41 protein-coding genes (1 of these 41 running past the window's edge) are annotated in these 57671 nt (G+C 48.3%); 22 read left to right on the top strand and 19 right to left on the bottom strand.

Annotated features, from left to right (window positions below):
• The 6 genes from QGP82_RS09750 to QGP82_RS09725 form a co-directional block, all read left to right on the top strand.
• Nucleotides 1–1548: the 3' portion of a BCCT family transporter gene (locus tag QGP82_RS09750; RefSeq protein ID WP_499058688.1), read on the top strand. The gene continues 126 nt to the left of window position 1, outside the view; the window shows 1548 of its 1674 coding nt (coding positions 127–1674); its start codon lies beyond the left edge, outside the window; it ends in the stop codon at nt 1546–1548.
• 241 nt (nt 1549–1789) lie between these two features.
• Complete coding sequence (locus QGP82_RS09745) at nt 1790–2557, top strand: GntR family transcriptional regulator (RefSeq protein WP_250564959.1); 768 nt, start codon at nt 1790–1792, stop codon at nt 2555–2557.
• Between the two features lie 46 nt (nt 2558–2603).
• Entirely contained in the window at nt 2604–4631 is a 2028-nt protein-coding gene (locus tag QGP82_RS09740; RefSeq protein WP_163664946.1) for a dynamin family protein, read from the top strand.
• A 542-nt stretch (nt 4632–5173) separates the two neighbouring features.
• On the top strand, nt 5174–5788 hold the full coding sequence (locus tag QGP82_RS09735; RefSeq protein WP_490794585.1) for a helix-turn-helix transcriptional regulator: 615 nt from the start codon (nt 5174–5176) through the stop codon (nt 5786–5788).
• Between the two features lie 167 nt (nt 5789–5955).
• Complete coding sequence (locus tag QGP82_RS09730; RefSeq protein WP_163664942.1) at nt 5956–6804, top strand: HAD family hydrolase; 849 nt, start codon at nt 5956–5958, stop codon at nt 6802–6804.
• The gene (locus QGP82_RS09725; RefSeq protein ID WP_499058684.1) at nt 6797–8101 is read left to right on the top strand and encodes a glycoside hydrolase family 10-like protein; all 1305 of its coding nucleotides are present in this window, start codon (nt 6797–6799) and stop codon (nt 8099–8101) included. The genes QGP82_RS09730 and QGP82_RS09725 overlap by 8 nt, the downstream gene beginning before the upstream one ends.
• 131 nt (nt 8102–8232) lie before the next feature.
• Here QGP82_RS09725 and QGP82_RS09720 read toward each other — a convergent pair whose 3' ends face one another.
• The gene (locus QGP82_RS09720) at nt 8233–9204 is read right to left on the bottom strand and encodes a phycobilisome rod-core linker polypeptide (RefSeq protein ID WP_499058682.1); all 972 of its coding nucleotides are present in this window, start codon (nt 9202–9204) and stop codon (nt 8233–8235) included.
• A gap of 704 nt (nt 9205–9908) precedes the next feature.
• On the opposite strand from QGP82_RS09720, the gene QGP82_RS09715 reads away from it, so the two are divergent.
• Nucleotides 9909–10586, top strand: coding sequence for a YHS domain-containing (seleno)protein (locus tag QGP82_RS09715; RefSeq protein WP_499058680.1), 678 nt, complete (start codon nt 9909–9911; stop codon nt 10584–10586).
• 80 nt (nt 10587–10666) lie between these two features.
• On the opposite strand, the gene ltaE is transcribed toward QGP82_RS09715, so the two are convergent.
• The 3 genes from ltaE to QGP82_RS09700 all read right to left on the bottom strand — a co-directional run bounded on the left by ltaE (nt 10667) and on the right by QGP82_RS09700 (nt 13622).
• Nucleotides 10667–11695, bottom strand: a complete 1029-nt coding sequence (gene ltaE / locus QGP82_RS09710; RefSeq protein ID WP_163664933.1) for a low-specificity L-threonine aldolase — start codon at nt 11693–11695, stop codon at nt 10667–10669.
• A gap of 22 nt (nt 11696–11717) precedes the next feature.
• On the bottom strand, nt 11718–12143 hold the full coding sequence (locus QGP82_RS09705) for a thiol-disulfide oxidoreductase DCC family protein (protein WP_163664932.1): 426 nt from the start codon (nt 12141–12143) through the stop codon (nt 11718–11720).
• Nucleotides 12144–12254: 111 nt separating this feature from the next.
• On the bottom strand, nt 12255–13622 hold the full coding sequence (locus tag QGP82_RS09700; RefSeq protein ID WP_499058676.1) for a (Fe-S)-binding protein: 1368 nt from the start codon (nt 13620–13622) through the stop codon (nt 12255–12257).
• 234 nt (nt 13623–13856) lie between these two features.
• Between QGP82_RS09700 and QGP82_RS09695 the strand changes: the two genes are divergently transcribed.
• From QGP82_RS09695 to QGP82_RS09680, 4 genes are all read left to right on the top strand, one after another.
• Complete coding sequence (locus QGP82_RS09695; protein ID WP_499058674.1) at nt 13857–14669, top strand: acyl-CoA desaturase; 813 nt, start codon at nt 13857–13859, stop codon at nt 14667–14669.
• A gap of 110 nt (nt 14670–14779) precedes the next feature.
• On the top strand, nt 14780–14959 hold the full coding sequence (locus QGP82_RS09690) for a hypothetical protein (RefSeq protein ID WP_499058672.1): 180 nt from the start codon (nt 14780–14782) through the stop codon (nt 14957–14959).
• A 125-nt stretch (nt 14960–15084) separates the two neighbouring features.
• On the top strand, nt 15085–16023 hold the full coding sequence (locus QGP82_RS09685) for a CHAD domain-containing protein (protein ID WP_499058670.1): 939 nt from the start codon (nt 15085–15087) through the stop codon (nt 16021–16023).
• A 77-nt stretch (nt 16024–16100) separates the two neighbouring features.
• Nucleotides 16101–16298, top strand: a complete 198-nt coding sequence (locus QGP82_RS09680; protein WP_163702664.1) for a hypothetical protein — start codon at nt 16101–16103, stop codon at nt 16296–16298.
• Between the two features lie 263 nt (nt 16299–16561).
• Here the strand turns inward: QGP82_RS09680 and QGP82_RS09675 are convergent, their stop codons facing one another.
• Nucleotides 16562–17095, bottom strand: a complete 534-nt coding sequence (locus QGP82_RS09675) for a pentapeptide repeat-containing protein (RefSeq protein ID WP_490795383.1) — start codon at nt 17093–17095, stop codon at nt 16562–16564.
• 560 nt (nt 17096–17655) lie between these two features.
• Between QGP82_RS09675 and QGP82_RS09670 the strand changes: the two genes are divergently transcribed.
• The gene (locus QGP82_RS09670) at nt 17656–18252 is read left to right on the top strand and encodes a LabA-like NYN domain-containing protein (protein WP_499058666.1); all 597 of its coding nucleotides are present in this window, start codon (nt 17656–17658) and stop codon (nt 18250–18252) included.
• Between the two features lie 308 nt (nt 18253–18560).
• Here the strand turns inward: QGP82_RS09670 and QGP82_RS09665 are convergent, their stop codons facing one another.
• Nucleotides 18561–18815, bottom strand: coding sequence for a hypothetical protein (locus tag QGP82_RS09665; protein WP_499058664.1), 255 nt, complete (start codon nt 18813–18815; stop codon nt 18561–18563).
• A gap of 100 nt (nt 18816–18915) precedes the next feature.
• On the opposite strand from QGP82_RS09665, the gene QGP82_RS09660 reads away from it, so the two are divergent.
• Both QGP82_RS09660 and QGP82_RS09655 read left to right on the top strand, forming a co-directional pair.
• Nucleotides 18916–20001, top strand: coding sequence for a DJ-1/PfpI family protein (locus QGP82_RS09660; protein ID WP_499058663.1), 1086 nt, complete (start codon nt 18916–18918; stop codon nt 19999–20001).
• 169 nt (nt 20002–20170) lie between these two features.
• On the top strand, nt 20171–20641 hold the full coding sequence (locus tag QGP82_RS09655) for a hypothetical protein (protein WP_499058660.1): 471 nt from the start codon (nt 20171–20173) through the stop codon (nt 20639–20641).
• A gap of 43 nt (nt 20642–20684) precedes the next feature.
• Here QGP82_RS09655 and QGP82_RS09650 read toward each other — a convergent pair whose 3' ends face one another.
• A complete protein-coding gene (locus QGP82_RS09650) occupies nt 20685–26429 on the bottom strand; it encodes an AAA family ATPase (RefSeq protein ID WP_499058658.1) in 5745 nt (1914 codons plus the stop codon).
• A gap of 463 nt (nt 26430–26892) precedes the next feature.
• On the opposite strand from QGP82_RS09650, the gene QGP82_RS09645 reads away from it, so the two are divergent.
• Nucleotides 26893–28383, top strand: a complete 1491-nt coding sequence (locus tag QGP82_RS09645) for an ammonium transporter (protein ID WP_499058656.1) — start codon at nt 26893–26895, stop codon at nt 28381–28383.
• A gap of 13 nt (nt 28384–28396) precedes the next feature.
• Nucleotides 28397–28921 (top strand): hypothetical protein, encoded by a 525-nt coding sequence (locus QGP82_RS09640; protein WP_499058654.1) that lies wholly within the window; start codon nt 28397–28399, stop codon nt 28919–28921.
• 44 nt (nt 28922–28965) lie between these two features.
• Here QGP82_RS09640 and QGP82_RS09635 read toward each other — a convergent pair whose 3' ends face one another.
• Nucleotides 28966–30129 carry a TIGR03364 family FAD-dependent oxidoreductase gene (locus QGP82_RS09635; RefSeq protein WP_499058652.1) on the bottom strand — a complete coding sequence of 388 codons (1164 nt, stop codon included), beginning with the start codon at nt 30127–30129 and terminating at the stop codon, nt 28966–28968.
• A 60-nt stretch (nt 30130–30189) separates the two neighbouring features.
• The gene (locus QGP82_RS09630; protein ID WP_163700922.1) at nt 30190–31014 is read right to left on the bottom strand and encodes an HAD family hydrolase; all 825 of its coding nucleotides are present in this window, start codon (nt 31012–31014) and stop codon (nt 30190–30192) included.
• A gap of 282 nt (nt 31015–31296) precedes the next feature.
• Here QGP82_RS09630 and phnF point away from each other — a divergent pair, with 282 nt between their 5' ends.
• The 4 genes from phnF to QGP82_RS09610 all read left to right on the top strand — a co-directional run bounded on the left by phnF (nt 31297) and on the right by QGP82_RS09610 (nt 36616).
• Nucleotides 31297–32010, top strand: a complete 714-nt coding sequence (gene phnF / locus QGP82_RS09625; protein ID WP_499058649.1) for a phosphonate metabolism transcriptional regulator PhnF — start codon at nt 31297–31299, stop codon at nt 32008–32010.
• A gap of 445 nt (nt 32011–32455) precedes the next feature.
• Complete coding sequence (locus tag QGP82_RS09620) at nt 32456–33565, top strand: putative 2-aminoethylphosphonate ABC transporter substrate-binding protein (RefSeq protein ID WP_250565881.1); 1110 nt, start codon at nt 32456–32458, stop codon at nt 33563–33565.
• Nucleotides 33566–33597: 32 nt separating this feature from the next.
• Nucleotides 33598–34803 carry a putative 2-aminoethylphosphonate ABC transporter ATP-binding protein gene (locus tag QGP82_RS09615; protein ID WP_163664907.1) on the top strand — a complete coding sequence of 402 codons (1206 nt, stop codon included), beginning with the start codon at nt 33598–33600 and terminating at the stop codon, nt 34801–34803.
• A gap of 55 nt (nt 34804–34858) precedes the next feature.
• Entirely contained in the window at nt 34859–36616 is a 1758-nt protein-coding gene (locus QGP82_RS09610; protein ID WP_499058646.1) for a putative 2-aminoethylphosphonate ABC transporter permease subunit, read from the top strand.
• 55 nt (nt 36617–36671) lie between these two features.
• Here the strand turns inward: QGP82_RS09610 and QGP82_RS09605 are convergent, their stop codons facing one another.
• The 3 genes from QGP82_RS09605 to QGP82_RS09595 form a co-directional block, all read right to left on the bottom strand.
• Nucleotides 36672–42455 (bottom strand): alpha-2-macroglobulin family protein, encoded by a 5784-nt coding sequence (locus QGP82_RS09605; protein ID WP_499058643.1) that lies wholly within the window; start codon nt 42453–42455, stop codon nt 36672–36674.
• Nucleotides 42456–42560: 105 nt separating this feature from the next.
• Nucleotides 42561–44972: a penicillin-binding protein 1C gene (pbpC, locus tag QGP82_RS09600; RefSeq protein ID WP_499058641.1), complete on the bottom strand. Its 2412-nt coding sequence runs from the start codon at nt 44970–44972 to the stop codon at nt 42561–42563.
• Nucleotides 44973–45106: 134 nt separating this feature from the next.
• The gene (locus QGP82_RS09595; RefSeq protein ID WP_499058638.1) at nt 45107–45361 is read right to left on the bottom strand and encodes a hypothetical protein; all 255 of its coding nucleotides are present in this window, start codon (nt 45359–45361) and stop codon (nt 45107–45109) included.
• Nucleotides 45362–45940: 579 nt separating this feature from the next.
• Here QGP82_RS09595 and QGP82_RS09590 point away from each other — a divergent pair.
• A complete protein-coding gene (locus tag QGP82_RS09590) occupies nt 45941–46549 on the top strand; it encodes a class I SAM-dependent methyltransferase (RefSeq protein WP_499058637.1) in 609 nt (202 codons plus the stop codon).
• Between the two features lie 587 nt (nt 46550–47136).
• Here the strand turns inward: QGP82_RS09590 and QGP82_RS09585 are convergent.
• Nucleotides 47137–50883, bottom strand: coding sequence for a hydantoinase B/oxoprolinase family protein (locus QGP82_RS09585; protein WP_499058635.1), 3747 nt, complete (start codon nt 50881–50883; stop codon nt 47137–47139).
• 61 nt (nt 50884–50944) lie between these two features.
• The gene (locus QGP82_RS09580; RefSeq protein ID WP_499058633.1) at nt 50945–51106 is read right to left on the bottom strand and encodes a ubiquitin family protein; all 162 of its coding nucleotides are present in this window, start codon (nt 51104–51106) and stop codon (nt 50945–50947) included.
• Between the two features lie 163 nt (nt 51107–51269).
• Here QGP82_RS09580 and QGP82_RS09575 point away from each other — a divergent pair, with 163 nt between their 5' ends.
• Nucleotides 51270–51869 carry a TetR/AcrR family transcriptional regulator gene (locus tag QGP82_RS09575; protein ID WP_499058631.1) on the top strand — a complete coding sequence of 200 codons (600 nt, stop codon included), beginning with the start codon at nt 51270–51272 and terminating at the stop codon, nt 51867–51869.
• A 17-nt stretch (nt 51870–51886) separates the two neighbouring features.
• Here QGP82_RS09575 and QGP82_RS09570 read toward each other — a convergent pair whose 3' ends face one another.
• The 5 genes from QGP82_RS09570 to QGP82_RS09550 all read right to left on the bottom strand — a co-directional run bounded on the left by QGP82_RS09570 (nt 51887) and on the right by QGP82_RS09550 (nt 57137).
• A complete protein-coding gene (locus tag QGP82_RS09570) occupies nt 51887–53026 on the bottom strand; it encodes an NAD(P)/FAD-dependent oxidoreductase (RefSeq protein WP_499058629.1) in 1140 nt (379 codons plus the stop codon).
• Complete coding sequence (locus QGP82_RS09565) at nt 53023–54426, bottom strand: FAD-dependent oxidoreductase (protein ID WP_499058628.1); 1404 nt, start codon at nt 54424–54426, stop codon at nt 53023–53025. Before QGP82_RS09565 ends, QGP82_RS09570 begins: the two co-directional genes overlap by 4 nt.
• A complete protein-coding gene (locus QGP82_RS09560; protein ID WP_163659589.1) occupies nt 54419–54715 on the bottom strand; it encodes a (2Fe-2S)-binding protein in 297 nt (98 codons plus the stop codon). Before QGP82_RS09560 ends, QGP82_RS09565 begins: the two co-directional genes overlap by 8 nt.
• Nucleotides 54716–54738: 23 nt before the next feature.
• Complete coding sequence (locus QGP82_RS09555) at nt 54739–55800, bottom strand: ornithine cyclodeaminase family protein (protein ID WP_499058625.1); 1062 nt, start codon at nt 55798–55800, stop codon at nt 54739–54741.
• Nucleotides 55801–56231: 431 nt separating this feature from the next.
• Nucleotides 56232–57137, bottom strand: a complete 906-nt coding sequence (locus QGP82_RS09550; protein WP_163659591.1) for a glycosyltransferase family 2 protein — start codon at nt 57135–57137, stop codon at nt 56232–56234.
• Nucleotides 57138–57671 lie beyond the last annotated feature (534 nt).

The following is a 57671-nucleotide window of genomic DNA, read 5'->3' as shown; positions in this document are numbered from 1 at the left end:
TTTCTAGTTTCCGCTGGTCTCATTGTGTTGTTTGTGCTGGTGACCCTACTCTTTCGCGAGCCTGCCGAGACTGTTTTTGGAGACATTCAAACCTTTATTGCGGAGGCGATGGGCTGGTTTTTAATCTTGTCCGTCAGCATTTATCTAGGGGTGGCTATTCTTCTCGCCTTTAGTAAATTTGGCAGAATTCGTTTGGGCGGCCAAAACGCTAAACCTGAGTTTCCCACCTTTGCCTGGATTGCCATGTTAATCAGTGCGGGTATGGGAATTGGCCTGATGTTTTGGAGCGTGGCCGAGCCCATCTACCACTTCCAGGATCCGCCCGCGCTCATTGGTGCCATTGAACCCTTGTCTCAAGATGCGGCCCAACAGGCCCTGGGGATTACCTTTTTTCACTGGGGTCTGCATGCCTGGGGTATCTATGCCATTGTGGGGTTGTCCTTGGGCTTTTTTGCTTATAACTGGGGGCTACCTTTAACCATTCGTTCCGTGTTTTATCCCATTTTGGGTGATCGTATTTACGGATGGGGTGGCAACGTCATTGATATTCTGGCCGTCGCTTCTACTCTTTTTGGATTAGCGACCTCCCTAGGCTTTGGTGTCCAACAGGTTAATGCAGGCTTTAACTTCCTGGTGGGTCTACCCATCAACACGCCCATCCAGATTGGTTTAATTGCCATTATTACGGGGTTTGCCACAGCGTCAGTTGTTTCTGGTTTAGACTCCGGTGTGCGCCGCTTGAGTGAACTCAATATGATTTTGGCGGCCATCTTTATGGCCTTTGTGTTGTTGGTGGGTCCCACCTTGTTTATTTTTGGTTCCTTTGTTCAGGTTGTTGGCTACTATGCGGCCTCCTTGCCCACCCTCAGCTTTTGGACGGAAACCTTTGAGGGAACAGCCTGGCAGAATAGTTGGACCGTATTCTACTGGGGATGGTGGATTTCCTGGTCTCCTTTTGTGGGTATTTTTATCGCCCGTGTTTCTAAAGGACGTACGGTGCGTGAATTTATCTTAGGTGTGTTGCTGCTGCCGACAACACTGACATTTCTGTGGATGTCGGTATTTGGTGGAACAGCCGTGTCAATGGAGTTGGGTGAACTATCGGGTACCATCAGCAATGCAGTTAATGAAAATGTGGCCACTGCTTTATTTGTCATGTTGCAACAGCTGCCCCTAACGGCAATCACGTCCTTTGTGGGGATTTTGTTGGTGGTGGTTTTCTTTGTGACCTCGTCGGATTCTGGTTCTTTAGTCGTGGATAGTTTGACGTCTGGTGGAAAGTTAGATTCCCCTGTACCGCAACGGGTGTTTTGGGCGGTAATAGAAGGTGTTGTTGCTGCGGTGCTGTTGTTAGGAGGTGGTCTACAGGCGTTGCAAACGGCATCCATTGCCACGGGTTTACCATTTGCGATTGTGTTGTTGGTGATGTGTTTCAGCTTGTATAGGGGGCTAAGTCAGGAGTTGGCGATGATTGAGGGAAAAGAGTTGCAGATGGCTAAAGAAAAAGAGTTGCAGATGGCTGAAGGAGTTGTTGAGGAAGCGGTTTAGGAGGTGTTGGTTTGAAGTGAGGGGCTCAGGGCTTTCCTCCCTTTCGGAGGAAAGCCCTGAGCTATCCCATAGCCCCAGCGAAGTAGATTGCCCCCCCAGCCAACAATGAACCGAACATATCTGCGACTGGACCAGTGAATTATATTCCCAATAAAGTTAATTGATTTCAATCCATTAAAAACTAGGGTCTTTTTTTCCGGTAGGATGTCTGGAGTAACCCCTGGAAATGACTTTACACTCTATGGTTCCAAGTGAGCCAGGTGCAGCCAAACAACCACTGCACATGGTTATTTCAGAGCAGTTAAAAGAAAAAATTGAAGCGGGTCAATATGAGCCGGGGCAACGGTTGCCCAGTGAATTTGATCTTGGAGAACTCTTTGGCGTTAGCCGTACTACGATCCGCAAAGCCATCTTAAACCTGATTCAGCAAGGTCTGGTTAGAAGTCAGCGGGGTAAAGGTAGTTTTGTCAGCGGTCATCACAAGATCAACATTTCTATCTCTAACCCCATGACCCATTTCGATATTGCTTTTCGGGAACAGGGTTATGAGGGACGAATCCAATCGTTAAAATTTCAGCTAACCCAGGCATCTGCTGAACTAGCACACACCCTCGCCGTTGCTCAAGGAACCCATGTGTATGAGCAAGAGAAAATCATTTACGCTGACGATAGTCCCATTGCTCTAGAAATTGACTATTTCCTTGAGACAATTGGTGCATCCCTGGCAGACCAGTTGCAGCAAGGGTTTACGTACAGCACATTAAAGGCTAACGGCGTTAATCTCAGTACTGGTAAAGTGACGTTGGGGACTGTACCTGCCACCTATGAGTTGACCAAGCACTTAAATATCCCGTTAGGCATGCCGTTGCTAGTTCTTGATTTTGTTGTTTTTTCAGATAACCTGCAGCCGGTTGTGTGTGGCAAGGTGCTGTCGCATTCTAACTGGCTTTGTTACACATCTGAGATCACAGATCTCAATTTTGGGGATTTGAGGCACACTGGGTTGTAGGTATAGTCGGATAATCCTTCGCTTTTAGTAGTTCTAGCGTGCTTTTATGGTCACACCCCAGGCAGCAAACGGTTCCAATGCTCACCCGCAAATGGCAGGCAGCCTTGATGCACTTATCCATAGTCGCAAGCAGGCAGCCCAGGTTTTAAGTCAAATTGCGATCGCAATGGACCGGGCTGAAACTACGGAGCGGTCTGGCCAACTGGGGTTAACCCGCCACATTCGTACCCTAAAAAGTACGGCGGAGCAGCTACAGCAGGGCAAGTATCGCATCGTGGTATTGGGTGAAATGAAGCGGGGTAAGAGCACCCTGATCAATGCTCTGGTGGGAGAGGCGCTGCTGCCAAGTGATGTCAATCCCTGCACGGCATTATTGAGCCTGCTACGCCACGGCCCAGAGCAACGGGTGATGGTGCACTATACCGATGGCAAATCCCCTAAAGCCATTGATTTTGATACCTTCCGTGCTGACTACACGATTCCTGCCGATGAAGCCCGGCATCTGGAAACCAATGCGTTTCCTGACATTAGCCATGTGGTGATTGAATGCCCGGCTCCGCTGCTGGCATCGGGACTAGAAATCGTTGATACCCCAGGCCTCAATGATACTGAAGCCCGTAACCAACAGGTGCTGAGCTATTTAAACGAAGCCCAGGCCGTTGTGTTTGTGCTGGATGCGTTGCAGCCGATGACATTGGACGAGCGGCGCTACTTGCAAAACTATATTCAAGGCCGCGATCTGGATTGCTTTTATGTGGTCAATGGCTGGGACCGGATTAAAGTCGGCCTGGTTAATCCGGAGGATGCAGCCGCGTTGACTGACGCGGAACAGCGTCAGCGTCAGGTATTTGCCCAGAGCCTGCCCGAAGATGCCAGCTGGTTTGAGGTATCAGCCCTAACGGCCCTGCGTCAGCGGCGTCAGGGAAAATCCCTGGCCGGTAGCGGTGTGGATAAGTTTTTAACTGAGCTGGAGTCCTTTTTGACCCAAAGCCGTGGTCAGGCAGAGATTCGGCGGGCGGCCAAGCTCGCCCATCGGGCCTACAGCGCCGTGCAAGAATCGGTGGCCCGGCGGATTCCTTTACTAGATGAAGATCTAAGTGAACTACAGCAACGGGTCGCTTCAGTTGAAGAGGAATTTGGCAAGCTGGAGAAGATTCGGGATAATTACCGACAGCTGATTCGGGGAAGATGCGATCGCACAGCTAAAGCCATTGCTGATTCCTTCAAAACCTATATCCTCAATTTAGAAGAAACCTTCGAGACCGATTTTGTTGCTTCCCAGCCCGATCTGGATTTTCTTGATTTTCTAGATGAAGATGCACGGGATGACTTTTACAAAGAATTCAAGCGTGCCTTTGAGCGTTATATTAACGATCGTCTAGCTGCCTGGGAGTTTACCGCCAAGCAAAAGATTGGTCAGTCCTTTGACGAGCTCAATGAGAGCGCTGCGGATTATCAGGTAGCCTATGCCGAAGTGGTCGAAGTAATCCACGAGAAAATGATGGGGCGTAAATTCTATGCCCCCAGCACAGACACTGCGGATGAAGCGCGTCCTTGGATTGATAATATTCGCGATCTCTTTGATGAGATTCCCGACACGTTGAACGATGCGATCCAGCCCTTTAATCATTTTTGGCAATCAGTGTTGCAGATGGCGGTGAGCTATGTGTGTATTGTGATTGCGCTACAGATTTTAGGGTTATTGTTTAGCAGTTTGTTCTTAAATATTATTGGTGTGATTGCTGCTGCGGGTGGGGTTTTAGCAGTGCAAGCAGAGTTTGTGCGTCAAGAATTTATCAAGGCAACGCGCAAAGAGTTTGTGAAGCACTTGCCCCAGATTGCAGCGGACCAGTGGCAGTCAATTTACAAGGCGGTAACAGATTGTTTTGGTACCTATGAAGAACGGGCCATTGAGCGGATTAGCAGTGATATTGCAGCGCGACGTTTGGAGTTAAGCAGCCTGGTGGAGAAAAAGCAACAAAATGAGATCAATCGCGAGCAAACGGTAGAGCGATTGAAATCATTGGAAGACAGTATTCAGCAAGAATTAGAAGTATTACAGGGGATGGTGTAACGGTAGGGTGGCAGTTCCCTACGGATATCCCTTGCCTATACTCTGACCCTACATCTGCCCACCATAACCTATGGTAGCTACTCCAGACGAGTTAGCCACATCAGGGTTCTCTTTACCCATGCGTTACGAGGTAAAAAACTCAGCTAGGTAATCTCTCTCAATCTCGTCGTAAGCACCGTGAAAGTGATGATTGGCAACGATGTTGCTTTTGATGGTTGGGAGAGATGGGCAGCCCCTTTGCAGTTTTCTGCAATATTATTCATCGAAAAATGGCAATAAAGTGCAGTCTCAATTGTCCAGAAACAGCAATGATATTCAGGGGCTAATTCCTCATAATTCTCATAAAGACAAGTTGGTATCGAAGATTATTCTTACTCTGTTTGAGAATCTGCTGCTGGGACTCAACTAGCTACTCAGCCCGGTTGAGCCTGTTTTGCTGACGCTGTAAGACATTTATTCAAAGCCAAATTTTTGAGCAACCGTTTGAACAGGCTTCAAACACCTGATTGTTGTACCTCACTGTTGAACCTGTGCGTAGCCCCATGACTTCTCAAAACCCTAACCAGCTATCTCAACCATCGCCCTTAGGTGTCCATGGCCCTAACCGTGAACTGATGGATGCTATTATCACCAGCTGGATTGATGGCATTCTGATTTTGACGAAAACGGGTGAGTTAGTGCGCAGTAACTCCATTGCAAAACAGATTTGCGATCGCATCACCCAAACCGATTCTGGCCAGATCCCCAAAGAAATCTGGCGCACCTGTCGGGTACTGATTCAAGGCTGTAACGAGTATACCGAGGGTCCAGTGGTTGCCGAATCAGAACTCAGTGTGAAACCCCACGAACATTTTCGCATTCGTGCCCGATGGTTTGATTTTGGTGACCATGGCAACAATGCTTACATTTTGGTGATCTTAGAAGATCAAAACTATTCCAAACGGAATTTGGCCATTACTGAAGTGGATCGCTATGGTCTCAGTCCCCGTGAGGCAGAAGTATGGTTGCTACACCGCACGGGCTACACCTATCGAGAAATTGCTGCCGAGCTATACATTGCCGTGAATACGGTGAAGAGACACATCAAGAAGATCTATGTCAAACGACATATGGCCTTGGTGAAAGAAGAGACTTACACCGATAACCTGGCCAGTTAACCATGTCAGCTAACAACGTCAAGCAATTCTTTAGCATGGTGGACAAATGTAATCTTTAGGAGCCCACCGCTAGACAATGGCACCCATAGCTGCCATAACTAGGTGGGACAAAGCCTCGCTTGTATGATTTTCCTCAACTCTGAGGAGTATTGGACTCAAGATTGCCCATGCCCACACTGTATGTTTCAGATCTCGATGGCACGTTACTAACACCAACGGCCACTTTGTCCACTTACACCCGAGCCACTCTCAAGCGCCTACTAGAATCCGGTTTACCATTTACCGTCGCCACGTCCCGCAGTGTCAGTTCGGTTGGCCCCATTTTTCAGGGCGTATCACTGCCATTACCGGTTATTGAGCTAAATGGTGCCTATATTACTGACTTGACCACCGGGCAGCATCTGATTGTGAATGACATTGCCACGGAGCTGGCCATAAAAATTCTAAAGTTAGTGCAAGATTATGACGTTAAACCGCTGATTTCTAGTTATAACGGTCAAGATGACCATGTCTATTTCACCCATGATGTGAATCCAGGCATCCAATGGTACATCGATGATGCTGAGCGTAATGAAGATGGCCGTTGGCACTGTCGGACTGACTTAACGGAAATCTTTGACGAACAGGTGATGCGGTTTACACTGATTGATACGAAAGCGCGTTTAACCCATCTGGAACAAGCGTTGAATCAGCACTTTCCTGGCTGTCTTGATATGCATCTGTTCGAAAATCCCTATCAGCCTGATTGGTACTGGCTGACTCTACAGGATCGATCGGCAACTAAAGCAAGGGGTATTCGTGAATTGCAAGCATTTCACAAGCTGCATGATCACGATCTGACCGTGTTTGGAGACCACAACAACGATATTTCCATGTTTCAACTGGCCGATGTGGCAGTGGCAACGGCGAATGCGACGCTGGAACTACAGCAACATGCAACCGAAATCATTGGTCACCACAGTGAAGATAGCGTAGTGAAATACTTAGAATCCCGTTGGTCAATGGTGAATGTCTGAAGCTAAGTCCCCTGGTAAATCATCCAGGACCTCCCCTGCTAAATCATCGAAGCAGTCACGCTTGTTACTACGGGCTAAATTAGCCAGACGTAGGCGACGGCGCTATTGGGCTTTGGGCATTGCGGCGGTGTGGCTCGTGTTGGCCTGTTGGCAGGCTCCAGCGGTCAAGTTGACCACCAGCAACCAGATTCGCGGTGTGTGGATGACCAATGTGGCGGCGGCTATGAACTACTTCAGCTTTCGCCTGGATGATGCGGTGGCTAACTTGGCGGAGCATCGGATCAATACACTCTATCCCAGCGTTTGGAACCAGGGGTATACGCTGTATCCCAATGAGGTGACTAAAAAAGCGGGCGGGCGATGTTGCGATCGCATCGCCAATGTCCCCCTCTATCCCTTTGATGATATTCTCCATAGCCTTACCCGTCAGGCCCACCGCCACAACATGCGCCTGATCCCTTGGTTTGAGTATGGCCTCATGGTGCCAGCAACATCGCCCATTGCCAGGGCTCATCCCGAGTGGTTAACCACTAACCGAGCAGGAGCTAATATTCCGGCACCGCTATCGGCCCATCCATTGCTGCCGCAGCCCCTAAAAAACGTCCAAATGGAGATTACCGGTGGCAATATTGCCTGGCTTAACCCCATGCACCCAGAGGTACGCCAGTTCATGATCGACTTGATTGTCGATGTGGTCAAGCGCTATCCAGTGGACGGTATCCAGTTGGACGATCACTTTAGTTTGCCAATGTCCATGGGCTACGACCCTTATTCAGTGCAGCTCTATAAAGACACCCATGGCGGTGCGCCACCCCCCGATGATCCCAGTGCTCCGGGTTGGGTTGCCTGGCGGGCCCACGCCATTACTACGCTACTAACCAACATTACCCAAGCGGTCAAAGAGGTACGCCCAGAAGCGATTATTTCAGTTTCTCCCAATCCACCTGGGTTTGCCTATCGCAAGTACCTTCAAGACTGGGTCCAGTGGGTCAATTTAGGCATCGTCGATGAGGTGGTCGTGCAGCTTTACCGTGACGACCTCAGCATCTTTGAAAAAGACTTGTATAGCAGCGGGTTTCATAACCTGCGTAACCAGGTTCCCATTGCCATTGGTCTCTACACAGGGCCACTGGCAGCAGCAAAAGATTTCAATCGTACAGTAGATGAAATTTCAGCTGTACAGCAGGCAGGTTACCGTGGTGTTGCCTTTTTCTCATGGGAAACAACATTCTGGGTCCTGAGAAAAGCGACTGACCTAGAAGTGAGACAAACCCTAGAGCGCTTGTTTCAGTCTTGACAGTGAGATGATGCCTTGGGCACACCCTGGAATATCAGGTGATATCAAAACTTCCTAAAATACACTTGTGCTTCTCCCTAGATGTTAGGGAGAAGCACAAGGAAGGGACAAGCTTAACCAAGCTATGACACTTAGTAATTAAGAGGTGCAAGACCTTTTCTAGCGCGCATTTCTCCTAGCAGTTCCCGAGCAATGCTATATAGCTCCTTAGGTACGCGGGGTATGGACGTTTTAACCAACTCCGCTGAATAGGAATCAGGAATCGCCCTGATGTCAGGAATCTCACCAGGCCCCTCAGACAGTAGATTGGGCTTCAATCCAGGGTTATCGCCACCAAACCTAGACTTATCGCTCCCACAAGCAGCACCAAATAGGGAAAATGAGCGAGTGTAGCCTAATCCGTTGACACCAGTCTGAGTGTTATAGCCCCTGGGATAGGGCACATACATATCTCCAAACGTTTGGAAATACTCATCGCTATCTAAATAAGCATCAATTTCAGCGTCGAAACCACCCTCTGCAATGATTTGAATATGCTCGGAAATTTCCGCATAGTTCTTAGGGGCACGGCCCAGCAGATGCTTGAAATTCAATTCAATGGCAGTCACATTGGGATGCTTTTCCCAGAACAATGATCTGTAGTGATCAGACTTAGCCAGAGCCCGAATAAACTCAAGCACGCTAATTTCGCCGCTGCGCACTTTTGATTCGGCAATGGTGCAACGCTCAGACTCCATCAGATGGGCATTACCAAAAACCTGTTTGTAAGCTGCAGCAATCACCAAATCGGCATTCCCTTGGGATAGGGCATCGCCAGTGTATTCAGCGACAACACTGCCAGCAATGGCGTCGCGATATTTCGTCGGTAAAGTTTTAGCCTTATCTTCTGGGGCTGTCCAAATTTGAATCCGACCGTCTACCTCCTTACTGGCTACAGGTTTCGGAGCAGCGACGGCCTTAGGCGTAGGTGATGTGACAGGGGCTGGTGCGGCTACAGCTTTAGGCTCACTCGCCTGCTTGGCTTCAGTTGGTTTTTTTCCATTCAGTACTGGCAGCTTGAGGTTCTTAGATTGTTCTAAGACGCCAGATAACCCTTTAAGCATTTCCTAAGCCCTTTAGAAAAAACAAATTTGACAACCTCACACACTTAACGGACTCTGTTTAGTCTCATTAAGGACGTAAATTAAAATTTTTATTCTCCCACAAAGTAAGGAGCTAAAAACTCGCTGAAAACCTACAGGGGACGTAGATTACAGGGCCAATCCTATCAGCGTGACTGGTGCCTCGTCAATGAACGTTGAATGCAGCAAATGCTGACTGCCAGGGTGGATATGGCTTACTTTTCTATCCTTCAAAATCATTGAAGAGTAAGGGCTTGGTTGAATTAGTCCCAAGTTGTATCAGCTGAGATACTCTCTGATTTGATCCTTTGGATGGGCATTCAAATAGCTGGTTCGCTACTTTAGAAAATTAAAAAACGTAACAAAACGTAAAATCACATGGGGATTGCCCAGGTTTGAGGGGAGCCTGTGGTAGTGACTGATCTGCTGCACAGGCTAACAGGTGAGCAGTTTGGATACGATGTGACGGCATGGCAACAGTGATGGGCCAATCAGCATGAGGGCTCATTATATGAGAAGGGCTCATTATATGAGAAGGGCTCATTATATGAGAAGGGCTCATTGAATAACGGACTAAAGCTCATGGTTAGTTCAGCGCAATCTCAGGTTCAAGCATGGAGTTGATGCCAATATATCCCTGGTGCTGCCAACGTAATACCCTCTAGCCTTTAGGAAGTATCAGGTCCATGAAAATCAAGTATTTTTCTACTCTGATTGCCGCTTCGATTGTTAGTTTTACAGCTGTCGTGGCTCCAACTCAGTTCATCCCTGCCCAGGCCAATCCTTGCGCTGCTGGCGTTGTTAATCCTTGTGCGGCGACCCCTTGCGCGGCGAATCCTTGCGCGGCGGCGACCCCTTGCGCGGCGGCCCCTTGCGCTGGCGCTGCAAATCCTTGTGCGGCTGATCCTTGTGCAGCCTCTGTAGCTGCTGCTATCCCAACCGTTTTCTCCGATCCTCAGGCAGAGGATAATCTTGCTATTCGAGGGTATGACCCAGTGGCTTATTTTACGGTTGGTGCGCCGGTTGAAGGCAGCGGCGACTATGCGTATGAGTGGAACGGTGCTACCTGGCGTTTCTCTAGTGCGGCTAATAAAGAACTGTTTGCTAGCAACCCCGAAGCCTATGCCCCCCAGTATGGTGGTTACTGTGCAAAGGCTTTGAGTGAAGGGAATCTGGCTTCAACAGTACCTGAGGCTTGGGATATTGTTGAGGGTAAACTCTATCTCAACTACAGTCTGGATGTTCAAACGCAGTGGAAGGGAGATATTCCTGGCAACATTTCTAAAGCAGATTCTAAGTGGCCCAGCATTTTAGAGACTTCCAATGTTGTTTACTATGACACTGTTGGAGCTGTCTATTTCTAGGTTTGGATTCTTTTTGTCCTTGACACCCCTAAAGCAGTTGTTCTATCAGGATACCCTTTCCCGATAGAGAGAGTTTTCTTTTAACTTTCATTGAGGGAAAGGTCCACCAGATCTGGAACCTGTAGAATCTGCTCCTCTGTCACCATTAAATTAGTCACCGCTCGAATAGACTTTGGCCCCACCGGTAAAACATAAACGCCTTTTAGCTTAAGACGATCTACCAGCACCTGAGCGCGTAACATTTTTGTGTGAAAAACAACAATGTTGGTTTCCACGGCTGTAGGGTCAATGATAATTTCTGGAATTTCTGCCAGACCTTTGGCTAAGGTTTGGGCGTTAAGATGATCTTCTTTTAGATGGGCGCGATGGTGCTTAAGGGCATAGATGGCCCCTGCCGCCATCATGCCTGCCTGTCGCATACCACCGCCAAACATTTTGCGGAAGCGTCGGGCTCGCTTAATAAAGTCATGGGACCCAGCCAGGGCAGAGCCGATGGGCGCACCGAGACCTTTGGAAAAACATACGCTGACGGAATCAAAGGCTTTAACGTATTGCTCCTCAGGGGTGTTGGTGGCAATGCAGGCATTCCACAGCCGGGCACCATCAAGGTGAAGCTTGAGACCGTGCTGTTTGCAGACCTGCGCGATCGCATCTATCTCGGACAGGGGATAAATCTTGCCCCCACCTCGGTTATGGGTATTCTCTAGACAGACTAATTTAGTCTTTGGAAAATGAACATCGGCGGGACGCAAAACCGTTTCCACATCTGCCGCCGTGAAAACGCCACGATCTCCGTTGATCAGGCGACACATCACACCGGATAGGGCAGCGGGACCCCCACCTTCGTAATAGTAAATGTGCGCCTGGGATTCTAAGATCACCTCATCGCCCGGTTCCGTATGGGTGCGCAGCGCAATCTGGTTGGTCATGGTGCCAGAGGGCATAAAGACCGCCGCTTCCTTGCCCAAAAGACCCGCCACAAATCGCTCTAGCTGCCGAACAGTGGGATCATCTCCCAGGACATCGTCCCCAACTTCAGCGGTGGCAATGGCTTCCCGCATACCACGGGTCGGTTGTGTAATGGTGTCGCTTCTCAGATCAATGGGCATGGGCTTGGTTGCTTCTGACCGATTACAACCGACAGGTTTCCTCAGGCTGGCACCGCTGGTTGCGTTGGGCAATTATAGTGGCTAAATCTGGGCGACCTGTGAGTTTTAAACGCCAGTCCGCCCAAATGTCGTAAATTTTGTCTATTAAAGGCCCCAGCACAGGCCACTGGGTAGGGGCATACATCCAGCCGATACCCAGTGTGGTATAGACTCGACGAAACACCTCAACATTTTGAATCACACTGCCATCGGGTAGGACCGCATGAATGCGAGCCATCGCTATTTCAAAGGAAACACCCCCGTTTGCAGCAGGATCATAATCGTCCGCAGCAATATCTGTAAAGACTACTAGGCCACGACCATTGTCCTTTTTTCGGAGAAAATTTACTTCGCGCAGACACAAAGGACAGTCACCGTCATAGAGCAGCTTAATTTTCCAGTCGGCCATGGGTGCAGATGCGTTTGTTTCCTTTGGTAGTCTAAAGGGATTTTCCGATTATTGCTGGTGGCTGGGTGATGGGATATCCTCACCCTCCAGCATCGCGATCGCACGTACGCTTCAATCTAGTTTTTCGCCACTAATGGCCTTATCCAGTAATTCAATTGGGTGCATCAGCGGCAGCGTTTTTCCCTGGAGCTCAAGATGCTTTTGAATCTGAAGGGCACAGCCTGGATTCGACGAAGCGATCAGGGCCGCTCCTGTATTCATCAAATTAGTCACCTTCATCTGGCCCAATTCATTGGCAACTTCCGGCTGCAGCATGTTGTAAACACCAGCGCTACCGCAGCAAAGTTCTGCATCAATGGGGTCAGCAACACTGACGTTAGGAATTTGTTTCAGCAACTGGCGGGGTGGCTGGGTGATGCCCTGGCCATGGCGTAAATGACAGGCATCTTGATAGACCAGCTTGAGGGGGGTATCCGTCACGGCAGAGAGTTTGGCGGTTAACCCTACCTCGGCAAGAAACTCCTGGATATCGCGAACATTGTCGCTAAAAGCGACCGCTTTGTCGCAATAGTCGGGGTCGTCTTTAAGAATATGACCGTAGTCTTTTAAGGTGTGACCACAGCCAGCGGCATTGATAATGACGTAGTCTACGGCGGTGTCGGCGAAGCTGTCGATCATCTGACGGGCAAGGGCCTGGGCCTGGTCAGTTTCTCCCTGGTGAGCGGGCAGAGCGGAGCAGCAGCCCTGGCTTCTGGGAATCACCACTTCACAGCCGTTAGCGCTCAGTACGCGGGCCGTTGCCTCATTGACGTCAGAGAAAAAGACGCGTTGAACACAGCCCAGCACCATGCCAACTCGGTAGCGTTTTTTGCCTTGGGCAGGTACGGTTTCTGGCAGATTGTCTTGGAAGCACTTGGGAGTGACCGCAGGCAAGTTTGATTCCATCGCCGCCAGCTGCGGTGAAAAACGCTCTAATAGGCCGGTGCTGCGGATGACTTTCGATACCCCTAGCCATTGATATAGGGCAAGGGGGCCCAACAGCAGACGAATGCGGTCGGGGTAGGGAAATAGGGAGAAAATTAACTGTCGGATCAGGTTGATGGGGAGAGGGCGCTGATGATTACGATTGACTTGCGATCGCACCGAGTCAATCAACCGGTCATATTGCACTCCAGACGGACAGGAAGTTGTACAGGCTAAACACCCCAAACAAGAATCAAAATGACTGGCCGATGCCGCAGACAGAGGGGCCTCTCCCTTGTTGATGGCATCCATCAAATAAATGCGACCCCGAGGCGAATCAGTCTCTTTACCAATAACCCGATAGCTAGGGCATGTCGTCAGGCAAAATCCACAGTGGACACAGGCATCAATTAAAGATTGGTCAGGGGGCTCATGGGCATCAAACCCAACCGTGTTAGAGTCCAGGTCCGTATTAAGCTTAAGAGAGGCCGCCGTAGATGGTTCCGAAGTCTGCATTCAAAGGAGCAAAAGGCAATACTCTAACTAGCTTATCGTTTTCGTTATGATGTCATGGCCCTAAAACACCTTTTGTCGATTGAATAAGCTAATGGAGCAAATAAATATACTCCACACGAGTGGTCTGTACCTAAGGTGGTAATGGCCTGGAAATGAAGCGATACAAGACGAATATGTTAGTCTGCCATAGGGGAAGAACCCCTCAATCAGTCTTACTTATTTAGGTAATAATCCTTGGTTACTACAGCAGCTCTACCCACCCCACGGTTACGCTGGACGGTGGTTGTTTCAACGGTCATTCTTCACTTACTCGCTCTCCTGGCGCTGCTGCCAAGCAATTTTAGTTGGCGAGCCATTGGCATCGCTATTTTTTTACATGCATTGACTCAAGGTCTCGGCATTTCCCTCGGCTTTCACCGAATGGCTAGCCATCGCAGTTTGCGAGTACCTCTGTGGTTAGAACACCTGTTCATTTTGCTGGGTACCCTCGCCTTTCAGGGGGGCGTATATGGCTGGGTGGGGTATCATCGACTGCATCACAAGCACACTGATCAAGCACTCGATCCCCACAGTGCTAGTAAGGGATTTTGGTGGAGCCATATCAACTGGCTAATGCATACGGTGCCTACCCAATCCTTGCTACCTCGCATGACTCAAGATATCCGTGACGATAAATTCTATCAGTTTTGCCATAACCACTACATCACACTACAGGTGGCTCTGGGACTGCTGCTATATCTAATGGGTGGCATGCCATTTCTTGTCTGGGGCATATTTGTCAGACTGCTCGTTAGCTTCCATGGCACTTGCTTTGTGAACAGCGCCTGTCATAAGTTTGGCTACCGTTCCACTGACACCGATGACATGTCTACCAACTGTTGGTGGGTGGCCATACTCACCTATGGGGAAGGCTGGCACAACAATCATCACGCCTGTCAGTCTTCTGCTTGTTTTCAGAAAAGCTGGTGGGAAATTGATCCCGTATGGCAAATAATCCGATTGCTGCAGGCGGTTGGTCTGGCTCAAAAGGTGAAAACAGCCAATTAATGGAATTTCTGTAGGGGCTTACTTTTGATATATCACAGGGGCAATCTGGGAGACCATAATGCCCGTTAAGGGACCGTTAAGCTCCTCCGGCTAGTATGACTAGCTGAGGGTTGCCCACTGCCCCCTTCCTTACTACGGATCAGTATCTGAGTGTGCCGGGGCAGGCAGTGCTGACGACCGATGGAGTGGGTCTAAAAGTAAACCTGACAGCGGTGTATGAAATTAGCGACCCAGCGATGGCCATTAATTTGAGCTATCGGCTGGGGCTCAAGATAATTCTGAAAATATAGCTAGAGAGCCTGCTTGATCGGTTGTTACCTATTCCTAATCAGGTGGAGAAATTCTAAGGAAAAACCACAGACTAAAGGCGATACGATAGGCTGAAATTGGCTCTATGAAATCAGGGGCGCATCGCATGAAACCCCAACTTGTGTCAGCTATTGCCCAGCTACCGGTAAAAGAAAAACCCGAATGTGTTGGTGACTATGCCCACCAGGCCATCAAAAAATATGTTGATCATATTCTCCAGCACGAAAAGGGTGTGCTGGCCCATCATCGCGATCCTGAATTTGTGCATCAAATGCGTGTAGGCTTGCGTCGTCTGCGGACGGTGCGAGCAGCCTTTGACTTTGCCTTGGTTTTACCCGATGCAGTTAGTGATCGTGCCCTGAAGCAACTGGGCAAAGCTTTGGGGCGCATGCGAGACCTGGATATATTGCAAGGTTGGCTTAAAAAGTACAGTAGCCAGACTAAGTTGAAAAAATCGGAAATAAAAGTGCTACGCACCTTAAACCGAACGCTGAAAAAGCAACGTAAGCAATGTCGAGTTCAAACTGACAAGCTACTGCGGAGTAAGGCCTATAAACAACTGTTCAAGGTCATCAAAAAATGGCTGAAACAGCCGCAATATCAGTCCGTATCGAGATTGCCTTTGACAGTCGCTTTGCCAGACGTTCAGTTGCCGATGATCTGTCAGCTATTGTTGCATCCTGGCTGGTTAGTGGTGGATGCAACTGACACAACTAAGCTTGAACAGGTCCATGATCTGCGCAAACACATTAAAGGTGTGCGTTATCAGATGGCATTATTTAGAGAGTTTTATGGCGAAGACTATAGAGCCCAGGTAAACACCTTCAGACAGATGCAGGATGTGCTGGGTGAATTGCAAGATGAATTAGTTGTGCAATCATTTTTGGTGACCATGCTCGGTTCTAAGTGGGCGAAAAAATTGCCTAGCTTACATCGGTGTTTTCAGAAGCAACATCATCAGCTATGGCAGCAGTGGTTAGAACTACGGCAGCCTTATGTGTCTGCAACCCAGCGTGATGCTTTACATCAGCTGTTCTTGGTGTAGCCAGATTTTACCCGCCCTCATAAAATCTTCAACTTTGTAGCCTATTAATGTAACAGCACTACAGGTTGGAGGTGACTATGAGTTACTGTATTTGTTGCAATAGTTCGCTGTTACGACATATTCGTCATGGTGAGGTGTATTTGTATTGTCCTGACTGCCGTCAGGAAATGCCGGAGGCGGATAGCTGTGGTGCCGATGAAGTGCATGCTGTGTTGAGTAATATGTTGTTTAGGCCACTAGTCGTATCGGATGCTGAGGTTGTGGGGGCACACTGATGTGCGCCCGAGGTAAAATAGTGGTAACTGCCTGAAATTTTCTTGTTGATATTGGCTATATCTTCAAAGAGAACAGCTATCTCTTTTTGATTGGGTAAGAGATTTGCATAAGAAAACGAATATCTCTGGAGGGACGTATTTCTTTGCGTTCTTTTTTTGTGGCCATTCTCAGGAGACCCAGGAAACAGGTAATTGATTATTGGTAAACAGCCTAAAAGGGCGCACAGCAGCGCGCCCCTACGGAGAAACACTTAGACTATTTTTTAATGTGCGCCCCAGGTAACCCAGCGATGAGCTGTGGTGTCTGCGCCATTCATTACAGGGGTTCTGAGATGGCAAAGGTTAGCACCGTCATGATCTACTTCCTCTAAGCCAGTTTCGTCTAAGCAGGCAGCGGTTAAGTTGGCATTACAGAAGTTAGCGCCACTGACAATGGCGGCGGTAAGATTAGCACCTCTCAAATCGGCTCCTTCTAAGTTGGCCATTCTGAGGTCGGCCTGGCTCAGGTCGGCTCCGACAAGACTCGTGCCTGACAGATCGGCCCCGATAAAGTTAGCGCCCATGAGCTTGCTACCGCTGAGGTCGGCCTTAGTGACATCGGCATCGGTGAGGTTGGCGCTGTTGAGGTCACTGCGGCTAAGGTCTGCATTGCTAAGGTCTGCGCCGCTGAGATCGCATTGGCTAAAGTCTACGCCGCTGAAGTGCGCTTGGCTGAGGTTGGCATTATGCAGGCTAACGCCGGAGAAATCGCGGTAGCCTTGGTTATATTCGTGGCGGAGTTGTTGAATATTAATCATGGTGTGTCTCCTATAGGGGGTTGTCCAAGGTAAAGAGGTGGGGCTCTCTAACTGACATGAAACAGTTTGGCGCTATTGGCGGAATACCTACGACAGAGAATTGATACGATCTATGGTTTGTTGTGATGGATCGTCACACAAATGTGCGATTAATGTGCGATTAATGATTCGCCGTTCGTCAACACTGTTCCTAACGGTATCCCTATCTTGGCGTACTTTATAAAAAGCGACACAGGTTGTTAATGGATTGCAATGCCCCACACTGATCTATGGGCAAGCAATACCTGTGGCATTTCAGAACTTTTTCATTTTTAGAAATTAGTGTGTGAAGTATAGCCATCTGTGTGATGCATCAGGTTGCTTATCCGTCAGCACTATAAAAAGAAAGCTTATGAAATATAACGAGAATGGTAACCCGTTCCCAACAACTGTTTACATCACACTTGAACATAGCGGCAACATTGAATTCAAGCCCATGGAGCCATAGGCAGATCGCACCTTCAAAGCTTGACGATCTGTGCTTATTCCCACCCCTCTGTAGAATTTAGTAGGTCCTAATTATGACGATTCATCAAAACAGTTTATCTAGCCTGCTGCCCCATCAGGATCGTGGTCGCACTGCCATCTTTATTGATGGCTCGCACCTGTTTTATGCGGCCTTACAGCTAGATATTGAGCTGGACTACACCCAATTGTTAGCAACGCTAACTTTGGATTCAAAACTCCTAAGGGCCTTTTTCTACACAGGTGTGGATAGCAATAACGAAAAACAACAGGGCTTTTTGCTATGGATGCGGCGTAATGGTTATCGAGTCGTTACCAAAGAGTTAGTGCCAATGCCTGATGGCTCTAAGAAAATCAATTTAGAGGTGGAAATGGTGGTTGATATGTTCACCCTGGCTCCTTACTATGACACCGCTGTTTTGGTCAGCGGTAACGGCCACTTGGCTTATGCCGTTGATGCTGTTAGTAGACAAGGGGTACGGGTCGAGGTAGTTGGTCTTAAATCTATGATGAGTGATTATTTGATCAATGTCGCCGATGCTTATCTAGATCTCTCCACCATAAAAACTGACATTCAAAAAGCTGTTCACAAAAGAATTACTAAGGCTAACGAAGATCACTATATCTATCGACCCCTGACAGCTAGAGTATAATGAATTTGCCTGTGCAGGGGTGCTCAGATACCTTAAGACTATAGTGATTGCTGATTTAGAGGATGAACCAGTCTAGCGTCATTGCTATGTAACGGCCCCTCATCGCCAACCCCCTTCTAAAGATCAGCAATGCCAGAAATTTACATTCAGCCACCCTTGATTTAGCCTTAATCAGCCATATGGGTGGCTGGACTATAGATGATATTTTGGCTATTAGACGCTTGCGCTTAACTAATCACCCCGTTCCCCCATCACCCATCCACCCATCTACAGCCCCAACCTGAGTCTTTATGTTTGGGCAGTCCCCTTTAGACGCATTCGCCAAAATGCTTTTGGATGGTTTTCACCGCTCTATCTAACTCATACAGAGCCGTCTCCATAATTATCACGCGACCATCGGGTAGATCTAACCGCATGCTGATGCTTGTTCGTCCCGAGGTCATGCCCTTTGACATCGCCACAATTTCAACTGGAGCTGCCTCATTACCGAAATAAATCACCTCTTTCTCCAATAGATCATCCCAATGTTCTTCAGGTTCTAGAATTGTGTGAAATGTGAGCATTAGGATTTTCTCCCTTCATAATTTCCTCAGGCTCTTACCCTAGCGTTAAGTATGGCTTTCTTTATCTGTAAGGAAGCACCCCATTACGGAAGCCAAAACCATGACACCTAAAAATGAAGCTGCTGGGAAGAAAGTTGCTATTCTGATTGAAAATCAATTTGAGGATCTGGAGTTTCAAGTTCCTTATACCGCCTTGCAAAAGGCAGGGGCAACGGTAACGGTGCTCGGGGCACGTATGAATGATGAATATCAAAGTTATCGAGGCACCGTATCGATTAAACCGGATGCCACAGCGACGGAGGTTGTTGCTGAAGACTTTGACGCTTTTGTTATCCCTGGTGGCAGTATTCGCACTAATCCCAACGTTGTTCGACTAGTGACAAATGCAAATCTTCAAGGTAAATGGATCGCAGCCATTGGCTATGGTCCCCAAGTTTTAATTGAAGCGGATCTTCTCAAAAATAAGAGCGCGACTGGCTGCCGCGCTATTCGTAAGGATATTGAAAATGCAGGCGCAACCTACTTAGACGCCCCGGCTGCTGTGGATGAGCATCTGCTAACTGCACGTCGTCCTGGCGATCTACCCATCTTTACCACTACATTATTGGGAGAGCTGGGACTCGCCATAGAAGATACCTACTTGCCCGATACAGGGAAACATGGTCATGAATGGTGGGAGCTGGGTCAGGATTGGGGTGGTTCTACCAGACGCGAGCTGACTCAGGCTCTTAACACCGTTATTATTGGAGAGAGATATACATTAGAAGCCTTTAAGCAGTATAGCTATCGGGCAAGAGACAAAGACTTACGTCTGTTGTTTAAAGACATTAGTGAATTAAAACAGCGCCATGTGAACCAGCTGGAAAAGCGATTAAAAGGCACATTCCATGGAGAGGTCACTTGGCAAGCTTTAGGTAGTGAAGCCTATGCTGTCCTGCAGGCCTGGTTACAATCCAGCGATGAGCTTTCCCTAATGCGTCGAGCCCTCGGAGATTTGCAAACGGGCGTGATCGATCTCTATCGTCTTTGCAATCGGCTCACTGATCCGCTGACGGTTGATCTATTGAATACTGTTGAACAGGATCTGGCACATTCTGAACAGAAGCTAGCGATGTTCTATCGTACCCATGCTGGCACTCGCGTAGAGCCACCGATTCCAACGACAGTAGCGGCTATTGCCCGATAGTTGCTACTGCATTAATTTAACCCCGTACGACACGCTGCCCACGCTGCCCTCCACGGGTTCAAGCATTTAATTCTGAGACACTTGTGAAGACATCACTTGTTTGCCTCACAGGTTCCTCATGCTTTTTCCCTAAAGTAGCGATGTAGGCTAATTTAGGGGGTTAGAGGTAATGCAAAGCTCCACCGATCAAAATCTAAACAGTTACAACAATGAAGAAAAGTCTTTTCATCGACTAACGACGCTATGGCTAAGTGTAAAGGCCGGATTAATCTACTTTGTGACTGTTTTTGGAATAGGTTTTCTGTTGGGGTTCATTCGAGTGGTATGGATAGAGCCTCAATTTGGGGTCAGACTGGCTGAACTGTTGGAAATGCCTCTGATGTTAATGGCCGTTGTTGTAGCTGCCTACTGGGTTGTGAAGCAACTAGCGGTGCCGCCGGTGCTATGGTCCAGGCTCAGCATGGGCTTAGTGGCACTGGCTTGTTTGCTGGGTGCAGAATGGGGCCTGGTTCTGGGGCTACGGGGACTTTCCATGGGTGAGTATATTGCTACTCGTGACCCCATAGCTGGTACGGTTTACTACATCATGCTTTGCTTGTTTGCGGTGATGCCCTGGCTGATTGTTCGGAAAGAACAATAGTCTTAGTGTCTGTCGATACTAAAAATCGATTTACCTATCTTTCCTACTGAGTTTCACGAAATTCCTCAGGAGTTGTGCCAGTTGCTGTGTGAAAAGCTCGAGTGAAGGAACTCGGATTATCGTATCCAATCAAGGTAGCAATATGCTTGCAGGTTAGATCAGACTGACGTAGATAATGTTTGGCAAGGGCCATCCGTATTTGGGATACGATGGTCTTAAAGTTTGTTCCTTCATCTTGTAAACGCCGCCGTAGAGTACGCGGACTAACTTCTAATTTCTTAGCGACGCTCACTGCTGAGCATTGCCCCATGGGCAATAGTTCAACCAAGGTTGCTTTGACCTGCTCTAAGAAAGAATTAGAGTACTCTGGTGTGCCTAAAGGTTCGGTTAATTGCGCCTGGGCAAACTTCCACATTTTGGTTTTGGTCAGGGCAGCCGTTCGGTGATTGATTGAGATGGGAGTATTTTGAGTGGCAGGTTGTATAGGGACATCGCTTTCTAGCAGTACCCCATCCCAGATAGTTGCTCCTTGTCTGTTAGATTCAGGACGAGCAGCTAGTCTTATCCATTTGACTTCCCCTGAGGGTAAAACAAAGCGCCCCATCCATAATAGGGGAGTTAATGTCTCAGCAGATTGGTTAATGGCTGCTTTGACTCCGGCAATATCATCGTCGTGAATCATGCCCAGTAGGCAATTTGCATTGGTCATGATGGCAGTGGCTGACAGCTGGCATAGCTCATAGCAGGTGATGCTGATATAGAGAAAACTGAGAACACCATCTGTTTCTTGACATAACTGGAAGACCACACCGGGCATTTGAGTAGAGAGAGTTTGGTAATGGTGCTCCATAGCTTGACGTGCAATCTCGTTTTGTTTGCGCGTTTGAATATCAATCCAGATACCAACCATGCCAGTTATTTGACCTTTTGTATCACGGATTGGATTTTTGATGACTTCGTACCAACGGGGAGGACTATTAATCAATATAATCTCGATTTCAGTCACTTTTGGTTGACCAGTCACGGTCACTTCTAGGGCATCCGCTTGGAACTTTTCTGTTAGTGATTTTGGCAGCCAATCGGTGTAATGTTGGCCGACCATACCTGGTAAAGTACCTTGACCAAAGGTTTGGACAAAGGCTGGATTAGCCGCTAAAATATGGCCGCTGAGATCCTGAAGCCATGCCATATGGGGAATATTGGCCAAGAGTGTGGTGAAATACGTCTGCTCGGTTCGTAACGTTTGGGTAACTTGACGGAGATGCGTGTTTTCAAAGGCAATGGCAGATTGGGCACATAAAAACGACAGAATAAGCTGATCTCGTTTGGTGAAAATATTGGCAACATGGCGATGTTCAAGATAAAGGACGCCAAGAACCGTTTCACCTTTCAGGATAGGAGCACAAAAAGCACTCTGAGGTCGATGGTCAAGTAGATAGTGATCGACGACGGCCAGAGGACTTTGGCTGTCTATAGCCACCACAGTTTTAGTATTTTTAGTCCAATGGATTAGATGGTTAGGATACTCCATGGGAGTTATTAAGGCCGTAGAAGATTGTTCAGCACTATCTGTTCTGTTGTGAGGGATATGGCTGCCTTGAACAATCCATTGCTCATGGGTGTTGAAGTAGGCAATCATGCAGGTTTGAGCACCTGAGCTAACTAAGGCAATTTGGATCAGTTGTCGAATCAGTTCATTGATGTCGGTATGCTGAGCCAGAGCCTGGGCTGATTGCATAATTGGAATAAAGTCCGCAGAGTTGAGTTCCCAATCACCGGATGATTGATCAGTACCCTTGGTCGAGTTGTTGTGTGTGGCAGGGGAAACGATAGAAACAATCTCCGTTGAATGGTTTTGAAGAATTGGTCCCAATAACTTGGGGTAGCGCTGCTCTAACTTATCTGTTTTGGCCGTAGCTCCCCAGCGTCTGTAGCAGGTATAGGCTTCTTGTATATAGCCTACTGCAACTTTTTCTTTACCCCAATCAATATAAAATTTTGCCGCTAGTTCGTTAGCTAATGCCTCTTCCTGAAGGTATTTGTTCTTTTTCGCGTTGCCAATGGCACGATCATATTGCTCCATTGCTACTAATAATTGGCGATCATGCTTTGCTAGCTCTGCTTCTATCAGATCGCACTTATGTTGATAATTTTCGGGGGCATGGATGGCCCAGCGTTTTAATTTTTCAAGGCACTCACTAATATTCTGACGTTCAGACTGTTGTTTAGAAGATTCAAGGTTTTCCAAACGAGCAATCCGTGCTAGTGAAGAATAAAACATTTCGACTGGAATAAAAAATGTTCCAGCCACCCCACCACTGTGGTCTCGTGCCCGCTGTCCATTTTCAACAGCCTGGTCAAAGTCTTCAAACAGATAACTTAAAAAGCTTTTAACAAAATAAGCAACGAATACTGTAGTTAATTGTTTTTGCTCAATTAGTATGGGAAGACGTTGCTCCTCATTATAAGTGGGGCCATCTAATGTGGTCGTGGTTTCACTGTTCCCCAATAAATTAAGGATTCCCTGGAGCCAGGGTGCTAAGTAGTCAATATGAAAGTTTTGCTTGAGCTTATGAATAATCGAGATTTTTTGCTCAACCTCATCGCGTACCTGTGTCAGAGGTGCGCCAGTTAAAAACAGGTACTGACCATATTCAGCAGCACCATAACTGGCAAACTCTAAATCTCCTGTTTCCAACCCCCGCTGTAATCCTTTAAGGTGGACAGGAAGAGATTTCTCAATATGTTCCTTCCAAAGAATCACACAGCTGGCATATAAAACTAATACTTTAGACTCTAATTCACGGGCATCAAAGTGATTGAGTAAATCAACGGATAATCGGCCAAATTCATAGCCTTCGCTAATATTGCCTAGGGTTTCACATAGCAGAGTGCCATACCAGACATAGCCAAAGGCAGAAGCCGCACAGTTTCCATGTTGTAGGGACAGATCCACCATAGTAAAGGTGATTCTCTTAAAATCATCAGGGCTGACGGCCCACGCAGGTGTAATGATGTGGGCCATAATAGTCATGGCAGACAATTTGTATGGATCGTTCATGGCTGGGACATCAATCAGCCCTGCAACATTAGCAACAGAATCAGGCTTATGGTGACGAAGAGGGATATTTAAAAGCTTGAGAACATCCAGACCGATCTCTAATGCCCGATGTTGATCTCCATAGCCAATCCACACTCGAATTTTTATTTCATAGACTTTGATGCGATCAAGCAAATTTTGTGTTTTAAGAAGAATTTCGTCAGCAAGGGGTTCTACCACATCAAAGTTGGTATTCAAGTACTCTAACTCTAATGCCTCAATAAAAGTCTCCAAAGTAGCTTGATAGTCATGTTGCCAACTATCTGGAGCACACAGTTGGCGGGCAATGGTCAAATAGCCAAGGGCAGCACTATAGGCTGTGGATGCTTTAGCTTTACGGCCTGCCTGTAAGTTTAGCTGAGCCAACTGTTTGCGGTCTGCTTGCGTGGTCAAAAGATCACGACCCATATTAAGCTGGCCAACGATCGTAAAAATGGTCTCCTCTTGATCACTGGGAGACATTTTCTTTAAAAGTAGCTGTCCAATCTTAAGATGAATTGCTTGTTTATCAGTTTGCGGAATCAGAGCATAGGCGGCTTGTTGAACCCGATCGTGTAGAAAGTGGTAGTCAACTGTAATATCTTTAAGGCTGGCAACACCTCTATCAGCTCTTTGGAAAAACTTATAGATTTCAGTTTCTGGGATGATCAGCCCTGCTCGTAAACTCTTCCATAAATTTGCCGCCACCTCCCCCTGACGGATCTCGCAAATAATAGCCAATGTTTCAAGATCAAAGCGATTGCCAATACAAGCTGCCAACTTTAAAGTTTCCTGGGTTGCAGCGGGTAATTTCTGCAGACGCTTCACCATAAAGTCCACCACATCATCGGCTAACTCAACCTGTTGCATGTGTGTCAGGTTATATTGCCAGCTACCCGTTGCTGCATCAAACTGTATGCAGCCTTCCTCATAGAGACCTTGCAAAAATTGAAGGGTAAAAAATGGATTCCCCTGGGTAATGGGATAGAGCCTTTGTGATAACTGAGTTACGGTGTTTGCAGGACACCGTAACGTATCTGCAACTAAGTGGGTAACATCTTTGGCTGTTAAGGGTGCCAGTGTTAATGTCCTGAGGCTGGCCTGTTGCTTTTGAAGTTGTTCCAGTGTCAACATTAGAGGGTGTTCTGGAAACACCTCATTATCTCGGTAGGCACCCAAAATCAATAAACAATCTGCGTCTGACTGAGTGAGCAATAGCTCCAGTAGCCTTAAAGAGGCTGAGTCCACCCACTGTAAATCATCTAGAAAAATGACTAGAGGATGATCTTGGGTGGTAAAGATACCAACAAATTTGCTGAAGAGTAAATTAAAGCGGTTTTGAGCCGCGCTGCCAGACAGTTGAGGAACCCTGGATTGGGGGCCAATAATATACTCTAACTCAGGGATGACGTCGATTAAAACCTGCCCATTTTCTCCAACGATTTCCAGGATTTTTGTTTTCCATGCAGCCAGAGCCGTATCTGATTCTCCCAATAACTGGCCCATTAAGTTGCGAAAGGCTTGGACAAAGGCGGAGAATGGCAGACTATGGTTAAATTGGTCGAATTTGCCTTGGATAAAATAGCCTCTCTGGCGAGTAATGGGTTTATGGATTTCACTAATAACGGCTGTTTTACCAATGCCAGAAAAACCAGCGACTAATATTAGTTCAACACTCCCCGCTGTGATTCGGTCAAATGCATCTAGCAGTTTTTTTGCCTCTGTGTCGCGTCCATAGAGATGCTGGGGCGGTAAGATGCGATCGCACCTATCTCGTTGTCCCAGCTCAAAGTCAGTAATCGTGCCGGTCTCTTGCCACTGACATAGACACTGCTCCAAGTCATACTTCAACCCCAGGCCACTCTGATAACGATCCTCTGCATTTTTGGCCATTAACTTGAGCACAATGTCAGAGACAACCGTCGGTATCCTTTGAATATCAATGGGTTGACCGGATTCAACACCCAGAATCTCAACCGGTGGAGTAGGTGGCTGAGCCAAATGACAATAAATCAACCCTAAGGAGTCAGAGGCCCAAAAAGGTTGCTTCCCTGTTAGCAACTGATACAGCGTCACCCCCAAACTATAGAAATCCACACGATAATCAATCCCACGATTCATGCGCCCCGTTTGCTCTGGAGCCATGTAGGCCAATGTCCCTTCTAAGTGCTTGGGGGCACACAGCTCTTGAACTTCCTTGGGCAGCAACGATGCCAATCCAAAGTCAATGAGTTGAATCTGTAAGGTATCTGGATGAATCAGAATATTAGCCGGTTTAATATCCTTGTGAATAATGCGCTTTTCTCCCAAATAATGGAGCACCTCGGCCATCTGAATGCCAATAGTTAACACCTCAGCCAAGGGCAAGCCAGCTTGAACATTATTCTCTAGATAATCTTTAAGAGAACAGCGATCGTCAGCAGGCATAACCAAAGCTAGGCCATTTTGATAGGGCAGCAAGGCTTCGATCTGATGAATTCCTGGATGTTGCAGCTGCTGAGTGACTAAGTATTGATTACGAAACCGGACAAGTTCTTTAAGGTTAGGCTCCGAATTATGAAATAACTTTAGGATGACTATTTGCTGATCAGCCTGACGTATGGCCCGATAGATCAGAGTTCGTTTGCTACTGTAGAGGTTTTCAATAATTTCGTAGCCAGGTATCCGAATAGAGGTGTCTACGATCGTTTGATGTAGCTTACGAGTCATCTAATAAACATTAACGTTGAATGCACTTATATGTTTGCCTAACGTTTGTATCGTTTCAGGGCAATTTTCGAAATCATTCGTAGCTGGCCACAAGCTAAAAAGCATCCTTTGACCAATTGCCCTTCAATCAGAGCTTCCAGGCTAGTGACGAATAATACTCTGACCAAGTTCCTGCTCAAAACACGGATTGAACTTGGCCAATTTTGCATAGATAATGGCCTCTTCTGTCAATGACATATTAGATATCAACTGGATACTCTGATACTTAATGTCTAGATGTATAGAATTTCTCGATGGGGATAAATGCATCTTGGTCATGAAAGCGATTGTGGGTGCAATCTTCAAGGTATAAATAGACCCCCTAACAAGCGATCACATCGAAATAGATATCAAAATTGCCCAGCTTAAATTTATACCTTTCATTTATGCAGAAGGTTAATTGAAATTCTTGTTCTCTAGAAATATGAATCTTTTAGTGAGTCGATTATCAAAACACTGGTTGTTCACTGGTTTATTAACAGTTACGTTCTTACTAGTTATATCGACTCAATCATTTGCCCAAGAATCTACTAGTCAAATCCCAACGAACATAGAGCTTTTCTCTGCGGTCAACACTGCTTGGATGGTGATTGCAGCGTTACTCGTCTTCTTCATGAATGCTGGGTTTGCCATGCTTGAAGCAGGAATTTGTCGAACTGAAAACTCGACTAATGTTCTAGCTAAGAATTTAATCGTATTTTGTGTGGCAGCAAGTGCATTTTTCCTGTTTGGCTTTCGCTTTATGTTTGGCGATAGTGAAAATTCTCTCTTTGGACAAGTTGGTTTTTTTGTGGATTTCATCTTTCCATCCAAGGAAAATTTAAATCCTTTTCCACAAGGTTTTGAATATGTCAGAAGCTTTTGGGAAAACAGGTCGTTTGCAGCAATTTTCTTTTTCCAATTATCTTTTGCTGGCACTGTAGCAACGATTGTGTCTGGGGCTGTTGCAGAAAGAATTAAATTTTGGGGCTTTATCCTCTTTAGTTTTATTCTTGTTGGTTTTATTTATCCGCTAGTGGGTTACTGGGTATGGGGAGAAAGTGGTTGGATCGCAAATGTGCTTAACTTCCATGATTTCGCTGGTGCAACCGTAATTCATGCAGTTGGAGGAACAGCTGCATTAGTCGGTGCTTGGGTCTTAGGGCCAAGGGATGGACGGTTTGGATATGATGCAGAGCAAGAAACCTTCCTTTTTGAGAGAGATACTGAAAAATTTGAGCCCTGCAATACAGGGTTTACTACGTTAGGGTGTTTAATTTTGTGGCTTGGTTGGTTTGGCTTTAATGGTGGTTCAACACGCTTTTTAGACTATGTTCCCCATGTCATTACCACAACGATGTTTTCTGCCACTGCTGGAGGTTTAGCCATTCTATTTTATAGTCCTCTGGTAACGGGCTATAAAGTAAAACTCTCATCTATTATAAATGGCTTGCTAGGAGGATTAGTCAGTATTACAGCTTCGTCTGCTTATGTAGATGTTTTAGGCGCATGCATCATTGGAGCCGTCGGCGGTATCCTGGTGCTGATTGGTGAGGGCTTACTTGAAAAAAAACTGTTACGCATTGATGATCCAGTCAGTGCTGTGCCTGTTCATCTCTTCTGTGGTATCTGGGGGACGATAGCGGTGGGGATTTTTGCACAAAGTTTCTCCCGTGAGTTTAGTAGTGTTTATCCTGTTACTCAGCAATTTCTTTACCAAGCTTTGGGGTGTAGCTGTGTAGTGGTCGTTACTTTCCTATTGAGTTTAATAGCCTGGGTGCTGATAGGGTTATCTCTTTACGCGTTAAATTTAAATGAAAGCGGCTACATTCAAAATACTAGTAATAATGTGGGTATTTTCACAGCGGCTAGAAGAGGATTAAGGGTAACGCTGGAAGATGAAAAAGCGGGAAGTGATGCCACCATAATTATGTGAGTAGACCTTAATCATGCGTAAACAAGATATAAAAAGGGATGCTTCTGGCTCCTCAATGACGTGGTCAACAGCCGCTTTCATGATATCGGCACTTGGTGTTGTTGCCTATTTTATGTTTAAAACTTCGTCTCAACCTATCATAAGCGAGTTGCCTGTAATTACAGAAAATTATTGTCAAGATGATTTTGAGAGCAATGAGATAATTGTGGAAGAATTGTTAAGACTTAAGACGCAGATCGAGGAGAAATGGACTAACTTTTGTCAGAATAAATTGGATGGTGCCCTTTATGACACGGCGATTATTAAAGCAACAGAGGGTAAATTTAGCACCTCCTTTATTCGACTCTGTAAAATTCCAGAAGGAAGTGGATCAGAGTATTTTAAAGAGGCTCAATTTCTATTTAGTCTCTGGGAACAAAATCGTAACACGTCCGGTAAACCCCAAGAAATTAGGCCTTTACTAGAAAGCTTTTTTCAAAATCAGCAAGATCCTCGCAAAAACTGTCCTGCTGCTAGAGAAGTACTTGAAAAATTGTAGTCTCATCGTGGACTAATGATGACTTGCCGCGACGTAGTCATGCTTTATGCCGCTGCAACCACGGCTTCTCCTGATATCGCCGCGACTACTTCTTCTGCTAATCCAAAAGAGAGGGTCATGCCTGCCCCACTCAAAGCATTAATAATTGTAACTCCAGTTTCTGGACAGAGAACTAATTCTGTTTTGCCCGGTAATTTAGCATAAACGCCATGCCAGGTTGCAGCCATATCTAGCGAGGGAGCTTGGAAAAAACTTTTTAGATAGTCCAGAATATATTGGTTCAAGTGAGCCCGATTAAAAGGATCTGGGTTATCGCCATACTCATGGGAATCGCCAATAACCAACTCTCCCAATGCATTTTGTGAAACCATGACATGAATGCCCCACTGAGGAAAATAAGGGGTTTCTTGCTCAATGCGAGCTTTTAATGCAGCCAAAGAGGGGCAGTTGGCAAAAGCAGCATAATGGGTCAGTGTTAACCCACCACACAAGGGTACGCCGATACTAAAGCCATCTGGCTGAGGGGTAGTACGCATCATTTGGAGCTTGACTTTCGTAATGGAGCTATCACGATAAAGTTCAGGATAAAGGGTTTCAAAATCAGCTCCACTACATACAAAGATTTGTTCAGCCTGCCAACGCTTGCCATCTGCCAATAAATATGGAGATGCAATGTCAGTGACAACAGTACCAAAGTGAAACTCTACGCCATAGGTACGGGATAAGTAATTAGGTAATTTACGAATCGCTTCTCGAGGATCAACGATTACTTCAGTGTCACTCCAAAGGGCACCTAGTAATCCCTCTGTTCTAACTGCACGGCTTTTCTGATTAACTGCATCAGCAGCTAAGAGGGCAACAGTATTGGTATATTGTTGTCGCTCAGCGATAAATTCTTCTAATACCGCCAGTTCATCGGGGCGATACGCCAGGTGTAAAGACCCACAGGGATTGGCATGAAACCCAGCTGCTGCTGATAGCTCTAGCCAAATTTTGCGCGATCGCAACGCCCGATCCAGCAACGTCCCACCAGGCTGACCAATCGGCCATACCATCCCAAAGTTGCGGATAGAAGCACCAACACACTGAAGGTTTCGCTCAAAAACAACAACACGTTTACCTTGTTTCGCAGCAGCCAACCCATGGGCAAGCCCAACAATCCCAGCGCCTACAATGGCTACATCAACCCTGCGTTCTACGTTTGCCATAGTTGTTATACTCCCTGTTCGTGAGATGGATTTTATTTCTAGAAACGTCAGATAATGCAGCTAGACCTTCGCAATTTTGTCTTGCGATTGCTGATTTAGGGGATGCACCGGTCTAGAGCGATTGCTATTGGACGGTGTCTCACAATTAAAGCCATCCCGAGGATCAGCAATGCCTTTGTCCTTTAATGCTGATAGCGAATCCAAAAGACCGTGATTTGGATATAGCTCTAACTGTTCACGGCTATGGGTGCCATTAGTGACACCTAACGACCAACGACAGTGGGCATTGATACCGGCCTCTAGATCTGATGGCGTATCACCAACGACAACGACCGCCTGAGGATCCTTAATACCCAACAAATACATAGCTTTTTGAATCATGTAGGGAGCTGGTCTACCCTCATTGCCATAAATTTCCGATGGGGTTACGGATACCTGTATAACACTATCCGTAGTCCCTACGTAGTTTTTATCAAGACCACGATCCCAGCCCAAACGCTCCAGAATAATATCTGTCACCTGGCGATAGAAACCTGTATTTAGCGCCACTTGGATATCTTGAGACTTCAGCCAATCAAAGACATCCAAACATCCTGCCGTTGGTAAGACTGGCTGAGTCCTGTAATGGTTTTCAAGTATGTGCTTAAACGCTTGATATGAGGTTTCTACCCGATGTAAATAATGGGGATGATCCCCCCCAATTTGTTGTTGCCAGAGAGTCTCAAACACTAACCGTTTGGACCAGCCCATCATGGCCGTGATTTTTTTAGGATCTGCCTTCAACCCTGTTGCATCAGCTGCCTCAAAAAAACAACGCTGCACCTCGTTATGATCCTGAACGGTAGTACCAGCCATATCAAATACAACTAACTGGATTCTAGACATCCTTGACACCCCCTAATGTAAAGATCACTCAAAAAACAACACATCTAGCTGTCTAGACATCTAGATTTTACTCCATATGGGAAAATTGACAATAATGGTTGCTAACTATATTTTGGTGCACATAGTTTATGACATCAGTTATGGCTGAAATCTCTATTTAGCAGCAGTTATGTGCTCAGTAAATGGCTGAATGCATTCAGTCGTTTACTATAAATTTCAGTATTTAGCTTGCTATACTGTTACGATTGAGCGAATAAGCACTTTGGCCACTGTGTGTTGACAATGTTTCAATCAGCGCTGCCCCGCTATGTGCAAATTGCCAACGATTTACGCCACGATATTCAGCAAGGTGTGTATCAAACTGGTGATAGGTTGCCGAGTCAACAGCAGTTAGGCATTCGCTTTGGAGTCAATCGACATACTGTGCGTCAGGCTGTCGACCTACTAAAAGAGGAAGGATTGCTCCGGGTAGATAAAGGTCTGGGGGTCTTTGTTGCAGACGCGCCCATTAACTATCCCATTGGTAAGCGTGTTCGTTATAACAACTCACTCCAGGCCCAGGGCCGTTCGTCTCGACAAAAAGTACTTCAGCTCACTGAAACCGTGGCGACCGGCAAGGTAGCTGAATATTTAGCCCTTGACCTGGGAGATGTTGTCGTTCAATACGAAACGACGGGGTGGGCAGATGACAAACCGCTAAATGTGTCAACGAGTTATTTTGCGATCTCATCCTGTCCTAATATTGCCGAGAAATTGTCTGAGTTCGCATCAATTTCCAAGCTTATGCATGACGTTTATGGATTTGACCACATTCGTCGTCGCACGTTTATCTCGTCTCGTCCGGTCAAGCCTCAAGATGCCAAACTCCTAAAAATTGCCAAAAATCAGTCGATTCTGCTGGTACAGTCCATTAACGAAAACCAGTACGGCACAGCCATTGAGTACACAATCACACGATTCCGGGCCGATAGTATCGAGCTGGTGATTGATTCTTGAATACTCCAGGCCGATAGTGCCGAGTTACTGAGTGATGCCTGAGTACTCCGGGCCAATAAGTATAAAGTTGCTGATTGATTCCTGAAGACCTCTTTTGCCCCTGGTTGAGCAAGGCTAACTAACAATCAATGTCAAAAAGGTATCGAACCCAATTTTTGGGAAGCTTAACCCTGCCTTAACGATTTATCAAAGTAAGCTCAATATCATTCAACTTGTCTAGACAACTAGCCACCCATGGATATCTGGTCCATAACGTCTAGTCAATCGTCATACTGCTACGGTTCAGCTCGAGTTCTCCATCCCGTTATACATGCTGTATTTCCCTGTTTAATCGCACTCTGGGTCTGTTGAACTCGCATCGTTTGTTAATTCAGCTCAGCAAGTATTTTCTCTTCCCGTCTGCTCGGCGTTCTATCTTTTAGTTCCCCAAATAGGAATGTCACTTATGCTTTCAAGAAAACGGTTTCTAAGTCTTTGTTCCACGTCCCTAGCCAGTTTAATGGTCGCCATTGCGGTCAGCGGATGTGTTGTCAAAGAGGATACAAACACTAGCGGTGCCAATACATCGGGTGCGGCAGCCGTTGATACCGCCAGTGCAACAGCAGGTTCGATTACTGTTTACACTGCCATCGAAGATGACCAGATTGAAGGCTACCTAGCTGGGTTTAAGTCTGCCTATCCGGATATCGACGTCAACATTGTGCGTGATTCGACAGGAATTGTTACGGCTAAACTCTTGGCGGAACAAGATAATCCTCAAGCTGATGTTGTCTGGGGATTAGCCGCGTCCAGCCTGGTACTGGCTGATCAAAAAGGACTGTTAGAACCCTATGCCCCGGCAGGGTTGGAAAAAGTTGAGGCGCGATTTCGGGATCCTCAAAATCCTCCCCGCTGGATTGGCATTGATGCCTGGATTTCTGCATTTTGTGTGAATACCGTAGAAGTAGAGGCTAAGGGATTGCCCATACCCGAGTCCTGGGAAGATTTAACCGATCCAGTGTACAAAGGTCATCTGGTAATGCCAAATCCAGCATCGTCGGGGACAGGCTTTTTGTCGGTGTCTTCGTTGCTTCAGCTCAAGGGTGAAGAGGGTGGCTGGCAGTATCTGGATGGGTTGCATGACAATATTGCTCAGTACACTCACTCAGGTTCCAAGCCCTGCAAACTAGCAGGGGCAGGTGAATATCCCATTGGTATTTCCTTTGGCTATCGGGCGGTTAAGCAAAAGAATGATGGAGAACCCATCGAACCCGTCTTTCCACAAGAAGGGTCTGGCTGGGAAATGGAAGCCAATGCTCTGATTAAGAAAGACAACATTAAGCCTGCGGCTAAAACCTTTTTAGATTGGGCCATTACCCCTGAAATTTCTGAGAAGTATGCGAAAAGCTATGCAATCACGGCGGTGAAAACAGATGTTCCGGTACCCGCTGGTTTCCCTGCCGATCCCATTGCTCAACTGGCCGAAAATGACTTTAATTGGGCGGCTGAGAATCGCGATCGCATCCTAGAAGAATGGACCAATCGCTACGACGGCAAGTCTGAGCCTAAAGAATAAATCCATCCCCCAGCTAGCTAGGAATTACGACAATGCATTCTCCTAATGAGCCTAAGGTTTCGTCCCAATCCATCCCTTCGGTTGACTCTGACCCGTTAGTTCAACGGCACGGTACCGTTGTCACAACAGAAAGGCAGGCCGAGCCCTATTTGCGTATCGAAAACGCCTATAAACAGTTTGGTTCCTTTGTTGCCCTCAAAGCCATTTACCTAGACGTTTATCCAGGTGAACTAGTCTGTCTCCTGGGACCTAGTGGTTGTGGTAAATCCACACTGCTGCGTATTATTTCTGGCCTTGATCCCCAAACCAGTGGACGCGTTATCCAAAATGGGAAAGATGTTTCAGCACTCCCTCCTTATCAACGAGACTTTGGAATCGTATTTCAATCCTATGCCCTATTTCCTAACCTGACCGCAGCCCAAAATATTGCCTACGGTTTAGAAAACGCAGGTCACCCAAAAGAACAAGTTACAGCCCGAGTTACAGAGCTTTTAGACAAAGTAGGTTTAGGCCAAATTGGTCATAAATATCCAGCTCAAATGTCCGGTGGACAACAACAGCGGGTGGCCTTAGCACGGGCCTTAGCACTCTCCCCTGGATTATTGCTGCTGGATGAACCCCTTTCTGCCTTGGATGCTAAAGTGCGTGTGAAACTGCGTAGCGAAATTGCCCGTATACAAAGGGAGTTGAATATCACCACAGTGATGGTGACCCATGACCAACAAGAAGCCATGGCCATGGCCGACCGTGTGGTGGTAATGAACAACGGTTACCTGGCCCAGGTGGGAACTGCTTACGAGATTTACCAACAACCCAATTCTCCGTTCGTAGCTGACTTTATTGGTACGATGAACTTTCTTCCAGGACAGGTCATCTCCACTGATCAAGTTCAATGTGGAGAGTTATATTTGCAGACCCCCAGAAATGATGTACCGACCAATCAAGCAGTCACCCTGGCAATTCGTCCTGAAGATGTTCAAGTCTTGGGAAAGCATGCTCCAGTAGGTCTTGCAAACGTTCTTTCAACCGTAGTTACAGGTCTAGAATTTTTAGGGTCTAGCTATCAACTATCCCTGATGCCAATAGATGTGGTGACTCAGTCCGGCACAGAGGCAGCCTCACCAATGCTGGTGGAAATCACCACTACAGAGGCTCTGAGATTTGACTTGGGCCTGCAATCTCAGCTGGTGATTCAATTCCCCCCAGAATCTATTCGTGTATTTGCAGCAGAAAACTAATCGATTCAGAAAGTAACACTTTTACGACAACAAGACAGTAAAGGTTTTTGAAATCATGACTGTTTCTCCATCCTTACCGCCACCAGCTGCCTCGACCGCTGGTAATAAGCCCATTAAACAAGTGATTACCCGAGAAGACTGGATCATGCGGGGCGCACTGATCTTGGCTGTTATTTGGCTCACTGTGGGTGTGATCTTACCTTTGTTCCCTATGGTGTTGCGGAGTTTACAAGACACCGATGGTGCCTGGGTGGGCTTTGATAATTATCTAAAATACCTGACAACGCCTTCTCTGCTGGCCTCTTTTGGTAACAGTTTATATGTGGCATTTCTGACCACCCTGGTTTCCGTTAGCCTGGCCTTTGTATATGCCTATGCCCTGACCCGTACCGCCATGCCTGGTAAAGGTGTCTTTCGACTATTGAGTCTGTTACCCCTTTACATTCCCCCTCTAGCCCATGCGATTGGCCTGATTTACCTATTTGGAAATCAGGGATTAGTCACTCAAGTAGGTTGGGACATTAATTTGTATGGCCCCACAGGTATTATGATGGGGGAATTTTTCTACTGTTTTCCTCAGGCAGTGGTGATCTTGACCACGGCTCTCAGTCTGACAGATGCTCGTCTGTATGAAGCAGCTCAAGCTCTGCGCACATCTCCTATTCGTACCTTTTTTACGGTTACCTTGCCAGGGGTTAAATTTGGCTTAATTAGCTCCATTTTTGTCTGTTTTATTCTTGCCTTTACGGATTTCGGAGTGCCTAAGGTTGTTGGTGGGGATTTTAATGTTCTGGCCACCGATATTTATAAGCAGGTGATTGGCCAACAAAACTTCTCCATGGGTGCCACCATCAGTGTGTTCCTGCTGGTGCCTGCCGTGCTGGCCTTTGTGCTTGACCGCATGATTCAGCGTCGGCAAACAGCGTTAGTTAGCGCTAAAGCCGTTCCATTACAGCCCAAACCACAGCCAGTTTTGGACTGGATGATGTTTGCCTGCTGTACCCTGATTGCCTCAGCGGCCATCATTGTGTTTGGCACCATTATCTTTGCTTCCCTGGTTAAAGTATGGCCCTATGACTTTAGTCTAAGTTTGCGAAACTATGACTTTAGTCGTGTCGGTGGCGGTGGCTATAGAGCTTATTGGAACAGTATTCGGATGTCGTTTTACACAGCAGTCTTGGGAACTGCTTTGGTGTTTACCATTGCCTACTTAGTTGAAAAAGGTAGGGGCATGAAATGGCTACGGAATGTAACTTACTTTCTCTCGACAATACCCTTAGCATTACCAGGACTCGTTTTGGGTCTGGCCTATGTGTTCTTCTTTAACCAGCGCACCATCAGTATTCCCTTTACTGGCTATGCCCTGCTAAATCCACTCAATGGACTATACAGCACCATGGGAATTTTAGTCCTGTGTACGATTATCCACTTTTCGACAGTTTGTTTCTTGACTGCCAGCACAGCTCTAAAACAACTTGATCCAGAATTTGAGGCAGTATCGGCCTCTCTGTCAGTCCCGTTTTATAAAACCTTCTGGCGGGTAACGGTCCCCATGTGTTTACCGGCGATTCTGGAAATTGGGATCTATTATTTCATCAATGCCATGGTGACGGTATCGGCGGTGATCTTTCTCTATCCACCCAAACTACCATTAGCATCTGTGGCCATTGTCAATATGGATGATGCGGGAGATGTGTCTGCGGCGGCAGCGATGTCAGTGTTAATTGTGTTGACAAGCTTAGGGGTTAAGGGAATTTATTGGTTGCTAACGAGAGGGTTACAACAACGAACCCAGGCATGGCTTAAGAAATAAGCCTATAAACCTTGTTCATAGGAGAAAACTTTAGTTTTCAACATTCCAGGATCATCTATTCTCTTGCTGACTGTAGCTCTAAGGTGGTGGTGGCAGCCCGACCAAATTCTTCGGGGGCATATTCCAGCTGTACCTCTGAGCCAGGCCAGAGGAAAGTGCCGGGTGTGACTGAACGGACAAGATAATGCAGGGTGTAGACACCTGTGTCGAGGTAGTCAGCATAGGCAAGGATGCGATCGCGACCCAACTGCTGATAACCAATCTGCCAACTATCCTGCTGCGGCTGGAAATAGGCCGTACTCGTCTGGAATGACGTGTCAATGGGCTCCAGACCCGCAGGCAGCGGATCGGTAATCACCACATGGTTCACCGGATGGTCGGTAATAATTTCCAGGCCCACATCAAACACCTGGCCTACGTCTAATGAGAGATTCTCTTTTACCCGACTCAGACCCATTTGATAGAGCATCTCTGATTCGTTTGCTGGACGCACTGTGCGGGTGACACGCAAGCCTTGTAAACGACCGGGAGCATTACCTTTTAGCCGATAGCGATAGGCACTCAAGTAGTGTAGTTCTCCGTCACCAGCTTTGTTAAGGACTAAATCTGACGTACCCTTGGGCAATTCTGCCATGGGAATAGAGATATCTAAACTCGGCTGCTGATAGCCTTGGAACTGTTGTTGAGCCAATTGCTTACTGGCCAACTGGATCGTTGCCTCAAAATTAGGCGGCTCAGGCAAGCGTCGAGCATAGGTCACTAGCGCACCGAGGGCTTGAGCATTGTTGTAAGGGAATCCCCAGCTGCCTTCCCGCCGCAGGGCTAGTAGGCCTTCTACCAGTCGTCCCAACAGTTCAGGACTGCCCTCTCTTGCTACAAACAGATTTAAGATTTCAGCCTGGGCCCTCACAGGGGAGTGGCACCAACCCCACCCATCGGGCAGGTTCACCGTAGCACTGCGGGCTGTTTCGTAAACCGATTCCTGAACCTGATTGGCCAGGGTATCAGCTGCCGTTTGCCAATTGTCCAACTGAGACAGATAACGCGCTAGCTTAATTTGGCCAACCCAGTCAAACTCGTCGCGATTGTCGTATAGGTATGACAAAAAGTCTTGTCGCACATCGCCTAGATCCGACAATGCTAACAGCACTTCTAAACGCACCTGGCTCTTGCATTGGGGCGATGAACACCAGTCCACCTGCCCTGGATTTTTTAGCAGCTCAGATAGATACTTCTGGAGCTGGCTCATCAAGGCTCCATCCACCGAGAATCCAGCGGCTTTGGCCTGGGCCAAGGATCTAGCGGCATAGGGTGTGACAAAGGGGTCAGACTGTTCACCGCCTGGCCAGCTGGAAAAGCCACCGTCGGGACGCTGTAATATCTTTATGCGCTGCAGTGCCTGATTGGCTTTTGCTTGTGGATCAAATCCATCCAGCACCTGACCATATTGCTGGCTGAGAATTTGTAAATTAGCCGCAATACTCAGCTGACTGGCTGCCGTGGAAAGATTCGGTAACGACTCTACCCACTCCATCTGTTGCACCGGTGCTTTGATATCCGTTAGCAGGGTGCTAGAGAGAGAGACATCTAAGCCACCCACATCTGACACCACATCTTTGTCCACATTCACGGGAATGGTGACCGGGTCCGTAGTCGATCCTGCATCTACCACCTGTTCATTAATCGTCAACGGCTTGACAGTTAACGGCAGTTGGAAGCCGTCGGCCTCATCGCCTAGCTGGGTCTGAAATTGTATCTGCGCTTCTCCCGCTGTGGTTACTTCTATAGGGAAGCGATAGGCCTGGGTGCCTTTTTTACCACGTTCTTCAAGGCTTGTCGTTGACTCTTCATCAGCAAAGCTCAGGCCGTCAGCCGCATCTCCCTGGATTTTTAACTGACCCCGCTGGTCTGTGGTATTAGTCACCGACAAGCCAGCCATTATGCGATCGCCAGGCCGAGCAAACTGGGGCAAAATTGGCGCAGTGATTAAGGGCTGAGTGGCGACAAACGTGGCATCGCCATTGCCAAAATGCAGGTTACCATCGGTGGCCACCACCATCACTCGCCAGGTGGTGAGATTGTCGGGTAGGGTAAAGCTCACCTCCGCCTGGCCCTGGTCATCTGTGAGCACCGAGCCGTTATAGTAGGCCAGGGCCTGAAAGTCTTTGCGAATGCGGGTACTCTCACCGCCTGCCGAGAATCCGCCGCCATAGCCCCAGCCTTTTTCTAGGGGAGAACTCAGCGGTCGTAACACCACATCCGAACGGTTATCCGCAAAGCGGGTGGAAATGGACTGTTCGGCATACACCGTCTCCACTAAATCCGGTGGACGATGGCCACTAAGCTGGAGGACGGCTTCATCCACTACCATCACTGTAAACTGACCTGACACAGGCTGCTCTTGATCATCCTTAAGGGTGAGATTGAGTGTTTGCTCGGCAGCCGGACGAATCTCGGATTCAGTGGGTGTCACTTCTGGCTTTAGATAACGAGACGCCAGATCTACTTGAAATGGGGCAAAGCCAATGCTGGTTAGATTCTCCAGATTATTAACTTCGACAGTTTCCAACCGCTCTCCCTGGCGCACGAGAACGACTTCCACGGCTGCATTAGGCAACATGTCTGGGGTAACGGTGAATTGCACCTGGGGTGCGCCACCGCTAACGGAAACCACTTCTTCATAGAGGGTGTTTTGGCGGACTACGGCAAAATACAGTTCGCCTGCGTCATAGGGCGATTGGATCATCGCCGTGGCTGTTTCTCCAGGGACGTAGCTGTCTTTGTCCAGCTGCACCTCTAGCCGATTATTGTTATAGCGGCTGCCCCAGTAAACAGGGTTAGCACCAGACACCCAAATCCGGGTATCCGTAGCAGAGCGCTCATCACCCAACGTGGCCTGAATGCGGTAAGGTCCTGCTTCTTGAGCTGTCAGCTGCACTGTTTTAGTCGTGTTACCAGAACGAACCGTTACCTCATCTACTAGCTCATATTCCACCTGATAGTTGGGGTTAACACTGCCCTCAATCACCTCAGTGACGCTGCTATAATTCATCCGCTCTAGCGCCAACTGTACCGACTGACCAGACTGAGCTTGCCCCGCAGCATCGGTAACAATCACCTCCACATCGAAGGGCTCTCCAGCATCGGCTACAAAATCACTCTGCAAACCGATCAACCGTTCCTCTGGCAGCACCGTCACCTCTTTTGTATCAGCAACTGAAAGATTGGAAACATCCACCACCTCAGCATCTAAGCGATAGGTCATGGGGTAGGGCAGATCGTCAGTAATCTCTACGGAAAGCTGACTTTGCCCCTGGTCATCCAGGGTTTCGCTAGTCTCTAATACATCGCTGGAAACAATGGGGCGTTCCTCTGGCCAGTACCACCGACGACCAAAGGAGAAGTCGTCCCAACCCTCTGGAATAAACGTCGTTGGCTGACGAGTGACATAGTAATTGATCTCACGTCCCTGTACCGGTGCTCCAAATAGATAGCTGCTTTCTACACTGGTTGAAAGACTATCGCCTGCCGCTGCTGTTGCTTGATCAAGGCCCATGGCAACCTTAAAGTTAGGCGGCTTAAATTCGGCTACCCGTAAGTTCCCCAGCAGTTCTACGCCATTGTCAGCAGCGGCCAAAACGGAGTAGTAGCCCAAAGGCTGATCGGCACTGATATCCCATTTCACAGAAAAGGTGCCAAAGTCATTGGTTGTTTGGGTGCCCAGGTCAATTCTCTCACCCTCAGGCCCTTGTAGGGTGATGGTATAAGGTCTGTTTTTGTCTTGACGCAGGCTGCCCTTCTGTAGATAGTAGGCATTGCCAGTCAGCCAAGCGGTTTCTCCGGGCTGATAAAGAAAACGGTCAGAAAAGACGTTTCCACGGGAAATGGGCTGACTCCCTTCCCAACCTGCATAAATACCGTAACGAGAACTGCCGGTATAGGGTGTGGTGCGGGCAAATGCCCAGTCATTATCTTCACGGGCAATCACGAGGAGTTCTGGCGGGTCATCAAACGTCTCAGCTCCATTCATACAGGATTTGAGAGCTTGGGCATTTAATTTCAGGGTGCCGGTGTTGTCAGTGTTACCTGTGGCACAGGGCTGGGGTGTCCCTACTGGAGGATTGCCTTCGTAGGTGTAGGCGCGATAGATCGAGATGGGGGCCTGCTGGACAACTGAGCCATCTGCTAAATGGTGTACCCGCACCTGGCCTGAGTCTGGGAACCACTGGGCAAAGACACCCAGGTTGGTGAGCTGTACCAGTCCGTAATAGTTGGGTTCATGCCAGCGTTGAGTGCCGTTGCGATTATAGGTGCTGGCGCGGGCCGTAACGCCATAGGCCAACATGCCGGTGTTGCCCCCCAGCTGTTCTCGTAGGGGCACGGGAATATCAGCAAAGGTATTCTTCTCAGCGGCGACAGAAAATGAGGACCAGGTGCTGCGGTCTGGCAACAGACTCGTGTTGTTACCCCGGGGATAGGCCGTGTCAGTTTTAACTAAATCCGTTGGTTGAACAACCTGATAGGCAGCTTTATAGGCGTTGTCTGGCAGATTTACTGCCGATATGTTGAGCTGCAAATCTTGATTAGCTGGGAAAATGTTGAGCCCCGTGGGAGCCCAGATGTCACCGGTTAAATCACTGGGGGTATAATCCACCGTCACCGGACTACCCAGGCTTTGGCCAAAGCGGTCTTTTAAATCAGCTCCAAGGGTAATGGTGTAGGTGGTTTGAGGCTCCAACGACCAAGGATTGAGGCTGACATACGTGTCATTATCGTAGGCTCGGAGTAGGCGAGTGCCTGCTTGAATGGGAGGATCGATGGTGATTTGTTCAGCAGCGCTTTCAGCCACTAGTCCATTATTAAATACAAGCTGGGCCAGGCCATTGGTAAATCGACCAGTAGCTCCACCGGGTTGTCCCGCGCCTACCATCTCTAACTTCTCGAAGGCTAGGGGGCTGTAGGTGGTAATCAGACTATCAATACTATTTTCAGTGGGGAGATTTCCACCTGCAGGCTGCAGTCCAGGTGAAATGCTGAGAAAGTATTGAGTGGCTTTTTTGAGGGGGCGATTGGGGGTGACATGGTATTGCCAGGGACGTGTCGAGGTACCAAACTTTTCCCGGGCAGACAGGTACTCATCCTCGTATTCGGCCTCAACTACACGTACTGGAATTGAACTGGCTTGGCCTTCAGTCTCTTGATCTTCAGTCGAGAGTTGTAGGTGTTGTTTTAGGGAAGCTAGATCAAGCTGAACGTTAGAGTTGAACTCTAGGACAGGTTCTATATCAATGGGGTCCTCGGCTGATCCTCGTCTGCTATCAATACCAGGCAGGTTAGTGATTTTAATGGGCTCTGTGGTAAAGGTCCAGGCAAAATCCTGGTCTAGCTCATGGTCGGAGAGATCTTTTAGACCGGCTTTTAGGGTGACGCGCATTCGCGTGGCCTTGGGAATGGCGCGATCGGCCTGAAAACCAACCATACGCGGGGTGAGAAAGCGAAATTCACCAGGGATAGGAGGGAAGACTTCAAATTTTTCTAGGGTAGCGTTACGCCCTTGACTTTCCAAACTCTCCACTGCCACCAGTGGCTCAGCAAACCGAATCCTTATCTGGGCTAGTGTTTTAGCTTCTCCAGTAGGGCTAATCTGTTCAATCCAATCGGGCAGTTCTGGGTCGGTGAGTGCGGCCACTGCTGGCAATGGTTCGGGCGGTGGAATGGGAACACTCTGATCCTGCGTATGCAAAGCATTGGGACGATTACAGGTGGCCAACAGTAATGTCAGAACAAAACCGATCAGTCCGTAGATCAACAGCTTTCGTAGCTTTTTCCTTTCTGACATTGACTCCACCACTGGCCACACTTCTTTGTCATATCCAATGGGGCCTGACAGATTACGGAAATACCTACAATTCTTAATTCTGGATAGAATCTGTGTTAGAAAACGTTATTGACTTTTCCGAAGAGAAAATCCAGATCTTACAGGTTGTTCATCAGCTAAAAGTACATCAAACTGCACCTGGGCTCGCTGGCTGCCGCTACGGACATCTAAATGCCACTGTCCTGGCTGCATCGACCAAAACAAAGAGGGTTTGCCAGAAGACTCTAACGTTTGACCATTGAGCTGCCACTCGATAGTTGAAGACTCCTGAGACGTGTTATCAACCACCTTAAATTCCAGACGTTGGTCTTGGGCATTTGGATATAGCAAAAACTGACTGCCTGTTTTAGGCGAAACAATTATTAACTCTGCACTGTTTTCAGCCACATTGGTTTGGTTTGATTCTGTTGTGTTCTGTTCATAATCTGCCAAATCCTCCAGGGCAAAATACTCCTGGACGATGGCTTCACAGTCGGATGTGGGTTTCTGGCCAGTCAGTGTACAGATAGGTCGTTTTACCATGCCATCAGGTGAGGGGAATCGTTCAGGTTCATAGGTCTCATGGAGATGCACCATAATTCGATGCCACAGGGGAGCAGCCCCCATCACACCAGAAACATCCTGCATGGGGGTGCCATCAAAGTTGCCGACCCAGGTGGCAATGGTGTAGTCAGTGGTGAAACCAACGGTCCAGGTGTCGCGAAAATCCGAAGAGGTCCCGGTCTTTACAGCTGCTGGGAAGGGCAGGTTGAGGACAGAATCGACACCGAAGGCAGTGGCACGAGCGTGAGGGTCGGAGAGGATATCAGTGATAAGAGACCATGTGGGAGAAGGTGGCAAAAGCTTTTCCTCCTCTAACGCAGGGGAGATGCCGTAGGCGGAGGAGTCTCGATCGGTAGCGCCAAATGTCGATCCCCCCCTGTCGGTCCCCCTTGGTAAGGGGAACATACTCGACCGGCTGTGACTCACAGGTAATGCATTATTGTCACGCCTTACTTTGAAAGGCGTGACAATAATACTTGGATCACCCTGATGAGCAAGGGTTAAATACGCTTGCGCCAGCTCCCACAACGACACTTCTCCACTGCCAAGGGCCAACCCCAAGCCATAGTGGTTAGCAGACCGATCCAAGTGAGTAAAACCCAGCTGGTGCAACCGCTCAAGAAACTTATCAACACCGACCTTCTCCAGAATACGCACAGCTGGGATATTCAGAGAATTACCCAGGGCAGCCCGCACCCGCACCGGACCTTGAAACGTTTCACTAAAGTCGGTGGGGCTATAGAGCTGAGCCCCAGGAATCGCATAGTGTGTGGGCACATCCGCCAGGATAGTGTTGGGCTGAATGATGTTTTGTTCTAACGCCAGCTGATAGAGAAACGGCTTGAGGGTTGAGCCTGGCTGACGCAGAGCCTGGACACCGTCGTTTTGACCGGTCTGTTGACTAGAAAAGTATTTTGGGGAACCCACATAGGCTAGAACGTCACCTGTGGCATTTTCGATCACGAGGGCGGCAGCGTGGCGTACATTTTTTAGAGCTAGCCCTTGAACGGCCTGTTGAACCTGGGCGGTAACAAAACGCTGAAGGGACAGATCGAGACTGGTATGGACTTGGGCAGGGTGATCCGTAGGGAGCTGTGCGGCCAGCCAGAAGAGAAAGTGTGGTGCAACTAAAAGCCCCTGATCAATCGATTGGACAGTAACGGGTTGGGCATAAATGCGCTTGACCTGGGCCTGAGTTAGTGTGCCATCGGCCACCATTTGATTGAGAACATACTGCTGTCGCTGTTTGAGATTATCCCAATTAGTGTAGGGGTTAAGGGCTGTCGGAGCATTGGGTAAAGCGGCCAGCAAACTTGCCTGGGCAACTGTTAGATCGGCGGCAGGCAGCCCAAAGTAGACACGGGCAGCGGCTTCAACGCCGTAGATGTTGCCCCCCATGGGGAGTCGGTTAACGTAGGCGGCCAGAATTTCATCCTTAGTCATGCCTGCGGCCAGTCGCCAAGCGTACCAAATTTGTTGGGCTTTTCCGAGAAATGTGCGCGGGACAGGGTTTACCATGCGAGCCAGTTGCATGGTCACAGTGGATGCGCCACTGACAATGCGGCGGGTACGAATGGCCTGTAAACTAGCGCGGGCTAAGGCCTGTAGATCGACAGGGCCATGGTGATAAAAGCGTCGGTCTTCAGCGGCGAGAATAGCGTGCTGAAAATGGGGGGAGACTTGGGATAGGGGAACAACAGCGGTGTGCTCTTGGTCGCGGGAAAGGAGGGTGCCAAGGGGGAGAGAGTTGCGATCGCGAAACTCCACTGCCTGATCCACCTGGGCTAAATCCGTCGCATGAATAGGCATCAAGTAGGGGACACCCCGCACAACCAGCCCCGTCAGCAACAGCACCACACTGATTTTCACCCGTAAATTTCGTCGCCATATCCAACGACAACCCGTTCTGAATAATTGCTGAAGAGATTGGGGCATAAGCTTTTACCCCGATACTGCTGTAAAGCCCTGCTCATCCGCAGCGGTAATCCACAACTCTTAATAAATTAGGACAGGCCAGTACCCGATGGCAGACATTCAGTACCTTAATCACGACCATAGGTTCAGCCACCTTACTCACTGGAAGCGGTGTCTGGCATCTTAGGTTGAGGATCGGTATTGTGCCAGTTAACTTCTAGCCGATAGCGATTTTTTTCGGTTTCATAGTCTTTAGACCAGCAGCGTTCTAATAGTTGAGACCTGTAGGATATGGTGAACTTACGAGGATTCCACACGAATTGGACATCGCGCTCAAACAGGGGCTGATTAAGGTAGTCCCAGAGTGCTAGTAGGAGAGAAAATTTGGGGGATGGCTTTGGGTTAGTCATAGTTTAAATACTTCCCAAGAGTTGGCATAACTATCCAACGCTGGTGGGGGAGATGCGAGGGTAGAAAAAAAGCTGTTACTGATTTAGAGGATGAATCGAATCGCAAAACTGGCTAACAGCCTAAATGTGACAGATACGTCCCATACTGAGGATCAGCAGCAAAAAATAAAAATAGAACAGCGTTAGCTGCTATTCCCCTATATCTACTCAATGGGCCAATGACCTCAGGTCTTTTCTAAAAAAGAAGTCATCGTTTCTCCTTAAAACAGCTTAGATGTGGAGATTTCCTAATTTCACGTTAATCCTAAAGCAAGAATGTGAGCTTCTTATGAAGCATGGGTTTACTATCCGGAATCGTTGGAAAAGCATTATTCTGTTAGCCGTGCGATCGCAAAAAATAGACGTCAAATAAGGCACTTCATTGCCAAGCTACTGAAGGCTTTGGCTGCAATCACAGCAAGTCTCATGGTGCGGGTTGCTCAATGCTCAACTCTGAATATGTGAAACCAGGATGTGAACTCGTATTTCTAGGGGAATTCGCTAGAATCTCTGGTAATGGAGCTAGGACCTGGTCAACTGATGACTTCACCGAACAAAAGGCAACTCTTCGATCGCTGGGCACCCCTGTATGACCTGTTATTTCCGTCAGTATTTTATCAAGCCACCCATCAGCGGCTGCTAGATTATGTTGACCTCCCGCAGCATTCCCATGTGCTTGACCTTGGCTGTGGGACCGGGCGTTTGTTGGATCGCTTAGCAGCTAAGTATCCTGACCTCCAGGGCACGGGTCTAGATTTTGCGCCTGAGATGCTACGTCAGGCACGTCGCACGAACCGCCATCGCCCTCGCTTAATTTTTGTGCAGGGTAATGCTAACCCACTGCGTTTTGCTGACAAACAATTTGATGCGGTTTTTAACACGTTAAGTTTTCTGCATTATGCAGCGCCAGACCAGGTGTTTGCTGAAATTTATCGGGTATTACGTCCGGGGGGCAGGTTTTATTTGGTTGATCCAGCTGCACGGGTATCAACGGAAACGTTGAAGGTTCCAGTTTCTCCAGGTGGGATTAAATTCTATGGTTCGCAGGTGCGAGAACACATGGGCACTCAAGTGGGATTTCGATGTGTGCAACATCAGTATCTGCTGGGGCCTAATTTGATGACTATGTTTGTTAAGGAACCCTCTTAACGCCATAAGCTTAGTTTTTAATCCCCCCTGATACAGCTACGGTGTACACACATCTCGAAAGGGAGTTCACAATCCTGCATTACCCCCCTTAATCCCCCCTTGGTAAGGCAGGGTTGTTTCGTGTTCACCAGAGAAAATCTGTAAGGCTTATTACTTCGTTCATACTGAATCGAGAGATGATCGGAGGGAGCCAAAACCGGTTGCTTGGGGTCCCTCCGAGTTCCCCAAACCCCCATGGTTAGGGCCGGGAGGCCGCCCTAAGACCCAGCCTACTAGGTTGTCCTCAATGGCATTAACTTAAGGGTTACGGCGGGGTCGATTAATCAGGTTATCGCATTGTTGTTTGGCCCACCTTCATGTAGAGCATGCCTTTCCTCAAATAAGCTTTCAATGCCTCCAGATTTTCTGTCCAGACAATGAAACAGCCCTGCCTTGGTAAGGGGGGAAGCTCCGGTTCTCCCCCTTACCTTAGGCTTTAGCCCATGCCCGGAGGGCTTTAGGGGGAGTTAGAGGGGGTTAGACAACCGTAAACGCTAATTTCCAATACTTGTGTGTACACGGCAGCCCCTGATGCAGAGCAAGCTATTTTAATACTCTGTGGGAATGGCACCATAGCCGCCGCCGCCGGGGGTTTCGATGATGAAGGTATCGTCTGCTTGCATTTGGATCATGGCTTTACTGTCCAAGGTTTTTGTTGTGCCATCTTGGCGCACAACAGAGTTGTGACCGGTCTGACCAGGTGTGCCGCTATGCAGGCCAAAGGGGGGAACGTGACGATGGTTGGAGAGAATGGCGGCTGTCATGGGTTCCCGAAACTTGATGCGACGGATGACGCCATTGCCGCCTGACTGTAAGCCCTGGCCGCCGCTACCCTGACGAATGGCAAAACCCTCTAACAAAACAGGGAAGCGCCATTCTAAGACTTCTGGATCGGTCAGTCGGGAGTTGGTCATGTGGGTTTGAACGGCATCGGTGCCATTGTAATTGGGACCTGCGCCGGAGCCACCACAGATGGTCTCATAGTACTGATAGCGTTCATTGCCAAAGGTGAAGTTGTTCATGGTGCCTTGGGATGCGGCCATGATGCCTAGGGCTCCATAGAGGGCGTCGGTAATCACCTGGGAGGTTTCCACATTACCGGCCACAATAGCGGCTGGATAATGGGGGTTGAGCATACAGCCAGCGGGGATAAGGATCTCCAAGGGCTTTAGACAGCCGGCATTGAGGGGGATTTTGTCGTCCACCAGGGTGCGAAATACGTAGAGTACTGCTGCTTTGCAGACGGCTTTTGGGGCGTTGTAGTTGGTGGTCTGCTGGGGTGAGGTGCCGGAGAAATCGATGCGGGCACTGCGGCGGGTGCGATCGCAACTAATGGCCACCTGTATCTGACAACCGTCATCCATTGCATAGGTAAACTGGCCTGGATTGAGCACATCAATCACCCGACGCACCGATTCTTCAGCATTGTCCTGTACGTGTTGCATATAGGCCTGGACGGTGGGCAGACCATAGTGCTGCACCATTTTGTTTAGCTCCTGCACCCCTTTTTCATTGGCGGCAATTTGGGCCTGGAGATCGGCAATATTTTGGTTGGGGTTACGCACCGGATAGGGTGGCTGGGTGAGTAATTCCAGGAGTTCCTGTTCTCGAAAATGCCCCTGATCCACCAGCTGGAAGTTATCGATCAGCACCCCCTCTTCGTCCACGGTTGTGCTGTTGGGGGGCATGGAGCCTGGAGTGATGCCGCCAATGTCGGCGTGATGTCCCCTGGAGGCAACGTAAAAGAGAGGGGATATCGGCTGTTCAGACTCAGGTGAGGAGACCCTGGGAAAAACAGGCGTGATTACGGTGACATCTGGTAGATGGGTACCCCCGTTGTAGGGGTTATTGAGCACATATACATCGCCAGGTTTTAGGCTATCACCCTTGGCTGCAATCAGGCTTTCGATGCTTTCACCCATGGACCCCAGATGAACGGGAATATGGGGAGCGTTGGCCACCAGCTGTCCCTGCTGATCAAAGATGGCGCAGGAAAAGTCTAATCGTTCTTTGATGTTGACCGAATAGCTGGTCTTTTGCAGGGTAAAGCCCATCTGTTCGGCAATGGCCATCAACAGATTATTGAAAATCTCCAGCATGACGGGATCGGCAGTGGTCTGCTGGGACAGCTCTCTTGGTGGTGACAGCGATTCTGTGCCAGTGGCTGCTGCTGGGTCTTTATCTTTAGGGGATTTGGTCAGGATGAGGTGGTTGCGATCGCTAATCTCCACTACCCACCCCGGTTCAACAATATTGGTACCGGTTGCCTCCACAATAATGGCGGGGCCTGAAATGTGATCACCCGGTCGTAGCTCACTGCGCTGAAATAGGGGCGTGGATTGCCAATCATCGGCTGTAAACATCGTTACTGTGGTGGCTGGCTGGGGGGGATGGGAACGGAGAGACCCAGGGGTGGGCTCCGTTGGCAGCGGCATTTTGCCAACAACTTCCACTGAAACCGCTTCTACAATCAAGGGCTTCTCCGCCATGGTGAAGCCGTAGCGCTGGTGGTAATCTCGCTCAAACTGGGCCTGCATCGTGGATAAATCTCCAAAGGCCACGATCAGCGCTGAGTCGGTGCCCTGATACCGAATATGCACCTTGGGTAGGATCTCAATGCGGTCATCGGCAACCTTCTGGCGTTTTACCTCGGCAACCGCAGGGGCCGTGATCTCAGTTAGTTTGTCTTCCAGGTCCGGCAGCAAACTAGCGACTAAAGGTTGTTCTATCGCTGCCTGGCGTAGGGCTCGCAGGTCGGCCAGCCCCATGCCATAGGCCGACAACACACCGGCCAGGGGGTGAATAAAAATCTGTCGCATGCCCAGGGCATCGGCAATTAGGCAGGCATGTTGCCCAGCCGCTGCCCCAAAGCAGGACAGGGTGTACTCTGACACGTCATGGCCCTGCTGCACTGAGATTTTTTTGATGGCATTGGCCATGTTCTCAACGGCAATGGCCAGAAAGCCAGCTGCCACTTGCTCGGGCGATCGCACATCACCGGTCGCCTGGTGAATCTGTTCAGCCAGATCTGCAAACATTTGTTGGACGACTTCGCGATCCAGGGACTGATTTCCCTCAGGGCCAAACACCTGGGGGAAAAATTCCGGCTGGATTTTGCCCAGCATAACGTTGCAGTCGGTAACGGTGAGGCAGCCGCCTTTGCGATAGCAGGCTGGCCCCGGATTAGCGCCAGCAGAGTCTGGTCCCACTCGATAGCGGGCTCCATCAAAATGCAAAATAGAGCCCCCACCGGCTGCCACCGTATGGATTGCCATCATCGGTGCCTTGATGCGAACACCTGCCACTTCTGACTCAAATACCCGTTCGTATTCACCGTTGTAGTGGGAGACATCGGTGGAGGTGCCGCCCATGTCGAAACCGATGATTTTGTGGAGATTTGCGATCGCACTCGTCTGTACCACCCCCACCACACCGCCAGCGGGTCCCGAGAGAATACTGTCTTTGCCCCGAAACAGATGGGCATCGGTCAGCCCCCCATTGGACTGCATAAACATCAGCTGGGGACCTTGGTTAGGCTCTGTTTGAGTAGTGTTCTTACCGTCTGAATTATCTGTGCCCACGGCACCCAGCTCCAACGCCACCCGATCGATATAGCGCTTCAAAATCGGCGATAGGTAAGCATCTACCATGGTGGTGTCCCCCCGGCTGACCAGTTTCATTAGGGGGCTAACTTCGTGGGACACTGAAATCTGCGTAAAGCCAATGTCCTTGGCTAGGGCCGCGATCTGATGCTCATGATCGGGGTAACGATAGCCATGCATCAGCACAATGGCACAGGAATGAATACCCGCATCATAGGCCCGTTGCAGTTGGGGCAGCAGCGACTCCGTTTCAACCGGCAATAGCTCCTCGCCCTGGGCGCTATAGCGTTCCTCCACCTCGATCACCTGCTCGTAGAGCATTTCTGGCAGCACGATCTGGCGGGCAAAAATGTCAGGTCGATTCTGATAGCCGATGCGCAGTGCATCTCTAAAACCCTGGGTAATGACCAGTAGGGTGCGATCGCCCTTGCGCTCCAGTAGAGCATTCGTGGCCACCGTGGTGCCCATCTTCACCACACCAATTTGCTCGGTGGGCAGCGGCTGTCCTGCTGCAATCCCTAAAATATCCCGAATGCCTTGCAGCGGCGCATCCACATATCGTTCTGGGTTTTCTGATAGCAGTTTATGAATAACCAACCCCCCATCGGGTCGCTGGGCTACCAAATCAGTAAATGTGCCCCCTCGATCAATCCAGAACTGCCAGCGATTTCCAGAATTAGATAACTTTTCCATGGGGACAACTACACACAGGCCAAAGGCTATGGTATCGAGTTCTGCTCTGGGGTAAAAGACATCAGCCCATCAACTCAATTTCTGGATGGGGTACCCCTAGGGCTTCAATGGCATCTTTAATAGATGCTCGATCTTTGACAGTGTGAGAAAATGCTTTGTGGCTGCGGGTAGGGGGCAGAAAATCATTTAAGCTGCCATGGAAATGAAAAACTGCCTGGGGCATTGTCTACCTGTGCATCGTCACCTCTTAAAATTTTGCCAGATTTCAAGGCATTGCGATCGCGCCGAGCAGTTATCACCACAGGACAACATTATAAAAGTTGACGGCGTTAACATAATTAACGAAAATAGGAGTCTGCCTGAGAATTTTCAAACTCAAGGTTTATATGGCGACAAAAAAGAGCTATCACCATGGAGATTTACGACGGGCATTGCTAGATTCTGCCCTGGCAATTATTACGGAGCAGGATATATCTGCCCTATCTTTACGGCAGGTGGCTCGTCGGGCTGGGGTATCCCACACAGCTCCGTATCGTCATTTTGCTGATAAAGAAGCGCTGCTAGCCGCCGTCGCCGAAGAAGGTTTTCGGGAGTTTAGTCGCTACTTGGAGCAGGCTAGAGATGCTGAATCGACTCCGCTGGCCCAGCTACAGGCAACGGGAATCGCCTATGTTGAATATGCCCTACGCTATCCCACCCACTATCAGGTGATGTTTGGCAGTTACTGTGCAGATGCAGATGCGTTTCCTTCGTTAACGACAACGGCTAATAAGTCTTTTCAAATTTTGGTGGATATTATTGCAGATGGTCAAGCTGCTCAGGAAATACAGCCTGGAGAGCCACAACTATTGGCGTTGACCAATTGGTCGTTGGTTCATGGTTTGGCGATGCTGCTGCTGGATAATCGCTTAGGGATTGAAGGGGATGCGGTTAAACCGCTGATTGAGAATACGTTACAGCTGATGCAGCAGGGAGTAGCGCTGTAACGTTCTCTTGACCAACGTTAACTAAGCTGATGTGAAGTATGGCTGGCATCGGCGGATTGAAATCGCTGAATTGAAAACGGTTCGATTTCTAAGGAACTCTTTTGATTCAAAATCAGCTCTGACATGATGCGCCCGACAACGGGTGAAAGTTGGAAGCCATGGGCCGAGAACCCAAACGCATGATAAACATTGGGGACTTTTCCACTGGCACTAATGACGGGAATACGATCGGGCATAAAGGCTTCCAGGCCTGCCCATGTCCTGACAATTCGCACACCTGCCATTCTGGGAAACAGCTCTACAACGGTGCGGCTGCTTTCAGAGAGTTTGAAGAAATCAATCTCTGTTCTCTCGTTAACCATGTCATAGTCAGCCAAATAAGCCCCTCCAATCAATACAGTACCGTTTTGCATCTGCTTAAACGACAACTTACGGGACGCTACGCCGACCACCAGCTCAAGAAAAGGGGGTAACCGCTCAGTCACCATCATCATTGGGGCTCCCACCTTGAGTGGAACGGGTTCATCTAAATAGTCACACACCTGCCCTGCCCAGGCCCCTGCACAGTTGACCAGGATAGATGCGTCCAATTTAGCTTGCTCTGACACCACACGCCAACGGTCTCCCATTCGTTCTATCCCCGTCACACGGCAGCCTGTTCGATACTCTACTCCCAAGGACTCGGCCTTGCGGCGAAAAGCAGTGAGGGCGTGATAGGGACGGGCAAAGCCGTCACCAGCGGTATACAGTCCACCCACACAGTGGGGAACCAGAGCAGGGACCAGTGTGTAGAGGTGTTCGCGATCAATCAGCTGTTCATGGTCAAACCCCAGGGCACAGACCATAGCTGCGCGTTCTTTGAGTTTCTCAAGATCAGCGGCATTTTCCGCCACCCGCACCTGGCCACTGAGTTTTACATCGCAATCACTGCCCACCAGGGAATAGATATCTCGCCACATTCTGGCGGCAACAACCGCGAGGGGAATCTCCGCCGGATGACGATTCAATCGACGTAAACCGCCTGCGTTCACACCAGATGCATGGCGGCCAGGGCTATCTTTTTCCACGACGATGACCCGTTGTCCGGCCATGGCCAGGTGTAGCGCTGTTGAGGATCCAATCAATCCCCCACCAATAATTACAACATCAACCGTCATGCTTCTGTTCCTGTCAAATTAGCCAGCTGGTCAATGGTCATGGGCCTGATCGGCGGGCGAATGCGAAAGGGAGCATAGTCTGAGACGGGACGCTGGTGAGCGGCTGCAACAATGTGGGCTACGGTCGAGGCACACTGTCTTCCTTGACAAGGCCCCATGCCACAGCGGAGATAATATTTCACTTGATTGGGATCACCATGGCCTTCTCGCACCGTTTGGCGGATTTGCCCAGCTGAAATTTCTTCACAACGGCAGACCAGAGTGTCATCATCGGCGGGAACAAGCAGGGACTCCGGTAAGCGATACAGGGCTTCTAGAAAAGGGCGTACCCTTAAATCTTTCCGCCGCCAGTTGAGATCATCCTGGCCCTGGCGATCGCGCTGTTGCTCACTGATGAGGCCCAACGCCCGAGCAGCTTCTAGGGCGGCTAATCGGCCACTATGTTCGGCGCTGCGGGCACCCCCAATGCCGGCGTTATCACCCACAACGGCGATCCCCGGCACAGTGGTCGTTCCCCACGGCGTTACTTGGGGTCGCCAACACTGTTGCCCCGCATCCCAGATATGGTGGCAACCAGCGGCCTGGGTCAGATTTGTTCTGGGAATTACTCCAAAATGGACCAAGAGACTGTCTGTGGGGATGGTTTCTCGCCGACGAATGCCAAGGCTATTCCAGCCGTACTCTACCGTTTGAATGTGTTTGTCCCCCTGAGCTTGTAGGTGAGAAACCCCATAGTAGATGGGGATGCCCGCTGCATTGAGATCCAGGGTGTATTTTAATCCACGGCTGATGTAGTTACCGGCCCCTAATGCCTTCGGTAAGTGCGGTGCAGCCCGCCACAGGTTGGTTCCAGGCGAGAGTTCTAGAATCGCTTTTACCGGTATGCCAGCCCGCTGATATTGCCAAGCCACCAGTAGGGGTAACGGACCTATCCCGGCGATGACCGTGCCATTGGCGGGGACCACACCGGCGGTTTTCAGCAAGATTTGGGCCGCCCCTGCATTCATCACCCCCGGCAAGGTCCAGTCGGGAAACGCTACTGGTCGCTCCATTGCACCGCTGGCAACAATCACAGACTCCGCTTGAATAATAGATGCTTGATCATTGTGCAGGATGCCAACCTGGTGACGAGCATTTAATAGCCAAACGGTGGTGTTGGGTAAATAGTGGGCTCCACTAGTCTGAAATGCGGCTACCAGGTCAGCGCCGTGTTGATAATCGGCTCCGAGTAATGTGGCGCGGTTTGTGGGGGCATTTGCGATCGCACGATAAATTTGTCCACCGGGCGATGGCTGCTCATCGAGCACCACCGCATCTAAGCCTAAATTCGCCGCCGTTGTTGCTGCAACAAGTCCCCCCGGTCCAGCCCCAATCACCACCAGCTGATAAGATTTACGCATTATCTCCTCCCACCCCCTGTTGACGACGAATCGTCATCCCTTCTGCCACCTGTACCTGACAGGCTTGACGGTTGGGCAAGCCATCAATTTCCATCAAACACTCAAAGCACACCCCCATCATGCATAACGGTGCCCGAGGTGCCCCTGATAAAGAGGTGGTGCGGGTATAGTCCAACCCATGTACTAAAACAGCTGCCGCCACGGTTTCCCCCACTGGAACTTGAACAGCTTCACCTTCAATCGTTACCGTGACGGTTTCATCTGTTAAGTTATTCAGACGCTTAAACATAGTTGCGTTGCCCGGTCTTAGTATCAGCGTTTCAGTTTCGATTTCAAATCAGGATGTTCAAATACCATACTCTGTTGTAGATCGAGTTGAGTGCCCTGCTGGTTCTCCCTAGCTCGGTTGAACATGGCGGTGGCAATGGCAACATCAATATAGGCCAAGCCAACGGCATTGAAATAGATTCGCTCTGACTCCGATTCACGCCCTGGTTTCTTGCCAGAGACTAACTCGTGTAGATCAGCATGGATATGGCTGGCGTTAATCAGCCCCTCTTTATACATTCGGCTTAATGTCTGGGTGCGGTGGGTCACGGTTTCCCAATCGTCGCAGACGATCTTATCGGCCTGTAATGCCACCTCAAACTCATCCTCCCAGCCCCCCACATGGCTATAGAAGGCACCGGGTTTCATCCAGGCTGCTTTGAGCAGAGGGGCCTGGGCACTGGTGGCGGTCACCAGAATATCAGCATCCTCCATGGCTTGTTGCGCATTAGTGTTTGTGGATACAAACTCCATCTCTGGATACAGGGGTGAGAGTTCAGCAATAAACTGCTCCTCATGGGCTACCAAGTAAGCGGCAACTCGACACTGCTTTAGACCAGGGCACACAGCTTTCATTGCGATTAAATGCATTTTTGCCTGTTCCCCGGCCCCAATAAAACCAATCACTTCAGCATCGGGACGGGCTAAATGCTTGGCAGCAATCCCCCCCATGGCTGCAACCCGCATATTTGAGGCGAGAGTTCCTTCCATGACACAGATAGGAAACCCTGTTTCAATTTCCGAAAGGATAAAAATAGCCGATAAATTTTGCTGGTCATGCTGACTGGGATTCAGGGGAAAGACCGAAACCCATTTAACGCCGCAGACCTTTTCATCTAACAGCGTTGCCGGTAAACAATTAATCCGTTCTTGGGTAGCTTGATTAAAAATCTGGACAATTTTCTCAGGAAAAATGACATGATGTCTTTCAAATTCAAACATGCCTTTTTCGGCGATATCCATCACCATCTGCATATCTAAACACCCGGCATTAAGCAGATCTTCCTGAGATAGATAGGTGAAGCTAAGGTGGTGTTTGTAACTCATAAATGTGGTTTCCTAAAACGTGTTATCAAATTTGTTTGATAACAACTCAATGGAGTTTAAATAGAGATAATCTCAACCCAAAAATAACTCGAATGGCCTTGAAAGCAGTTACCTCTTTTCCTGGATTCACAAACTGCTGATCGCATGATGGTTAGCGTGTATGGGAAACCATGTTGATACTTCTATCTGAAGCCTAAGGGATAACAGCTCAACATAAAAATTTTAAATCTAATCAGAGCATTGTCAGCTTTTTTGTTACATCTCTAAAGTAACGAAAAGTCAAACCATGGGTACGATGCCACTCACTCTGAGTTTATCCAGGCCATTCACAATGAACAACATAGGTTACAGCAATAACAGCTATGCTTGTAGCAACCCTGAGAGGGTGGAATGTCGGTTAAAGATTCCACCCATCTAGTTTCTATGAATTCTTATGCACTCTTCTTATGGAATTTGGCATTAGCTAAAGAGAAGAGTTTTCTTAAAAATAACGATAACTTACTGGGATGCCGTAGGAGTTCAAAAATGGACTGGCCAACTGTCAAGCAGAATTTCCACATTAGAACTCTGCCATAGCCAATATCAGATAATCTGGCATACATTGCTGGTTTGTCTTCATATCGGAAACGATTGCGGGTTGAGGTATCTTGGATAAACCAATGATCTCCCAAGGCACAAACAACGTAAGGAATGGCCGTTAGCAATACAGAGCCATAAAGAGCGCAGTAAGCTGTCATATAGGTTTGCACTGAAAAATTATCCATACCCTCGGGCCAAGATGTCAGTGAATCTTGAACTACAGAGGTTCGATAAATTAAGGCTGTTGTTAGAGTGACTCCACCCTGATGCTGAAGCAGACATTTACTAAACAGGGATTTACCATCGGTAGCAAAAACATCTTCCTTAATGCGATAGCACTGCTCATAAGCCACAATATCTTGAGCAAAATTTTTGGCCGCATGGTTCAGCACGATAAGGGTTAAGTCAGGTTTTTCAGAAAGATGCTTAATGATATAGCCTAAGGTCTCTGGTCTTAATCGATCATCGTCACTAACTACCCAGACAAATTTCCCTTTCGCCTGTTCTATGCAATATTCAATATTTCTAATAGGTCCTAAATTAGATGGCTGACGATGATTTGTGAATTGTACATTAGAGAACTGGGGACACCATTTCTCGATTACCCTTTGAGTCTCATCACTGGAGGCATTGTCGGAAATAAGAATCTCGACAGAACTCTCTAGTCGATGAATAGCCTCATTCAACCAAGCCATTTGCTGGTCTAATAGAGAGGCACGATTATAGGTAGGTATCGCGATTGTTAAAAGCTTAGACATGTTGTCGAAAAAATGAATTACTAAAAGCTCTGGACAGTGAAAAGTTCTTGTTGTGGATAAACTTAGAAATCAGTCAGTAAAGCCCTGATTCCTCGCTAAAGTTCAGCAGATTGGTTGGTTTTTCGATAGATTTTCGATAGATTACCTAATGGTCGAAAGGCCATAGTTTTACTGAAAATCGTTTTCTACCAGCTTTGAAGTAGGCACATACTTGGTCTTTTAAGAGCTTTCTATTCGGACGTACCCTTTGTAAATCGAGGTATTGGGCTTGAGTTTTACTCCTAGATGGAAGAACTTGACCAACAAGAGAAAAACTTCGCACTGTCCAGTACCAGCTCACTAACCCATTAAAAACAGATCGACTCCATATATTGAAGAGAGTGATATAAAATCTTTACATCAGAGAACTTTTCAACAATCTAAAAAGTCAACAGCTCTACTGCACCAAAACCTTAGTAGAGTAGTTCTTCCAGAGACTCACATTAGTCAAAAAAATAAAATTTCTATTACCTGCATCGAGTACTGAAACCTCTA

Source organism: Leptothoe sp. LEGE 181152 (assembly GCF_032906605.1).
Classification (GTDB): Bacteria; Cyanobacteriota; Cyanobacteriia; order Phormidesmidales; family Phormidesmidaceae; genus Leptothoe; species Leptothoe turfae.
Note: the sequence above shows the minus strand (reverse complement) of the source record. Positions and strands in the feature narration are given on the sequence as shown.

Coding starts and splice junctions, on each gene's coding strand:
- QGP82_RS09745 (WP_250564959.1), top strand. CDS start 1,790: ATGGTTCCAAGTGAGCCAGGTGCAGCCAAACAACCACTGCACATGGTT.
- QGP82_RS09740 (WP_163664946.1), top strand. CDS start 2,604: ATGGTCACACCCCAGGCAGCAAACGGTTCCAATGCTCACCCGCAAATG.
- QGP82_RS09735 (WP_490794585.1), top strand. CDS start 5,174: ATGACTTCTCAAAACCCTAACCAGCTATCTCAACCATCGCCCTTAGGT.
- QGP82_RS09730 (WP_163664942.1), top strand. CDS start 5,956: ATGCCCACACTGTATGTTTCAGATCTCGATGGCACGTTACTAACACCA.
- QGP82_RS09725 (WP_499058684.1), top strand. CDS start 6,797: ATGTCTGAAGCTAAGTCCCCTGGTAAATCATCCAGGACCTCCCCTGCT.
- QGP82_RS09720 (WP_499058682.1), bottom strand. CDS start 9,204: ATGCTTAAAGGGTTATCTGGCGTCTTAGAACAATCTAAGAACCTCAAG.
- QGP82_RS09715 (WP_499058680.1), top strand. CDS start 9,909: ATGAAAATCAAGTATTTTTCTACTCTGATTGCCGCTTCGATTGTTAGT.
- ltaE (WP_163664933.1), bottom strand. CDS start 11,695: ATGCCCATTGATCTGAGAAGCGACACCATTACACAACCGACCCGTGGT.
- QGP82_RS09705 (WP_163664932.1), bottom strand. CDS start 12,143: ATGGCCGACTGGAAAATTAAGCTGCTCTATGACGGTGACTGTCCTTTG.
- QGP82_RS09700 (WP_499058676.1), bottom strand. CDS start 13,622: ATGCAGACTTCGGAACCATCTACGGCGGCCTCTCTTAAGCTTAATACG.
- QGP82_RS09685 (WP_499058670.1), top strand. CDS start 15,085: ATGAAACCCCAACTTGTGTCAGCTATTGCCCAGCTACCGGTAAAAGAA.
- QGP82_RS09680 (WP_163702664.1), top strand. CDS start 16,101: ATGAGTTACTGTATTTGTTGCAATAGTTCGCTGTTACGACATATTCGT.
- QGP82_RS09675 (WP_490795383.1), bottom strand. CDS start 17,095: ATGATTAATATTCAACAACTCCGCCACGAATATAACCAAGGCTACCGC.
- QGP82_RS09670 (WP_499058666.1), top strand. CDS start 17,656: ATGACGATTCATCAAAACAGTTTATCTAGCCTGCTGCCCCATCAGGAT.
- QGP82_RS09665 (WP_499058664.1), bottom strand. CDS start 18,815: ATGCTCACATTTCACACAATTCTAGAACCTGAAGAACATTGGGATGAT.
- QGP82_RS09660 (WP_499058663.1), top strand. CDS start 18,916: ATGACACCTAAAAATGAAGCTGCTGGGAAGAAAGTTGCTATTCTGATT.
- QGP82_RS09655 (WP_499058660.1), top strand. CDS start 20,171: ATGCAAAGCTCCACCGATCAAAATCTAAACAGTTACAACAATGAAGAA.
- QGP82_RS09650 (WP_499058658.1), bottom strand. CDS start 26,429: ATGACTCGTAAGCTACATCAAACGATCGTAGACACCTCTATTCGGATA.
- QGP82_RS09645 (WP_499058656.1), top strand. CDS start 26,893: ATGAATCTTTTAGTGAGTCGATTATCAAAACACTGGTTGTTCACTGGT.
- QGP82_RS09640 (WP_499058654.1), top strand. CDS start 28,397: ATGCGTAAACAAGATATAAAAAGGGATGCTTCTGGCTCCTCAATGACG.
- QGP82_RS09635 (WP_499058652.1), bottom strand. CDS start 30,129: ATGGCAAACGTAGAACGCAGGGTTGATGTAGCCATTGTAGGCGCTGGG.
- QGP82_RS09630 (WP_163700922.1), bottom strand. CDS start 31,014: ATGTCTAGAATCCAGTTAGTTGTATTTGATATGGCTGGTACTACCGTT.
- phnF (WP_499058649.1), top strand. CDS start 31,297: ATGTTTCAATCAGCGCTGCCCCGCTATGTGCAAATTGCCAACGATTTA.
- QGP82_RS09620 (WP_250565881.1), top strand. CDS start 32,456: ATGCTTTCAAGAAAACGGTTTCTAAGTCTTTGTTCCACGTCCCTAGCC.
- QGP82_RS09615 (WP_163664907.1), top strand. CDS start 33,598: ATGCATTCTCCTAATGAGCCTAAGGTTTCGTCCCAATCCATCCCTTCG.
- QGP82_RS09610 (WP_499058646.1), top strand. CDS start 34,859: ATGACTGTTTCTCCATCCTTACCGCCACCAGCTGCCTCGACCGCTGGT.
- QGP82_RS09605 (WP_499058643.1), bottom strand. CDS start 42,455: ATGTCAGAAAGGAAAAAGCTACGAAAGCTGTTGATCTACGGACTGATC.
- pbpC (WP_499058641.1), bottom strand. CDS start 44,972: ATGCCCCAATCTCTTCAGCAATTATTCAGAACGGGTTGTCGTTGGATA.
- QGP82_RS09595 (WP_499058638.1), bottom strand. CDS start 45,361: ATGACTAACCCAAAGCCATCCCCCAAATTTTCTCTCCTACTAGCACTC.
- QGP82_RS09590 (WP_499058637.1), top strand. CDS start 45,941: ATGACTTCACCGAACAAAAGGCAACTCTTCGATCGCTGGGCACCCCTG.
- QGP82_RS09585 (WP_499058635.1), bottom strand. CDS start 50,883: ATGGAAAAGTTATCTAATTCTGGAAATCGCTGGCAGTTCTGGATTGAT.
- QGP82_RS09580 (WP_499058633.1), bottom strand. CDS start 51,106: ATGCCCCAGGCAGTTTTTCATTTCCATGGCAGCTTAAATGATTTTCTG.
- QGP82_RS09575 (WP_499058631.1), top strand. CDS start 51,270: ATGGCGACAAAAAAGAGCTATCACCATGGAGATTTACGACGGGCATTG.
- QGP82_RS09570 (WP_499058629.1), bottom strand. CDS start 53,026: ATGACGGTTGATGTTGTAATTATTGGTGGGGGATTGATTGGATCCTCA.
- QGP82_RS09565 (WP_499058628.1), bottom strand. CDS start 54,426: ATGCGTAAATCTTATCAGCTGGTGGTGATTGGGGCTGGACCGGGGGGA.
- QGP82_RS09560 (WP_163659589.1), bottom strand. CDS start 54,715: ATGTTTAAGCGTCTGAATAACTTAACAGATGAAACCGTCACGGTAACG.
- QGP82_RS09555 (WP_499058625.1), bottom strand. CDS start 55,800: ATGAGTTACAAACACCACCTTAGCTTCACCTATCTATCTCAGGAAGAT.
- QGP82_RS09550 (WP_163659591.1), bottom strand. CDS start 57,137: ATGTCTAAGCTTTTAACAATCGCGATACCTACCTATAATCGTGCCTCT.